The following is a 56,245-nucleotide window of genomic DNA, read 5'->3' on the forward strand; positions in this document are numbered from 1 at the left end:
GCGTTCCACTCCCCTTCGCCCTCGACCCTGATGCCTCCTCGCCGGTTCGCCCGAACCGGTGGCGCTTACCGGCTCGATGTCGATCAGCAGGTGCAGCGGCCATCTGATCCGCGATAGGGGATGTCGACCTTCAGGGTCTTCTGGCGACGGCTCAGCGTGCTGAAGTTTGGCACAGCCCAGTCCAGGTCGATCAACCGCAACAGGCTCTCGATGAACCCACCTCGCCATGGTCACCCGAACCAGTGGCGTTTCCATGGCTCGATCTGCCTGAGTGCCAGGCCGAACAGCACCTTCATCGTCAGGCAGGTCTGGATCGCGGTATCGCTGTAGTCGGGCTGGCGACCACGCGCGCCGGTCGGCGCCGCCTCCAGGGCATCGCGGGATCGAACCAGATCGTCAGCGAACCACGCCGCCTGAGCGCGTCGTTATAAGCGGACCAGTTCCTGGTCTTGCAGACGGGCGGCGGGGGTTTACCCATGCAGCACAGCTGCCACGCTGGATTCATAAGATGAAGCCAGCACGATTCGTGTAACAAAGCCCAAGAAGTCCCGTATCCGCTGGTGTTTCGATTATTACGCCTCCGCGCCCGGAGGCCGCCGGGGAGGAGACCGATTAACCAATTGTCTACAGTTCAACCGGCTGACGGCCTTTCCTTCGCTGAACACCACCCTGCGCGGCTACCGTGTCGGTGTGGCCTATGCGGTGGTGCTCTGGCCCGGCCTGGACGGGGCTCGGAGGATCTGACGCAGGCGCTGCGCCGGCCCGCCTGTCTTTCCGGCATCAGGTGGGCGCTGCGGCTCATCGCCTCGGACGAACCTCTGAGTGCGGACGACATTCAGGACAGCCGCGACGATTTGCCGGTGGAACGTGCGAAATGGCATTTCACGCGACGCTCCGGGTTCATCCGCCGGTCCGTGGCCGAAGGGGCGGCATGACGCTGTTTCTCTCCCGCGTGAGGCTGCTGCGCAACCCGGCGATCACGATGCTGAAGGCGGTGATCGACCCGCTGGAAGGCCGTGCCCGCGATCGGCTGCACCACCCGGACCGTGGCCGGATCACGGACCCGCATCATCGCCTGATCTGGGCGCTGTTCGCCGATGACCCTGACCGCGGCCGCGATTTCCTCTGGCGTGCCGAGGCACGCGGGCGCTTCCTGATCCTCTCCCTGCGCCCGTCGGCTGCCGTTAGGCCCGGGCTGTTCCTCCCGCCTGAGGTCAGCTCTTTCGAGCCCGCTCTGCGCCCCGGCGACCAGCCGGGTTTCGTCATGCGTGTCAATGCCGCGCGGACGCGCAGGGCCGCGCCCGCCGCCCGGGCGCAGCGGGTGGATGTGGGGATGGATGCCCTGCAAGCGCTGCCTTCGGGCCGCGACAGCGACGCCCGGCGCGAAGCCCGGATGGCGGCGGTGTCGGCCGCGGGCCAGGCCCCTGATATCGGCCTCCTGCACAGCGGCAAGCTGGACATGGCCCCGGATGGCGCCGTGCGGCTGGCCTGCCTCGACCCGAGCCGCTGCCCGAGGCGCCCGGTCCGGCCGTCGGCGATGACGCGCCCTCGGACGATCAGGGCCACCGCGGATGATGGTGATCGTGATCAGCAGCGGCCCGCCCCGCCTGCGTGGCCAACTCGCCGCCTCGCTGCCCGAGGTGCGCGCCGGGGTCTTTGTCGGCGACAATCCGGCCCGGACCCGCCGCCGGATCCGGAAGCAGGTCGAGACCTTGATCGACGGCGGCGATGCGCTGATGATCTGGAAGGCCCCGACCGACCGCGGCTTCGACTTCCAGACCGCTGGCCGCAACCGCCGGATGCCGGTCGATTTCGACGGGCTGAATCTGGTTTCATTCTTTCCGCGCGAATAGCGGAAGGCTCCGCCGGGAGGCCGCAAAGGTCGGTGTGAAATCATAAACATCTTTTAAGACAATGGCTTCCGGCAAGATTGTTCCCTGCGGGCGCGGGGGGACAGGTTCCCGGCTGGGGGCACGTCCTGCGTGAGGCTGCTCTGGTTTATCCGCCCCTTGGTGGCGGCGGGCCGAGCGCGGCGACGCTCCGGCGTCGGGTAGGAGCTTGTGCCTGTCGCCCCGGCGGGTGTGAAGGGATTTGTCGTCTCATTCTGATCCCCGCGGGTGCGGGGATGAACCGTTTGACCCTGGCAGTGACAGGATAAACCTTGCCTGTTCGCCACGGCGTGACATCCGGCACTACCTGCCACAATCGAACGTTTTCCCGCCTCAGGCCATTCATCCATCCGGCGGATCTGTTCCATCTTAAAGCCGCCATCCTCTCTGGGCCAGCGATGGCGGCTCTGCTTCGTCACTCCCATCCGGCGGCAGGTATCCGCTACCGTTCCGCTCTGGGCCAGAACGATTTCCACTTCATGCCGCTTGCCGGGGATCTCCTCCGGCTTGGGCTTCCGGGCCGGGCGATTCCTCCTGCGTGGTCCGGCCCGGATAGTCGGGGGGCCACTCAGGCGGGGCAGGTCAGCGGTTTGGGCGACCCCCTGCCGCCCGCGCCCGGGCGCCTTATCGTGCGACGGTGACGGTGCAATGCGCGCGCGCCATCACATCGGCCGCGACCGAGCCCAGCATCAGCCGCGACAGGCCGCGCTTGTCGCCGGTGCCCACCACGATCTGGTCATAGCCGTTGTTCTCGGCATAGCCCGCGATCCCGGCCGCCGCCTCGCGGCTCACGATGTCCACCCGCTTCACCTCGGCCATGCCATTCGCCGCCGCCAGCGCCACCGCCCGGTCCAGCTTCTCGGCCATCTGCTCGTCGGTCCAGTGGTGGATCACCGGCCCGCGCGCGCCGCCATGCGCGATGTTCACCACGCAGATCGTCAGCGACGCGCCGAATTTCGACGCCAGTTGCGCGGCGTGAACCACCGCGATGTCGGAATGGTCGGTCCCGTCCGTCGGGCACAATATCTTCTGGATCATCAGCGTCCTCCTCTCTGATCAGCGGAGCCGCAAAGCCAACAGGGGCCGCGGCGCGAAACACTCCATCGCCAGGCTCAGCCAGAAATTGGCAAAGCCAAAACCGGCGCAGACAAAAAGGGTGCTCAGCGAGGGGGCCTCTCTGAGCACCAGATGCTGCACCATCAAAGGGAGTGCAGACAGCGCAGATAAGATACGGACCGAACTCCCGGGACAACATGTCATTGCGGGATTCGGGGCAATGGTGCCATCTGGCACCATCCGCCGGGCGGGCCGGGACAGGCCGCGAAGATATCCGGCGACCGCCAGTGCGCCACCGCCTTGCGCCCGCGCAGAGGGCCCGCCTCGGCGAGCAGGTCCGCCCTGGATCCGAGGCACAGGAAAAAGGAGCGCATCGCCGGGGATGCGCCCCGTGGTTCACGCCGGCTGGCCGGCCAGGCCGAATTGCGGGATTTCGGTGTCCTGGCCGCGCGGAATGCGCTTGTCGGGATCATACATCGGCATCGGCACGATCACCGCCTGCCGGAAGGACAGGTCGCGGCACTGGACCGAGATCTCGCGCGCCTCGGCATCCCCGGCGCGGTCGAGCCGGATGATGGCGACGCCCGCGTCGTAAAGCGGGCTCCAGGCCGCGGCCGAGACCATACCGATCCGGCGCCCGCCCGCGCGCAATTCGCCGCCGATCAGCGGCTCGCCGGTGGTGCAGCGCAGTCCGTGGACCCGCACGCCGCGCGGGGCGTTCACCAGTGCTGATTTTCCGATGAAGTCTGATCCGTCCAGTTTGATGAACGCACCAAGCCCGGCCTCGAACGGATTCATCGTCTCGTCCATGTCCGAGACATTGTTCAGGATCCCGGCCTCGATGCGGCGGATGTCCATGCTGTCGAGCGCGCAGACCTTCATCCCGAAGGGCTCGCCCGCCTTCAGGATGTGGCGCCAGAGGGCCTCGGGGTCATAGCCCGGCTCGTCCGGCAGGGTGTAGAATTCCCAGCCCATCTCGGCCGTCCAGCCGGTGCGCGAGAGGATGACCTTCTGCCCGCCCATCACCGCGGTCGCCACGCCGAAATAGCCGAAAGGCTCGGTCAGCGGGGTGTCGCAGGCGGCGGCCAGCACGTCCATCGCGCGCGGCCCCTGCACCTGCGACACCCAGGAGCGCGGGTCGCTGATCTTCACGTTCAGCCCCTGGGCATGGGCGACCAGCCAAGAATACACTGGCCCGTCGGCCTGGACATACCAGAAGCGATCCTCTGCCAGCCGCATCAGCACGCCGTCGCAGAGAATTCCGCCGTCCGGGTAGAGCAGCAGTCCATAGGTGGCGCGCCCCGGTTTCACCTTCGGGATGTCGCGCGCAAAGACCTTGTTGCACAAGGCCAGCGCGTCCGGCCCCTCGATGGCGATCGGGCGTTCGCCGGTGTCGAACAGGCCTGCGGCCTGGCGCAGAACGCGATAACCGTCGAGCCGGTCAATCTTTTGCGAGACCGGCATCAGCCGGCCGTTGTAGACGCAGAACTTCGCGCCATTCGCCCGGTGGAGCGCGTGATAGGGCGAGCGTATGATGCCGTAATCCCAGCCCGGTTCCTCGAAATCCGCCACGACGGTTCTTGTCGGTCCAGCCATTCCGTTTCCTTCCCTGCTTTTGCGGTTGCCGCCCACCTGGGGCGCCGAGAGGAAGTCTGGGCAGGCTTTTCGGCGCGTGTCCATTGACTCTTTTATTACTGTAAAAATATTTCGTTTTGAAGTAATACTGGCCCGGCGCTTTGCCCGTGGGAGCGCGCCGCCGCCAAGAGGCGGCTGCAAGACAGGAGGAGGGACGGATAGCCACGGTCCATCAGCACGATGAGGCGGGCGAAGCGGCGCCATCGCGGTCCGGGACGCCCGGGGATGATGTCATCGATGCGCTGGCCCATGCTGAGACCGGCCTGCCGATCACGCTGCGCGTTGGTCAGCTTTCGCCCCGGACGCAGTCGGGGGCTCCGCTCCTCCTGAGCGCGCTGATCCCGATGACGGTGGTGCTGCTGTTCCCAAGGCCGTTTTACGACAATGTGGGCATCTTCCTGGTCATCATCGGCTCACGCTGGCGCCGATGATCGGTATACAGATCGCCGATGTCTTCGCGCGGCGGCGGGTCGACAGGCTGTGTCTGCCCTCGCTCTGCCGCTACGACGCGCTCTCGCGCTACTGGTATTCCGGCGGCTACAGCCCGGCGAGGGCATCGCCTTGCTGGCCGGATCGCTCAGCTCTATAGCGGTGCCCGATCCGCTGATCCTTGTTCCGAACACCGGACTATTCCAGTATACTGGCGCAATGAGACCGGCGGCCCTGATCGGGAGGCGGCTCACCGCGGCGCGCTGGCGGCGCGAAGAAGGGCGGGGCGCAAAGGGGCGGGCGACACAGGCGAGGGATGATGGCCGGGACCGACGACAAGAGGCTGACCGAGTTCGGACAGGCGGTGCGCGAAAGGCGAAAGGCGCACCGCCTGCCTCTGCGCGAGCTGGCCGGCCGGGTCGGGATCTCGCCGAGCTATCTTTCCTCGATCGAGGTCGCCCGCAATCCGGCCACCGGGCGGCCGCCGCAGATCTCGGCCACCGTGGCCGAGCGGCTGTGCGAGGTGCTGGGGCTGGACTGGATCCCCGCCGCCCGTGCCGAGGGGGCCGCGGGGCATGCTTGCTGCGATCACGTCCTGCTCTACCGGCTCGACCGGCGGCGCGATGAGCTGAGCGTTCTGGCGCCGCGGATCTTCGGCGAGCGGGTGGCCGCCTGGCTTTGTATCGAGGATCCGGGCGTGAAAGCCGCCGCCGCCGAGGGATTCCACGCCTGGAACTGGCCTTTCAGTGCGGAGCCCTACCCGGATGTGATCCTCGACGGCTCGCGCATCGTCACCGCGCTGGAACGCGAGGCGATGCAGCGCCGGGACGCGATCGGCGAAGCGCCTTACGGCCTGATCATCGCGGATTGCTCGGCGGTGATGCGGTGGGTCGTCAACCCCGATGCCGAGATCGATTATGAAGAGGAATGGTGCGCCGCCTCCGATCCGGCGCTGCGCCGGGTGTTCGGGCGGGGCCCGGCGGTGAATGTCTGCGTCTATCACCAGATGGATATCGAGGTTCTGGCGGGGCGGATCGACGTGCTCGATGCGGTGTTGCGGCTGCTGCGGCACCACGACAGTGTGATCGCGGTGCGCCCCGACGGCAGCATCCGCGAAGGCACCGCGGCGATCATGGCGATTCTGGAAGAGAACCGGCCCGCCGGGATCTCGACCTCGGTCTGGCGCACCTTCGCCGCCGCGCTGGCGTCGAGCCAGGACATGCCGGGCGATCAGCCCGGGGGTGTGCCGTCCCGCCACGGCCCGCGCGCGGGCGGCGGCGCGGCGCCCGGGATCTGAGCTTTCCGGGGGCGGAGGGCCTGACCGTCCGGCTTTCCGGGGATCGGGAGCGCGCGATTTCGCGGCGGACAGGCGGCCCGGCAGGTTTATGCCCCGGTGTGGCGGGCGCCCGTTTTTCCGCGCACTCCCCGGGCTGTGGAGGGAAATCCTGCCGCACGGACCGGGGGGCGATCCCTGGCCGCACGAGGGCAGGGCGGATGTCTCGCCGGTCAGACCAGGGAAACTCCGACCGGCGGCGGGATGGCAAGGGCCTTCCGGAAAGCGCCGCATGGCTTTCTGTGCTCCGGGGCGTCAGCGGTGGGCCACATGGGCGGGCGAGGGCGCGCGGGCCAAGGGACGCGACCGGGAGTTATCCTGCGGCCAGGGCCGCTTGAACGGCTTCCAGGAAACGCTCCGCCTCGGGGCGGCGCAGGACCAGCGGGGGGCGGATCTTGAGGATGTTCGCCCCCGGCCCGGTGGCGCTGATCAGCACGCCGTTCTGCCGCATGTGATTGACGATCCGGGCGGCCAGCCGGGCGTCGGGCGCGTCGGTGGCGCGGCTTTCCACGCATTCCACCGCGAGGAACAGGCCCGCGCCGCGTACATCGGCGATGTCGTCGCGGCCCCGGGCGATCTCCTGCAACCCCTGTCTGAGGAAACCGCCGATCTCGCGGGCGTTTTGCTGCAAGCCTTCGGCCTCGATCACGTCGAGCACCGCCATCCCGGCGGCGGCGGCCACCGGATTGCCGCCGAACGTGTTGAAATAGCGCGCCTTCGCGCCGAATTCCGCCACCAGATCGGGGCGGATCGCCACCCCCGCCACCGGAAAGCCGTTGCCCATCGGCTTGCCCATCGTGACCATATCCGGCACGATTGCGTGGCGCTGAAAGCCCCAGAAGGCATCGCCGGTGCGGGCGAAGCCGGGCTGCACCTCGTCGGCGATGAACAGCCCGCCCTCGGCCCGGATCAGATCGGCCGCCGGTTTCAGAAAGCCCGCCGGATCGGGGCAGAGCCCGTCGCTGGAGAAGATCGTGTCGACGATGAATGCGGCGGGTTCGATCCCGTCCGCCCGCATCCCGGCGATGGCTTCGGCCAGCCCGGCTGCCAGCCGCGCGCCCTGTTCCGCCGCGGGCACGCGAAGCGCGTCGGGCGCTGCGATCAGCCGCACCCGCCTCCCGCGCGGCACGAAACCGCCCAGCGAGGGCGAGATTTCGGCCACCGCCTCGGTCAGCCCGTGATAGGCGAGCGAGGTGACGATCACCCCCTGCCGCCCGGTGAACGACCGCGCGATCCGCAGCGCGAGATCATTCGCCTCCGACCCGGTGCAGGTGAACATCATATGGCCGAGCGCGGCCGGAAGCGTCGCCAGCAGCCGCTCGGCATAAGTCACCACGCCGTCGTGCAGATAGCGGGTGTGGGTGTTCAGCAGGCCCATCTGGCGCGTCACCGCTTCGACCACCTTCGGATGGCAATGACCGACCGAGGCCACGTTGTTATAGGCGTCGAGCCAGGCGCGGCCCTTGTCGTCGTAAAGCCAGACGCCCTCGCCGCGCACCGGATGCAGCGGTTCTTCGTAGAACAGCCGGTAGGCCGGGCCGAGCACCCTGCCGCGCCTTTCGACCAGCGCCTGATCCGCCGGATCCAGCCCCGCCGCGCGCGCGGGGTCGAAGGCGTTCACCATGCTCTTGTCGCGGCTCATCGCAGATCACTCCGGTCGGGCCGCAAGGGCGGCGTCGCGCAACAGGCGGGCGGTCGCATCGGTGCCGATACGGCCGATCGCGTCGAGGCCACGCAGCGAGGCTTCGGCGTTGCGCAGGATATAGGCGGCATTCTCCGGGTAGCGGCGCGCGCGCCAGGCCGAGACCGCCAGCGTGGTGACGTGGCGCAGCCGGATCAGATCGGGCAGCAGCGCCAGTTCCTCCTCCTCCAGCGGCAGCACCGAGGCATAGCCGGCCACCATTTCGGCGACCCGCGCCAGAGGCGCCTCGCCCCCGGTGATGTGGTAGGAACAGGCCACCGCCAGATCGCAGACCAGCGGTGTATGCACCATATCGCCGAAGTCGATGATCCCGGCGGGGCGGCCGGCCGCGTCCACCACCAGATTATGCGGGTTGAAGTCGTTATGGACGATCTGGGCGCGCAGATGCGGCAGGCGCGGCGCGAGTTCGGCATCGAAACGGTCGAGCGCCGCGCTCAGCCTTGCGCGCAGGGCCGGGTCGTCTGCGCCCTCCACCATCGGGCGCAGCCGGGCCGCCTGTTTGATGTCCCATTGCAGCACATGGCCCGCCGCCGGATGGAAGAAGCCGCGCAGCCCCAGCGTCAGCCGCCCGAGCAGCGCGCCGATGCCGCGGTGCAGATCCGGCCCGGGCTGCACCGCATGCAGCATGGTGCCCTCGACCCAGGTCAGCAGCCGCACGACATGTTCCTGCCCCGACGGGCCGGTGACGATCCCCGACTCGCCGCCGTCGAGCGTCCGGCAGACCCGCTGCACCGGCAGCTCCGGGTCCACCGCCGCCAGCCAGGCCAGCGCCGCGGTCTGCATCGCGGTCACGCCGCGATCCTCGACCGCATTGGTGATTTTGAGCAGCGCCTGCGTGCCGCCGGGCAGGCGGATGTGGAAATTGGAATCGCGCTCCGATGCGAGCATCCGCATCTCGCCCGAGACGCCGAACATCCGCGCGGCGATCGCAGCCGCCGCCCCGGGCGCGATACCAGGCGGCGGATGCGACAGAAGCGCGTCCTCCGCCACCCCGCAATCGGGCAGGGGTGCGGAGCCGGCCCCCACCACGAAGGGCGGCAGTTCTTCGGGCATCCCGGCAGGGCTGGAAGCGGAACTGGTCGTCGCCACGGGTGGAATCCTTGTTGCTGCGCCTCGGCCCGGCGGCAGGCCCCGCACCGGGGAATTGCGCCCGTGGCGAGGCATCCGCCGTTATCGACTACCAGCGCAGGGCCTGCGATGAAAGACGCAGGATCCGAACGGCGGAAAAATGACCCGGGCGCCCCCCTGGCCCCGCCGCCTGCCGTCCGGCGCGGAAATCGGCGTCCGGGCAGAGGAACATCCGCCTGCCCCGGTCATCGGTGATCACCTCGTCGGGCCGTGCGCGGCCTTCGGGACCCGGAACGGCTGGTCACCGCAATCGAAGCGCCAGGGTCCGGAACGGCAGGGCATGGATGCGCCGTTCGCGCCTGGCCCCGGACAACCGGACCCCGAGGCTGCCCGGCAGTTTCGGATCGTCGAATTTCGGGATCGGCAGCGAGCCCATCATGACCTGCGGGTTCACCGGACCGAGGCCGGCGATCAACCCCTCTGCGATAAGGATCCACCGATCCGGCATCAGGCCGCCCGCGACATGCCCGACGGCGCATCGGCCCGTTGCGGGGCCTGTTCGCCGGTGCCGGGCCGTCCGGCGCCGTCAGGAGGTCGGGTCTGAGGCTGAGCATGGTTTGCGGCGCGGGGCGGCGGTTCAGGATGCCGTGCAGCCTGTTCGGGGCCACAGACAGAGGCGGCCCCGGGCTGATCTGCCGGAAGATCATCGCGGAATGCGGCTGCCGGGCGCGCGCCTCAGCCCTCACGCCGCATATGCGGCTTTTCCCTGCGGATCAGGTCGCTCGCGCGTTCCGCGACCATCATCACCGGCGCGTTGATATTGCCCGAGGTGATGTTCGGAAAGACCGAAGCATCCACCACCCGCAGCCCGGCCACGCCATGGACGCGCAATTCCGCATCGACCACGGAAGCCGCCGGATCCGTTCCCATCGCGCAGGTGCCGCAGAGATGGTAGATCGAGCCGCCCTGCTCGCGCAGATGGGTCAGCATCGCCTCGTCATCGCCGCAGGACGGGCCGGGGGTGACTTCCTCGACGGTGACGGCCTTCAGCGCCGGGGCCTGCATGAAGCGGCGGATCAGGCGGCTGGCCTCGATCGCCTCGCGCCGGTCGCGTTCGGTCGCCAGATAGTTCAGCCGGATCCGTGGTGCGGCCGCGGGGTCGGCCGAGGCCAGCCCGATCCGCCCGCGGCTGTCGGGGCGGCAGGCGTTGAAGGCCAGGAGGAAGCCGGGATAGGGCTCGGGCTCCAGCTTCGCCTTGGTGCTTTGCGGAATCCGGTAGGACATCGGGTTGAAGTAAAGCTGCACGTTCGGCCCGTCTTCCGCCGATTCCGTGCGGAAAAAGCCGCCGGCCTGGTTCACGCTGAGCGCAAGCGGCCCCGAGCGCGCCAGCACATAGCGCATCCCGGCCCAGAGCTTGCCCCACCACGGGCGCAACTGATCGTTCAGCGTCGGCACGGTCGAGCGGTAATAGTAGCTGGCGCAGAGATGGTCCTGAAGGTTCGCCCCCACCGCCGGGGCCGCGCGCCTGACCGCGATGCCCTGCGCCGCCAGTTCCGCCGGATCGCCGATGCCCGAAAGCATCAGGATCTGCGGCGAGCCGACCGCGCCCGCCGAGAGGATGATCTCGCGCCGCGCGCTCACGGTTTCGACCGCGCCATTCGCGCGGATCTCGACCCCGGTGGCGCGGCCCGTCGCGTCGATCACCACTTTCTGCACCGTGACGCCGAGGCGCAGGGTCAGATTGGGCCGCGACAGTGCGGGCGCCAGAATGGCCTTGGAGCTGGACTGGCGCCTGCCCCTGGCGATGTTGGTCTCGTAGATCCCGGCGCCCTCGAACTGCGCGCCGTTGAAATCCCCGGACACCGGAAGCTGCAACTGCTGCGCGGCCTCAAGGAAACGGTCGCAGATCGGATGGGTCCGGCCCTTCATCGGCGTGATGCCGACCGGCCCCTGCGAGGAATGCCATTCCGTCTCGCCCGCCGGATGGTTCTCAAGTTTGCGAAACCAGGGCAGCACGGCGTCATAGCCCCAGCCCGGCCCGGCGGCCTTCGCCCAGTCGTCGAAATCGCTGCGCTGGCCGCGCACCCAGATCATCGCATTGATCGAGCCCGAGCCGCCCTGGACCTTGCCGCGCGGGCAATAGATCCGCCGGCCCGCCATGGCTTCCTCGGGTTCCGAGGAAAACATCCAGTTGGTCTTCGGGTTGAAATAGGACCGCGCATAGCCCGCGGGCATGTCGAACCAGAACGAGCGGTCCGGGCCGCCCGCCTCCAGCAGAAGGACATTGGTGTCCCGGTCCTCGCTCAGCCGCGCGGCAAGGATTGAGCCCGCGGAACCGGCGCCGATGATGATGTAATCGTATTCCATGGCTCAGGCTTTCGCGGGCGGTTCTTTCCAGGACGTATCGGACTGCGCCCTGAAGTCGTGCGGGGTCTCCCACATCGACAGATGCAGCTTCGGGTCGCGATAGGGCGAATGGGCGGCGATCACTTCCTTGTTCAGCGTGACGCCGAGGCCGGGCTTCGTGGAGGGGATGATCCAGCCGTCGGCCCAGGTCAGCGGCTCTTCCAGAACTTCGGCGTGGAAACCGTCCCAGCGGCGGATGCTTTCCTGCACCAGGAAATTCGGCGTGGCGGTCGCAAGCTGCACGCTCGCGGCGGCGCCCACCGGCCCGTTGTAGAGATGCGGCGCGATCTGGGCGTAATGCACTTCGGCCAGCGCCGCGACCTTCTTGCCTTCCAGAATGCCGCCCACGCGCCCGAGGTTCATTTGCAGGATCGAGGCGCCGTTGTTTCTGAGCAGATCGTGGAATTCGTATTTCGTCGTCAGCCGCTCGCCCGCCGCGATCGGAATCGTGGTATGCGCGGCGACGCGGCCCATGGCCTCGCTTTGCCCCGGGGGGACCGGCTCCTCGAACCACAGGGGATCATAGGCTTCCAGCCTGCGCGCGAGGCGGATCGCGCCCGAGGTGGTCATCTGGCCGTGGGTGCCGAACAACAGATCGCAGCGGTTGCCCACCGCCTCGCGGATGCGGCGGCAGAAGGTTTCCGAGCGGTCCATGTCTTCGAGCGAAAGCTGATGCCCGCCCATCACGGTATAGGGCCCGGCCGGGTCGAATTTCAGCGCGGTGAAGCCCTGTTCCATATATTCCAGCGCGCAATCGACGCTGAGTTCGATGTTGTTGTAATCGTGCTCGCCTTTGGCGTTCTTCGGGTAGAGATAGGTGTAGGAGCGCAGTTTCTCATGCACCCGGCCGCCGATCAGCTCGTAGACCGGCTTGCCGGCCGCCTTGCCGATGATGTCCCAGCAGGCCATTTCCAGCCCCGAGACGATGCCCATCATGGTCAGATCCGGGCGCTGGGTGAAACCGCTGGAATAGGCGCGGCGGAAGAAGCGTTCCACGTGATGCGGGTCTTCGCCTTGCAGCAGACGCTCAAAGACGTCCCCGATGGCGGGGACCATGACCTTCGGGTGGAAGGTGGCGGCGTAGATCTCGCCCACGCCCTCGATCCCGTCGTCGGTGCGGAGCGTCACGAAGATCCAGTACATGCCGCCGATATGCGGCGGCGGCACGGCGACGATATGGGTCTCACAGGATACGAGCTTCATGATCTTCCCCCTCACCAGCTCTGGATCACAAGGCGGGTCTGGGTGAAATCCAGCATCCCGTGCTTGCCGTCGTCGCCGCCCAGCCCCGAGCGTTTCCAGCCCGAATGATAGCCCTGATAGGGATCGGCCGGAGTGCGGTTGATATAGACCTCGCCCGCCTCGATGTTGTTCGCGACCTGCATCGCCTTGCGGTAATTCTCGGTATAGATCACCGAGGACAGGCCGAACTGGTGATCGTTCGCCATGTCCAGCGCGTCTTCGGTGGTCTCGTAGCGCAGGACCGGCAGCACCGGGCCGAACACCTCTTCCTGGACGATCTCCATCTGCTGGCGGCAGTTGGTCAGCAGGGTGGGCGGGTAGAACCAGCCCGGCCCCTCGGGGATGAAGCCGCCGGTTTCCAGCCTCGCCCCGTCGTCGATGGCGCGTTCGACCATCTGATGGATGTTCAGCCGCGAATTGGCGTTGATCAGCGGCCCCATCGCCTGGGGGTGCTGCATCCGGTCGCCGAAGCTGCGCGCGGCCATATGTTCGCGCAGCAGTTCGACGAAACGGTCGTGCACGCTGTCCTGGACATAGACCCGCTCGATGGCGGTGCAGAGCTGGCCGCAATGGGTGGTGCGCGAGGCGACCACGGCCGCGGCGGCCTTCTCCAGATCGGCGTCGGCCTCGATGATGGCGGGGGTCTTGCCGCCCAGTTCCAGCGAGGCTTTGGCGATGTTGACCTGGGAATATTCCAGCACCTTGCGCCCGGCGCCGACGCTGCCGGTCAGCGTGATCATTCCCACTTTCGGATGGGTGCAGACGCTTTGCGCGGTCTGATGGGTCATCGCGACGATGTTGATCGCGCCGGCCGGAAAGCCGCTTTCGCGCACCGCGCGGGCGATTTCCAGCGCCGAGGAGGGCGTATTGTTCGAGGGCCGCGCCACCACCGTATTCCCCGCGATCAGCGCCGGGGCGATCTTCCGCATCAGCGTGTAGACCGGGTAGTTGAACGGGATCAGCGCCGCGACCACACCGATGGGCTCGCGTTGCAGGAGAAGGTTCTCGTCGGGGCTGTCCGAGGGGATGATCTCGCCCTCGATCCGCCGCGCCCATTCGGCGTGGTAGCGGGTCAGTTCGGCGGCATAGACCACCTCACTGGTGGCATCCTCCAGGCTCTTGCCGGATTCCAGCGCCAGCGTGCCGCCGATCTTGTCCTTGCGCGCGACCAGCGCATCGGCCAGCGCCCGCAGATGGCCAGCGCGCTGCACGCTGGTCAGCCGGCGCCAGCCGCGCTGCGCATGGGCGGCGGCATCGACCGCGGCGCGGGCCTCGGCGGCGCTGGCGGCGGCGACATGGGCGATCTGCCCGCCGGTCGCGGGATTGAGCACCGCGACCAGCGTCTCGCCGTCCGAGGTGAGGAATTCGTTGTTGATGAAACTGCGATCAATCCGCATCGCGCCCGCTCCTCTGGCTGATGTCGGGGCGGAACTGAGACCAGCGCATCGGCGCTGTCAATGAAATTCCATATCAAGAATTATTATTCCATATGTGGAAATTTTATCCCATAATCCTGGCCCGGACCGCAGCAGGACCAGCCCCATGACCGATCAGGAAAAAACCGCCGCCCCCGCCATCGACGGCTCGGTCGCCATCCTTGAGGTGCTGTCCTCGGCGCCCTGGCCCCTGCAATTGTCGGACATCTGCGAGCGCACCGGGCTGGCGCAGGCCAGCGCGCATCGAATCGTCAATGCCATGCTGCGCCACCGGCTGGTTGCTTTGGCTCCGGGGCGGCGTAAGACCTATATCATCGGCGCGCGGGTGTTTCAGTTCGCCTCGGCGATCTTCGCGCGCCAGCCCTTCGTGCCGCATTTCTACCCGATCGCGGAAATCCTGAAGAACGAGATCCACCGCACCATCCTGCTCAGCCTGCCGGTGGGCCATCAGGTGGTGATCCTCGCCAAGCTGGACGCGCCCGCGAGCCAGCCGTTCAACGCCTATGTCGGGCGCACCATGCCGATGCATCTTTCGGCTTCGGGGAAGGCGATCCTCGCCGCGCGGGGGGTGGAGGACCGGCTGGCATACCTGCGCGACGAGGGGCTGGGATCGGCGGCGGATCTGCCGCTGCTTGCGTCCGACCTGCAACGCGCGGCCCGGCTGGGCTATGCGGTCAGCCTGAACGAGATCCAGCAGGAGGTGGGCTGCGTCGCCGCGCCGGTGGTGAACGGGCGCGGCGAGCCGGTGGCGGCGATCAGCGCCTGTTTCACCGGCGAGGCGCTGACGCCGCAAACCGCCCGGCTCTGGTCGAAGCATGTGGTTCAGGCCGCGCGGCAGCTTTCCTCGCATATCCTCTGATCCAGGCTCTGGCTTACGCCATGGGTCATGAGTTTTAGGAATGACCTTTGCGCAATAGTCGTTTGTCGGATGGCGCAAAATGCCTTTTGCATAGGCGCATCCAGGGGGAGTGCCCGATTCATGACCAGCAAAGGCGGTCTGACGCGCCAGGAGCGCGACAGCATCGGCATGCTCGACGTGCCGCAGGATGCCGTGTCCGGCATCCAGACGCAGCGCGCGGTTCTGCTGTATCCGCTGGCGGGCGCGGGGCGGTTTTCCGACTATCCGGCGCTGTTGACCGCGATGCTGCATGTCAAGAAGGCGGCGGCGCGGGTGAATATCGAAACCGGCGCGATTGATCCCGCCATGGGCGAGGCGATCATCGCCGCGGCGGACGATCTGCTGGCCAGGCCGCGGCCCGGGGCCTTCCCGGTCCATGCCTTCCACGGCGGCGGCGGGATCTCCTTCAACATGAACCTCAACGAGGTTCTGGCCAATCTGGCGAACAAGGCGGGCTTCGGCGCGGAGTACGGCAGCTACGCGCCGATCCATCCGAACGACCATGCGAACCTGAACCATTCCACCGCCGATTGCCTCTCGACCGGCTGCCATATCGCGGCGCTGACCGCCTTCGCGGGCCTCGCCGCCGAGGTGGAGGGGCTGGCGGGCGATCTCGACAGGCTCGGGCAGGACTGGGCGCCTTTGCGCAAGCTGGCGCGCACCTGTTTGCAGGATGCGGTGGATATCGGCTTCCAGGATTACCTCGGCGGGGTCTCGGCTTCGCTGCGCTTCAACCTGGAGCGCGCGGCCCGCGACGCCGATGCCCTGCGCCAGGTCAGCATCGGCGGCAATATCATCGGCCGCAGCGAGGATTGCGAGCCTGCCTTCTTCGCCCGGATCATCCCGGTGCTGAACGAACAGCTCGCCGCGGCGGGTCTGCCCGCGGGCCTCGGCCGCACCGCCAATCTTTTCGCCGCCAGCCAGGCGCATGATCCGCTGCTGGCGCTCGGCGCCTCGCTGGAGCAACTGGCGCGGATGCTGATCCGTTTCGCGAAGGATCTGCGGCTGATGGCCTCGGGGCCGCATGGCGGGCTTGGCGAGATCCGCCTGCCCGCGGTGCAGCCGGGATCTTCGGCCATTCCGGGCAAGGTCAATCCGACCGTGCCCGAATTCATGGTGCAATGCGGCATGATCGCTTGCGGCCGCGCCCATGCGATGGCGATGACCCAGGATCATGGCGAGATGGATTACAACCCCTGGGAGGCGGTGGTGATCACCAGCCTTCTGGAGATGATCGCGACCCTCGAAAGCGGGGTCGCCACGCTTCGCCGCAACTGCGTGCAGGGGATGCGTCCCGATGCGGCGCGGAACCAGGACAACGCGACCAGCCTGCTGCCTTCGCTGATCCGGCTGAAGCAGCTGAAAGGCTACAGCCATGCCTCGGCGGTGGCGAAAGAGGCCGCCGGAGACGTGGAAATCGTGCGCCGCCGGGTGGCCGAGGCCGAAGCCGGCCGGAACTGAACCAGACCTCCTCCTTTCGGGAAGAAGACGATGAAAGACATGTTGCAGGAAACCGATCTGGCCTGGGCCGAAAGCTGGCTCGCCTCGGAAAAGAAACAATATATCGGCGGCGAATGGCTCCGTGGCGCGGCGGCCCCCTGGGCGGTGAAGAACCCCGCGACCGGCCGCGTGCTCTGCGAGATCGCCCTGGCCGACGAGGACCAGATCGAGGCTGCCGCCCTGGCCGCCAACCGCTGCCACCAGAGCGAAGCCTGGAGCCGCAAGACCTCGCGCAAGGGGCGCGCCGATCTGCTGATCGCCATCGCCTGGCTGATCCGCGAGAACGTCACCCGGCTGGCGCTGCTGGAAAGCCTTGCGAACGGCAAGACCTATCTCGAAGCGGTGAACGACGACATCTACACCTGCGCCGAGATCTTTGAATATTACGCCGGCTGGACCGACAAGTTCTATGGCGAGGTCTCGCCGGTCGAGGACGGGTTCCTGAACTTCACCACCAAGGATCCGGTGGGCGTCTGCGCGCTGATCGCGCCCTGGAACTATCCGCTCTATCAGGCCAGTCTCAAGATCGCACCGGCCCTCGCCATGGGCAATGCCGTGGTGATGAAGCCCTCGGAATATACGCCGCTGGCGACGCTGCATCTGTTTGAACTGATCGACCGCGAGCTGGACCTGCCGAAGGGCCTGCTGAACCTCGTTCTGTGCGACGGCCAGGCCGCGAACCGGCTGACGCTGAGCGCGAATGTCCACAAGGTTTCCTTCACCGGCTCGACCGGGGTGGGGCGGCGGATCGTACAGAATTCGGGCAGCTCGAACCTCAAGGCGGTGACGCTGGAGCTGGGCGGAAAATCGCCCTGCATCTTCTTTGAGGACACGCTGAACCTCGACGCCGCCATCGAGCGGGCCTTCTACGTGATGTTCTCGCAAAAGGGCGAGAAATGCTCGGAGCCGACGCGCTTCCTGATCCAGAAGGGCATCTACGACTACGTTCTGGAAAAGCTGATCGCCAAGGCCGGGGCCGTCAAATGCGGCGACCCGCTGCTGGCGACGACCGAACAGGGCGCGCAATGCAACGAGGCGCAGTTCAGGCGCATCCTGAACTATATCGAGATCGGCAAGTCTGAAGCTGAACTGGTCGCGGGCGGCCATGCCGACACCAGCGGCGAGAACGGCAAGGGCCTGTTCATCCGCCCGACGATCTTCTCGAACGTGCCCGACACCGCCCGCATCGCCCAGGAGGAAATCTTCGGCCCGGTGCTGTCCTGCACGCCGTTCGAGACCGCCGAGGACGCCGTGCGGATCGCGAACGGCACCAGCTACGGCCTCGCCGCCGGGGTCTATACCGGCAACGTCAGCCTTGCGCACCGCATGGCCGAGCGGCTGGACGCGGGCATGGTCTTCGTCAACCGCTATGGCTGCTATGGCCTCTCGGCCCCGTTCGGCGGCTTCAGGGAAAGCGGCTGGGGCAAGGAAATGGCGATCCATTCGCTGTCGTCCTACACGAAAACCAAGGGCGTCTGGGTCCATTTCGGCGACTGAGCGCAACAGATTTTCCGCGCCGGGGGGCGCCCCCGGCCGGCTCCAACCAACCATCCGAGAGTTCAGAAGATGCAATACACCCGTCTCGGCCAGTCCGGCCTCAAGGTCTCGCGGCTTTGCCTTGGCACGATGAACATGGGCTCGAAATCCTGGAAGCCCTGGATCTTCGACGAAGCCGAAGCCGAGCCGATCATCGGCCATGCGCTGGACAATGGCGTGAACTTCGTCGACCTCGCCGATTTCTATTCGGCCGGGGCCGGCGAGGAAGTGGTCTGCAACGTGCTGCGCAAGCTGGCGAAGCGCGACGAACTGGTGATCACCACGAAGCTGGGCTATCCGATCGGCGGCGGCGTGAACAACGGCGGCCACAGCCGCAAACATGTGTTCGACGCCATCGACGGCTCGCTGACCCGGATGAAAAGCGATTACGTCGACATCTACATGCTGCACTACTTCGATACCGAGACGCCGGTCGAGGAAACCATGGAGGCGATGAACGACATCGTGCGTTCGGGCAAGGCGCGCTATATCGGCGTCTCCACCATGTTCACCTGGCAATTCGCGAAGATCCTGCACGTCTGCGACCGGAACGGCTGGGCGAAGCCGGTCAACATGCAGCTGCAACTGAATGCCGCCTATCGCGAGGAAGAGCGCGAGATGATCCCGTTCTGCATCGATCAGGGCGTCGGCGTCTCGGTGTTCAGCCCGCTGGCGCGCGGCATCCTCACGAGCGACATGAACTCGATCCGCAACAAGACCGATTTCTTCACCGCCGAGATGTATAACGACGCCGCCTCGCGCGATGTGGCCCTGTCGGTCGCCCGCGTGGCCGAGGCGCGGGGCCTGAGCCCGGCGCAGATCGCCCAGGCCTGGGTGCTGGGGCGGCCGGGGATTTCCTCGATGCTGGTCGGCGCCGACACCCGCGCGCAGTTCGACAGCGCGCTGGCGGCGCTGACCACCGAACTCGACGCCGAGGAACTGTTCGAGATCGAACGCAACTACACGCCCTGCGATCCGATCAACGACTATACCGCGGGCAAGCGCATTCCGCGCGCGCCGCGCCCCGCGGCGGGCCGCTTCGCTTCCGCCCCGGTGGGGGCGGTTGCCTGAGCGACGACACCGGCCCGGGGGCGGCATCCGCCCCCGGGTTTTCGTCCGGCAAGGACAGGTCATTTCTGAGAAGGGAGATCAGAAAATGGAAGAATTCAGCACACTCAGCGGCAAGCCGCTTCACCCGCAGGCGCAGGCGCTGAAACAGCGTTTCGCGGCAGGCAGCATCGACCGGCGCGGATTCCTGCGCGGCATGGCCTGGCTCGGCGTGGCGGTGGGCGCCTCGGGCGCGCTGCCCGGCGCTCTGCGCGCGCAGGAAACCCCGAAGGACGGCGGCACCCTGCGCTTCGCCTGCCAGATCCAGGAAATCACCGATCCGATGATGGCGACCTGGATCGAATCCTCGAACCTGCTGCGCAACTGCCTGGAATTCCTGACCTTCGTCGACGAGAACAACGTCACCCATCCTTATCTGGCGAAAAGCTGGACGCCCTCGGAAGACCTGACCGTCTGGGATTTCGAACTGGACGAGCGGGCGAAATGGTCGAACGGCGACGCTTTCGGCCCGGAAGATGTGATCTTCAACATCGAACGCTGGATCGCACCCGACTCGCAAAGCTCGAACAAGAGCGCTTTCGAGGCGATCACCAAAGTCGAGAAGACCGGCGATCATTCGGTGCGCATCACGCTGTCGCGCCCGGTGGCCTCGCTGCCCGAGCAGCTTTACTCGCATACCTGCGCCATCGCGCACCGCGGTTTCACCGGCAACTGGCCGGCGGATCCGGTCGGCACCGGCCCGTTCGAGCTGGTCAGCCATGAGGTCGGCCGCCAGGCGATCTTCAAAAAGCGCGCCGACTACTGGGGCACGCCCGCGCATCTGGACGAGTTGCACTACATCGACCTCGGCACCGATATCACCACCCATCTGGCGGCGCTGTCGAGCGGCCAGGTCGATGTGCTCTACCGCGCGACCATCGCCGAATACGATCTGATGCAGTCGCTGCCGAACATCCAGATCCTGACCGGCAAGGCCGCGCATACGCTGGCGATCCGCATGCAGGTGGACCAGAAGCCCTTCGACGACATCCGGGTGAGGAAGGCGGTGCAGCTTGCCGCCGACAATGCCCAGATGCTGGCCGTGGCCTATCGCGGCGAGGGCGATATCGGCGCGAACTACCATGTCTCGCCGGTGCAGGCCGATTTCGCCCCGGTCGAGGCGATCCCCCGCGACGTAGAGGCCGCGAAGGCGCTGCTGGCCGAAGCGGGCTACCCGGACGGGATCGACATCGAGCTGACCGTGGGCAACACCCAGGGCAAATGGGAGCAGGACACCGCCCAGGTGCTGCAACAGAACCTGGCCGAGGCCGGGATCCGGCTGAAGCTGAACGTCATTCCGGCCTCGCAATACTGGCCGATCTGGGACAAGGTGCCGTTCGGCGTGACCTATTGGGCGCACCGTCCGCTGGGCACGATGACGCTGGATCTGGCCTATCGCACGGGCGGCGCCTGGAACGAGAGCCACTACTCCAACCCGGCTTTCGACGAGGCGCTGAACAAGGCGATGGCGCTGGTCGACCCGGACGCGCGGCGTGAGGCGATGGTGGCGGTCGAGACCATCCTGCGCGACGATGCGGTGCTGGTGCAGCCCTACTGGCCGAACCGTTTCTCGGCGGCGGCGCAGAACGTGCGCGGCTTCGCGCTGCATCCGGCGGATGCCTTCCGCATGGACGGGGTCTGGCTGGCCTGAGGCACGGACGACAGGAAAAGGCCGGCCGGGTGTCTCACCCGGCCGCGCCGTCGCACAGGGGAAGGCGGTCCGGCAGGGGAGCGGATCGCGGTGCCCCGATAAACAAAAGGGGGACCTCCGGTGTCATTGGGCAGATTTCTGATACGAAAGACCGCGATCGCGATCGCCACCATGGTGGCGGTCTCGTTCCTGATCTTTCTCGCGCTCGAAGTGAATGTCGAAGAGGTGGCGGTCAAGGTGCTCGGCCAGTATTCCACCGCCGAACAGCGCGCGGCCTGGCTTTTGCAGAACGGCTACAACGATCCGTTCGCGATCCGCTATCTGCGCTGGCTGGGGAATTTCGTCACCGGCGACTGGGGCCAGTCCACCTTCTTCCGCGCGCCGGTGATGGATATGGTCCTGCCGCGGCTGGCGGCCTCGGCCATCCTGGCCGGCGGCGCGCTGCTGGTGATCGTGGTCTTCGGCCTCGGGCTCGGCATTCTTGCGGGGATGCGGCCGGGCTCGCTCCTCGACCGGGTGATCTCGGTGTTTTCCGTGGTGACCACCTCGATTCCGGATTTCGCCTCGGCGGTGTTCCTGTCGGGGATCTTCGTGTTCTGGCTGGGCCTTCTGCCCGGCGCCAGCACGATGATCTCGGGCTTTTCGCTTTCCGAGCTGATCCTGCCGGTCTCGGTGCTTGGCCTTTATTCGATGGGCTATCTGGCGCGGGTGACGCGGGCCTCGATGGCGGATGTGATGAACACCCATTACATCCGCACCGCCCGGCTGAAAGGCGCGGGCATGGCGCGGATCGTTTTGCGCCACGCGCTTCGGAACGCGCTGATCACCCCGGTGACGGTGATCATGCTGCAACTGCCCTGGCTTCTGTCGGGTGTGATCGTGGTCGAGGTGTTCTATGCCTACAAGGGCTTCGGCACGCTGCTTTATGACGCCGCGCTGAACCAGGACATCTATCTGATCGAAGCCTGCGCCATGATCTCGGTGCTGGTCGTGGTGCTGAGCCAGATCCTTTCCGACCTGATCTACGGCTGGCTGAACCCCCGTATCGAACTGGGAGCCAAAGCATGAGACAGCTGACCCCCTATCTGCAAAAGCCGCTGGTCGTGGTGGGCGGCGCGCTTTCGTTCGGCTGGCTGCTGATCGCGATCCTCGCGCCGCTGATCGCGCCCTACGATCCGCTTCTGACGCTGCAACCGCTGGCGAAGCCGCTGACCCAGGGCGCGAACGGCGAGTTCTTCCTGCTGGGCACCGATATGCTGGGCCGCGACATCTTTTCGCGGCTGATCTGGGGCGCGCGAACGGTGGTGATCTACGCCACGCTCGCCACGATGACCGCCTATGCCTTCGGGCTGATCTTCGGCCTGATCGCGGGCTATGCGGGCGGGCGCACCGATGCGGTGCTGTCCTTCCTTGCCAATGTCGTCCTCAGCTTTCCGGTGCTGGTGCTTTACATCGTGATCATCGTGACGATCGGCGCCTCGCCGGTGAACATCGTGATCGCGGTCACCTTCAGCAGCGCCCCGGCGATCTTCCGCATCGTGCGCGCGATCACCATCGACGTGGCCAGCCGCGATTTCGTCCGGGCGGCGATCACCCAGGGCGAAAGCACCGGCCGGATCCTGTTCGTCGACATCCTGCCCAACACCACCGGGCCGCTCGCGGTCGATTTCTGCCTGCGGCTCGGCTATACTGCGATCACCATCGGGACGCTCGGCTTTCTCGGCCTCGGCCTGCCGCCGCCCACGCCCGACTGGGGCGGCATGGTGAACGAGGGCCGCGCCATGGCCATCGCCTTCCCGCATCTGGTGATCTTCCCCTGTATCGCAATCTCTTCGCTGACGCTGGGCCTGAGCCTTCTGGCCGACGGTCTGCGCGAGGTGAACGAGGCAAAGGAGCGCCAGGCATGAGCGAGCCCCTGCTGCATATCCGCGACCTTTCGGTCGCGCTGCCGAAAGGCGCCGACCGGCCCTTCGCGGTGAAGGGCGTCACGCTCGACGTGAACCCGGCCGAGATCCTCTGCATCGTCGGAGAATCCGGCTCGGGCAAATCGGTGCTGACCGCCACGCTGATGGGCGCGGCGCCGAAGGGCCTCAGCGTCGCCGGGGGCGAGGCGGTGATGGGCGGGCGCAACCTGCTGACCCTGACCGAGCGCCAGTGGCGCCAGATCCGCGGCAAAGACATCGGCATGATCTTTCAGGAGCCGATGGCGTCGCTGAACCCGGCGCTGACGGTGGCGCAGCAGATCGAGGAAGTGTTCGAACTGCATGCCGATCTGCCGAAGGCCGAGCGCGCGGCGCGGGCCCGGAAGCTGGTCGAGGAGATGCACCTGCCCGAGCCCGACCGCATCCTGCAAAGCTGGCCGCATCAGCTTTCGGGCGGGCAATGCCAGCGGGTGGTGATCGCCATGGCGCTCGCCATGAGCCCGAAGCTGCTGATCGCCGACGAGCCCACGACCGCGCTGGATGTCACCACCCAGGCCCAGGTGCTGAAACTGATCCGCGAGCTGCGTGACAGCCATGGCCACGGCATCATCTTCATCACCCATGACCTGGGCGTGGTGGCCGATATCGCCGACCGCATCGCGGTGATGCGCCATGGCGAGGTGGTCGAGATCGGCACCGCCGAGCAGGTGCTGAAACACCCGCAGCACGATTACACCAGGGCGCTGATCGCCGCGGTGCCCAGCCTCGTGCCGCATGACCGGCCCGCGCCCGGGGCCGCCGAACCCGCGCTGGATGTGACCGGGCTGAACCACAGCTACGGCGCGAAACAGGTGCTGCACGATATTCAGATCGCGGTGGCGCCGGGGCGGGTGGTTTCGATCGTGGGCGAATCCGGCTCGGGGAAATCCACCATCGCGAAGAACCTGATCCGGCTGATCGACCCGGATTCGGGGCGGATCGCGGTGGCGGGCGAGGATATCCTCGGCCTGAAGGGGAGCGCTTTGCGCGGAATGCGCCGCAAGATCCAGATGATCTTCCAGGACCCGTTCGGATCCCTGAACCCGCGCCGCCGGGTGGGGCCGATGATCGCCCGCGCCGCCGTGCTGTCGGGCGCCAGCCGGGCCGAGGCGGCCGGGCGCGCGCGGGAACTGCTGGAACTGGTCGGGCTGGACCGCAGCGCCTGGAACCGCCGCCCGGCGGCCTTCTCGGGCGGCCAGCGCCAGCGGATCGGCATCGCCCGGGCGCTGGCGATGCGCCCCGATGTGCTGATCGCGGACGAAAGCGTCTCGGCGCTGGATGTCTCGGTCCAGGCCCAGGTGCTGGATCTGCTGGCCGATCTGCAAAAGCGGCTGTCGCTTGCCGTGGTGTTCATCACCCACGACCTGCGCGTCGCCGCCCAGATCAGCGACGAGATCGTGGTGCTGAGCAAAGGCCATGTGGTCGAGCGCGGCCCCGCGAGCGAGGTCCTGACCCGGCCGCAGCATCCCTATACCCGCGATCTGATCGCCGCCGCGCCGGGGCGCGATGCGTTCTGAGCCGGGCGGGGTGAGGCCTTGACGGAAGGCGGGCGCAGAGTGAGACTTCGGGGGCTGTCCCGCCGGGACGGCCCGGTTTCGCGCGCAGAGGCTGCTGACCTTCCGATGTCCGTGCCCCCCTCTCTGACCTCGCTGCGGGCTTTCGCGACCGTGGGCCAGTGCCTGAGCTTCACCGAAGGGGCGCATCGCCTCGGGGTGACGCAAAGCGCCGTCAGCCGCCAGATCCGCCAGCTGGAAAGCACGCTCGACATCACGCTGTTCCGCCGCATCGGCAATTCCATCGAACTGACCGAGGCCGGCGCCGTTCTGCACGAGCGGCTGGCCGGGGCCTTCGATCTGATGGACGAGGCGGTGCTGGAGGCCCGCGCCACGGTGCCGCGCCAGAAGCTGACCCTGCTGGCGCCGCCGACCTTCGGCACGCGCTGGCTGTCGCGGCGGCTGGTCTCGTTCCGGCAGCGCTTTCCCGATCTGGACCTCTCGCTGCATCTGAGCCCGGACGACAACGTGCGTTTCGATTGCGTGATCCGCTTCGGCACCGATCCGCGCGACCGCCATTCCAGCACCCGGCTGATGGTCGAGCAGCATATCGCGGTTTGCGCCCCAGATCTTCGGGACGACCCCGAGCGGCTGCGCGAAAGCTGCCTGCTTTACGTGCTGGACCGTGCGCTGCGGCTGCCGACCTGGGACAACTGGTTCGCGGCCACCCGGCACGACCGCCGCGATCTGCCGGAGAACGCGATGGAATTCGCGACGCTGGATATGGTGATCCAGGCGGCGGTGACGGGGGCGGGGCTTGCGGTGGTGGACCGCAACATGATCGAATCCGAGCTGGCCTCGGGCGCGCTGATCCAGATCGACCCGGTGGTGGTGACCGGCCCCTTCGGCTACTGGCTGGACATTTCCACCGAAAGGCTGGCGCGCAGCCGGGTGGTGCATTTCGCCCGCTGGCTTCAGCAGCTGGCCGGCACGGGGCAGGTCCGGGGCTGACGGCCCCGCGTTGCCGACGGCATTTCCGGGCGGCGTTTCAGATCCGCCCGGCGGTTTCCGCCTGGCGCTGGCCGATCAGCCAGTCGCGCACGGCCTCGGCCGAGGGGGGCAGGGTGGCCTCTTTCGGCCAGATCACATGGAAATGCTTGCCGGTGGTCAGCGCATGGCCGGTCAGCCGCACCAGCACGCCCTTGTCGACCAGCCCCTCGATCAGGTGCCGCCAGCCAAGCGCCACGCCCTGGCCCTCGATCACCGACTGCACCACCAGCACGTAATCGTTGATCTGCAAGCCCTTGGGCACCCGCCGCCGTTCCACCCCGACCGAGGCGAACCAGTCGGCCCAGGTCGCGGCCGGGCGGAACGGCTCTTCCAGATGGATCAACTGGTGGTTCAGCAGGTCTTCCGCCCGCGCGGGCGGGCCGAGCCGCGCGAGATAGCCAGCGCCGCAGACCGGCCAGATCTCTTCGGGCGCCAGCGCGCGGGCGTGATACTGCGGCCAGTCGCCCGGCACCCCGCCGCGGATGCCAAGCGGGATGCCCTCGCCCAGGAGGTCCAGATCGCGCTCCGAGGTCTGGATGCGCAGATCGATCTGCGGCAGATCCTCGCGGAATTTCTGCATCCGCGGCACCATCCAGAAGGCGGCGAAGGCGGTGGAGCAGGCCAGGGTCACATGGCTGCCGGTCGCCAGCGCGCGCAGGCTGCGGGCCGAGCGGCGGATATGCGACAGGCCGAGCGACACATCGGCGTGGAAACGCTCGCCCGCCTCGCTCAGCCGCACGCGGCGGTATTCGCGCACGAAGAGCGCCGCGCCCAGATCCTGTTCCAGCCGGCGGACCGCATAGGAGACCGCCGCCTGGCTCATGCCGAGTTCGCGCGCGGCGGCGCTGAAACTGGCCAGCCGGCCGGCGGCCTCGAACACCACGAGGCTGTTGACCGAGGGAAGCAGGTTGCGCAGCGTTTCCATAAAGACAGCTTATCAACTCGATGAGGATTTTCCAGCGTTACAGGCGGCTGACGGCAATCTAGCCTTGGGCACAGCTTATGGAGGATCCGATGATGCCGGACGGCGGTCAATCCAGCCAGGACAGCAGGCGGGGGCGCGGCGGGCGCAACCAGCGCCGCGAAAGCCGTGCCCAGGGCGGGACGGGGGTGCACAGGCCCTATATCGTCCGCGGCATCCCGACCTGTGACATCCTTTCCGAGGAAAGCCTCGCCCGGATCGAGGCCACCGCCGCGCGCATCCTGGCCGAGATCGGGATCGAACTGCGCGAGGATGCCGAGGCGATGCGGCTTTACCGCGAGGCCGGCGCCGAAGTGACCGAGACCGCGCCTGAGGTCTGGCGGCTGAAGTTCGAGCCGGGGATGCTGCACGAGATCCTGAAGACCGCGCCCGCGGAGTTCACCCAGCACGCCCGCAACCCGGCGAACAACGTGCGGATCGGTGGCAGGAACGTGGTTTTCGCGCCGTCTTACGGCAGCCCCTTCGTGATGGATCTGGACCGCGGCCGCCGCTACGGCACGATCGAGGACTTCCGGAATTTTGTGAAACTCGCCCAGTCCTCGCCCTGGCTGCACCATTCCGGCGGCACGGTCTGCGAGCCGACCGATGTGGCGGTGAACAAGCGCCATCTCGACATGGTTTACGCCCATATCCGCTATTCCGACCGCGGCTTCCTCGGCTCGATCACCGCGCCCGAGCGCGCGGCGGACAGCGTGGAGATGTGCCGCATTCTGTTTGGCGCCGATTTCACCGACCAGAATTGCGTGATCATGGGGAATTTCAACACCACCTCGCCCCTGGTGCTGGATGGCGTCACCACCGCCGGGATCCGCGCCTATGCGGCGGCGAACCAGGGCTCGATCCATCTGCCGTTCCTGCTGGGCGGCGCGGTGGCGCCCTTGACCATCCCGGGGATGGTGGCGCAGGGCCTTGCCGAGAGCATGGCCTCCTGCGCGCTGACGCAGCTGGTGCGGCCGGGGGCGCCGGCGATCCTCGCCAGTTTCTTCTCGTCGATGTCGCTGCGTTCGGGCTCGCCCACTTTCGGCACGCCCGAGCCCGCCCTCGGCTCGCTGGTCATGGGGCAGCTCGCGCGGCGGCTGAACCTGCCGTTGCGCTGCGCGGGGAATTTCTGCACCTCGAAACTGCCCGACGGCCAGGCGATGCAGCAAAGCATGATGTCGATGATGTCGGCGGTGCAGGGCGGGGCGAACTACATTCTGCATTCGGCCGGTTTCCTCGATGGGCTGCTCAGCATGTCCTATGAGAAGCTGGTGATGGACACCGACATGTGCGGCGCGCTGCATGCCTATCTCGATGGAATGACGGTGGACGACGACACGCTGGCCTTCGATGCGCTGGCCGAACTCGGCCCAGGCCAGCATCTGTTCTCGACGCAGCATACCCTGCGCCATTACGAGACCGCCTATTGGGAATCCGCGCTGGACGACAACCAGCCCTGGGAGACCTGGGACGAACAGGGTGGCCTCGATTACGCGCAGCGTGCCAATGCCCGCTGGAAGAAACTGCTGGCGGAATACGAGGCGCCGCCGCTGGATCAGGCCACCGACGAGGCGCTTCTCGACTTCATCGCGCGGCGCAAGGGCGAAGTGCCCGATATGTGGTACTGACCGCCGCCCTTCCGGTCACCGCAGGACAGGCCCCCGGTTTGCCGGGCCGGCCCCACGTATTCTCAGGAACAGGAAGAACATCATGAGCAAGGATCTGGTCGCCCGGCTGGACGACAGGCTGCGCGCCAAACGCGAGAGTTTCGACCGTATCCCGGTCGTCGACGTGGCCCCGCTGATCGACGGCAGCGACAGGCAGGGCGTCGCGAAACAGATCCGCTGGGCGCTGGCGAATGCGGGCTTCATGTATGTGAAGAACCACGGCATCGGGCAGGATTTCGTGGACGAGGTGTTCGACGTGACCCGGCGCTTCTTCGATCTGCCGATGGAAGAGAAGATGGCGCTGCATGTGTCGAAATCCGACGTGGCCCTGCGCGGCTATATCGAGCCCTTCGGCGAGAACACCGATCCCGGCAAGACCCGGGATCTGAAGGAATGTTTCGACATCGGCCCCGAGCGCGCCAGCCTTGAGGGCCCGTTCTTCGGCCCCAATCTCTGGCCGGAGGGCCTTCCCGGATTCCGGCGGCTGGTCTGCGGCTATCATGAGAAGATGGTCGATCTGTCGAAGACGCTGCTCGGGGGCATCGCGCTCAGCCTCGACCTGCCAGAGACGCATTTCGAGCCGCTGATGAAAGATCCGATCTCGATCCAGCGCCTGCTGCACTATCCGCCGCAGAACGGCCATGTCTCGCAGGACATCATCGGCATCGGCGCCCATACCGATTACGGCAATCTGACTATCCTTGCCCAGGACGACGTGGGCGGCTTGCAGGTGATGAACCGCGACGGCGACTGGATCGAGGGCACGCCGATCCGCGGCGCCTTCGTGATCAACATCGGCGATCTGATCCAGAGGCTGACGAATGATGTCTACCTTGCCAATATGCACCGGGTGATCAACATTTCGGGGCGCGAGCGTTACTCGATCCCGTTCTTCATCGACGCCGATTACGAGGCGGTGATCGCGCCGCTGCCGTCCTGCATCTCTGCCGCGAACCCGCAGCGCTATCAGCCCGTCACCTGCGGCGCGCATAAGTTCGGCCGTTTCGCCGCCAGCTATGCGCATCTGAAACCGGCGGCCTGAGGGGGTTCAGCCGGGAAAGCAGCCGCTGAGCCAGTCGAGGAAGCGGGCGGTCGCGGGCGAAGGCTCGCGCCCCGCGGGAACCAGGACGTGATAGCGCTCGGCGGTGATCAGGGAATGCGGCCCGATCCTGACCAGCCGCCCCCCGGCCAGATGGTCCGACAGCAGCACCGACCAGCCGAGCGCCACACCCTCGCCATTCACCGCCGCCTCGATCGCGGCGGTGTAATGGTTGAAGCGCAGCGGGCTGCGGTCCGAGGCCTTGCCGATGGCCGGGTCCAGCCCCGCCGCCTGCGCCCAGCTTCGCCATGTCAGCCAGGCCGGATCCACATTGTCCGAGGCGATCAGCGGCAGCCGGGCGATATCGGCCGTCTCCGGGTCAATGCCAAGCCGCTGCAAAAGCCGGGGGCTGCATACCGCGAACACCTCGTCGGGGTGGCTGAGGATGCTGCGGCCATCGGGGAAGGGCGGCCTGCCGTAGCGGATGCAGACATCCAGCCGGTCGCGGCGCAGATCGGTCGCGCCGTCCCCGGCGATCAGTTTCATGCTGATCCCGGGGTGATTGCCGCGGAACTCCGACAGCCGCGGCAGGATCCAGAAATGGCTGAACGCCAGCGTTGCGCCGACCGAGACGGTGTTTTCCGCGACGGGGCGGCGGATGGTCTCGATCATCTCGGCCATGCTGGCGAAGGCGGTTCCCACCGTGGCCGCCAGCGCCGCGCCCGAAGGCGTCAGCTTCACCCGGCGGTGCGCCCGCACGAACAGGGCCGCGTTCAGATCATCCTCCAGCAGCTTGATCTGGCGGCTGACGGCGGCCTGGGTCACCCCAAGCTCGCCCGCCGCCAGGGTGAAGCTGCCAAGCCGCGCCGCCGCCTCGAACGTGGCGAGCGCGCTCATCGAAGGGACGCTGCGGCGAAGGCTGGTCATCGGAAGGTTTTGTGTTGTTCCATCCGAAATACATAATCTGAAGTTATCTGTCTGTCGAGAATTTCTGCGGTTGAGCGAAAGCGCCTTCCGGCCGATTTCTTGGGAAATCCGTCCCGCGCAAAGGGCGGTATCTCAGCATCGGGAAACCCCAGGTATGATCGACCAAGGCCACCTTCTTTCGCTTCTGCGCGCTCAGAAATCCGGCATGTCGCTGGCGCGGCCGTTCTACACCAGCCCCGACATCTACCAGCACGATCTCGACTCGATCTGGTATCGCGACTGGATCTTCGCCGCCGCGGCGGCCGAACTGCCGAAGCCCGGCGCTTATGTCACGCTGCAACTGGGCGCCTGTCCGCTGGTGGTGGTGCGGGGCGCCGACGGGGCGATCCGCGCCTTCCACAACGTCTGCCGCCATCGCGGTCAGCGGCTGTGCCCGAAACCCTCGGGCACCACGACGAAACTGGTCTGCCCCTATCACCAGTGGACTTATGACACCGACGGCAAACTGCTCTGGGCGCGCGACATGGGGGCGGATTTCGATGCCGCGAAACATGGGCTGAAACAGGTGCATTGCGCCCAGACGGCGGGGATGGTCTTCGTCTGTCTGGCCGCTGAGGCCCCCGATTTCGCCCCGATGCAGGCCGCCGCCGACCGTTACACCGCGCGGCACCGCCTCGACGAGATGAAAGTCGCACATCAGTCGCGCATCATCGAGAACGGCAACTGGAAGCTGGTGCTGGAGAACAACCGCGAATGCTATCATTGCGCGGGCGCGCATCCGGCGCTCTGCCGCACCTTCAACGACGATCCGAACCTCGTGGGCTCGGACGACAGCCTGTCCTCGCCCGCCGGCGCCGAACATGTGAACCGCTGCGAGGCGGCGGGCCTGCCCTCGCGCTTTCTGATCTCGGACGACCAAGACTGGCGGCTGGTGCGCATCCCCTTCGTGGGGGCGGCGGTCAGCTATACGATGGACGGCAAGGCGGCGGCACCGATGATCCCGGGAATGCCCTTCGCCAATGCCGGATCCTTGCTGTTCTTCCATTACCCCAACACATGGAACCACTTCCTGTCGGATCATGTGCTGACCTTCCGCGTCCTGCCGGTCAGCCCGACCGAGACCGAGGTGACCACGACCTGGCTGGTCCATAAAGACGCGGCCGAGGGGCGCGACTACGATCTGACCCGGCTGACCGAGGTCTGGCTTTCCACCAACGACGAGGACCGCCGCGTGGTCGAGGAAAACCAGAAGGGCATCAACTCGCCCGCCTATGAGCCCGGCCCCTATTCGATGCAGCAGGAAAGCGGCGTGGTGCAGTTCATCGACTGGTATCTGCGCAGACTGGCGCAATCCGTCGCCGGCCCCGGCCGGATCGCGGCGGAATAGGGCGATGGCACGGCAGAACTGGGCGGCGGAACCATGGCGGGACAGCGAGCCGCTGGAATGCGCCATGGTGATCCCCGAAACCGCGGATTGCGCCACCATCGCGCTGCGCGCGCCTTCGGGCGCGTGGTTCGACTACCAGCCGGGGCAGTTCGTCACGCTTGAGCTGCCGCTGCCCGGGGGCAATGTGCAGCGCACCTATACGATCTCGTCCTCGCCCTCGCGGCCCCTGTCGATCTCGGTCACGGCCAGGGCCGGGGCGGATTCGGTCGCCACGCGCTGGATGCTCGATCACCTGAAGCCCGGGATGCGGCTGAAGGCTTACGGTCCCGCCGGGGCCTTCAGCTTCCTGCGCCACCCGGCGCGGAAATATCTGTTCATCTCGGCCGGATCGGGCATCACGCCGCTGATGTCGATGACGACCTGGGCCTGGGATTCCGGCGAGATGCCGGACATCACCTTCGTCCATGCCGCGCGCCGCCCGTCAGACATCATCTTCCGCCGCCGGCTGGAGCAGTTCGCCGCCCGCGTGCCAGGGTTGCAGCTGCGCTTCACCGTCGAGGAGGAGGAGCCCTTCTCGGTCTGGCCCGGCTATCGCGGGCGGCTGTCGCAGATCATGCTGGGCCTGATGGCGCCGGATTATCTGGAGCGCGAGGTGTTCTGCTGCGGGCCGGAGCCCTTCATGCGGGCGGTACGCGAGATGCTGCAAAGCCTCGGCTACGACATGGCGCGTTATCACGAGGAGAGCTTCGCCGCCCCCGCGCTGGAAGAGGCGCCGGTAGATATCTCTGCCCCGGCCGGCCTGTCCAGGATCACCTTCGCCGCCTCGGGGCGCGAGGTGGCGTGCGACGGCACCGAGACGGTGCTGGCGGTGGCGAAACGCGCCGGGCTGAACATTCCGTCGGGCTGCAATTTTGGCCTCTGCGGCACCTGCAAGGTGCGTAAACTCTCGGGCGAGGTCGCCATGGTCCACAACGGCGGCATCTCCGACGACGAGATCGCCGGGGGCCTGATCCTTGCCTGCTGCGCGCGCCCGCAAGGCGCGGTGACGGTCGAAGCATGAGACGCATGTCGCAAAATCGCGCCTGCGTTTCGCGCTGGTGACTGCCGCCCTCTCCGGCCTGACGGCCTGATGTTCCATACCTTCGCTGCGAGGTCACGAGATGAATGAGATCCCCCCCAGACAGCTCCGCTCCGGCGGTCGCGGCGCGCGCAGGGCGATGCGGGCGGCCCCCGATTTCGACATGCTGCCCGCCCTGAGGCGCGGCCTGCCCGAATGCGAGCCGATGACGCCCGAACAGGTCGAACGGATCGACGATGCCTCGATGTCGATCCTGGAGGAGGTCGGCGTGATCTTCCGCGACGAGATCGCGCTGGCCGACTGGAAGCGGGCAGGCGCGCGCGTCGAGGGCGAGCGGGTGTATCTCGACCGCCACCTCGTGCGCGAACTGATCGCCACCATCCCCTCGGGCTGGGAATACCGGGCGCGCAACCCCGGGCGCAGCCTGCCCTTCGGCGGCAAACATTCGATCTTCGTGCCGATGACCGGCGCGCCGTTCATCCGCGACCTGGAGGACGAGCGGCGCTGGCCGACGATGGCCGATCTGAACATGTTCCACAAACTGGCGCATATGTCGCCCGCACTGCATTCGACCGCGCATCACATCGTCGAGCCGATGGATCTGAAGGTGAGCCACCGCCACCTGCACATCACCTATTCCTCGATGAAATATTCCGACAAGACCTTCATGGGCATGACCACCTCGGGCAGGAACGCCGAGGATGTGATGGACATGTGCGAGATCCTGTTCGGCCGCGAGGTGATGGAGGAAACCCCGGTCGTCACCGGCAATTGCAACGGCAATTCGCCGCTCGTGTGGGATGAGACCATGCTGTCGGCGATGCGCGCCTTCGTGAAGCGCCGCCAGCCGGTGCTGTGCTCGCCCTTCGTGCTGGGCGGCGCCAACACGCCGGCCTCGGTCGCGCCCGCGGTGGCGCAGCTCAATGCCGAGGCACTGTCGGCGCTGGCCTATACCCAGGTGATCCGCAAGGGGGCGCCCGCGATCTACGGCCATTACCTCTCGACCGTTTCGATGAAATCCGGCGCGCCGATGGCGGGCACGCCCGAGATCAGCCTGATGAACTTCATGATCGGGCAGATGGCGCGGTTCTACAATGTGCCGTGGCGGACCTCGAACCTGCTCGGCGGCGCCAAGACTTTTGATGCCCAGGCCGGCTATGAGAGCGCGATGACGATGAACGCGGTCCTGCATGCGGGGGCGAATTACATCTGGCATTCGGCGGGCTGGAACGAGGCCGGGATGCATTGCTCGGTCGCCAAATTCGTGGTCGATGCCGAGATGTGCGCCATGGGCTACCGCATGGCCGAGGGCCCCCGCTGGGACGATTTCGACGAGGCCCTCGCCGCGGTGCGCGATGTGGGGCCGGGGGGGCATTACCTCGGCCATCCGCATACGCTGGAGAATTTCGAGCTCGCCTTCTTCATGCCGAAGCTGTTCGACAACAACTCGATCGAGCAATGGCAGGCCGAGGGATCCGTCGAGATCACCGCCCGCGCGCTGGACCATGCGAAGAAACTGCTGCGCGAATATGAGGAACCGACGCTCGACCCCGGCGTGGACGAGGCTTTGCGCGACTATATCGCCCGGCGCGAGCGCGAGATCCCGGCCGAGGATGCGCTGAACACCGAATACTGAGCTCCCCCTGGGCCGCCTTCGGGCGGCCTTTTTTCGGACCGGCAGAAAGTAGAGCGTTCGCTCTACTTTTTCTTTGCAAAGGTAGAGTGATCGTTCTACTTTTCTGGGTATGAGAGATACCAGACAACGAATCGCCACCGAACTGGAGCGCAGCTTTTCCAGCCTCGGTTTTGCCGAGCAGGGGGTCGAAGCCCTGCGCGCCGGGGCCGATGTGTCGCTGCGCACGCTTTACAAACACTTCCCCTCGCGCGAGGCGATGATCATCGGCGCGCTGGAACATCGCGACGCCGCCTATTTCGACTGGCTGGCGGGCGGGCCTTCGGCAGGCGCGGCGCATGTGCTGCACCCGCTGGTGCGGCTTGGCGACTGGCTGGGCGAGGTGGCGAACACCGGCTGCCTGTTCCTGAACGCCTGGGCGGAATATCCCGACAGCGCGGCCATCGCCGCGGTGGTGCGGGCGCACAAGGCGCGGCTGGCCGATGAGTTCCGCCTGCGGCTGGAGCGGGTGGCGCCGGGGCGCGAGACCGGCCACCTGGCCGAGACGCTGTTCCTTCTGCACGAGGGCATGACCCAGGCCGCGCGCCTCCAGGGCCGCGAGATCGCCTATGAGGCCGCGATGCACGCCGCCCGCGCCGCGCTGACCGCCGCCGACATCCATTAGGGAGCCACAAGTGAAATCCACGATGCACGCCGTCCTCTTGACCGGCCACGGCGGTTACGAGGCGCTGGACTACCGCAGCGATGTGCCGGTGCCACGGCCCGGGCCGGGCGAGGTGCTGATCCGCGTCGCGGCCGCCGGGGTCAACAACACCGACATCAACACCCGCACCGCCTGGTATTCCCGCGCGGTGACCGAAGGCTCGAACGCCGGGGGCACCGCGGGATTCAAAGGGGCCGATGACGCCGACGCGAGCTGGGCCGGGGTGCCGCTGTCCTTCCCCCGCATCCAGGGCGCCGATTGCTGCGGCCATGTGGTCGCGGTGGGCGAGGGCGTGGATGCGGCCCGGATCGGCGAGCGGGTGATCGTGCGCAACCTCTTGCGCAGCTATGTCGGCTGGCGGCCCTGGGAATGCTGGACCTTCGGCTCGGAATGCGACGGGGCTTTCGCGCAATATACCGTCGCCCCCGCGCGCGAGACATTCGCGGTGCGCTGCGACTGGACGGATGCCGAACTCGCCTCGATCCCCTGCGCGTATTCGACCGCCGAGAACATGCTGCACCGCGCCGCGGTCGGCGCGGAGACCGTGCTGATCACCGGCGCCTCGGGCGGCGTGGGCTCGGCCGCCGTGCAACTGGCGAAGCTGCGCGGCGCGAAGGTGATCGCGGTGGCGGGCCGGGCGAAGGCGGCAGAGATCCTGGCGCTTGGCGCCGACCGGGTGATCGACCGGGGCGCCGATCTGGTCGCGGAACTGGGGCGCGACAGCGTCGATGTGGTGCTGGATCTGGTCGGCGGCCCGGGCTGGCCCGCGCTGCCGGAGGTGCTGAGGCGCGGCGGGCGTTATGCGATTTCCGGCGCCATCGCCGGGCCGCTGACCGAACTGGACCTGCGCAGGCTCTACCTGAAGGATCTGACGCTTTACGGCTGCACCTTCCAGGAGGATGCGGTGTTTGAAAACCTGATTTCCTATATCGAGGCCGGTGCGATCCGCCCCCTCGTCGCCCGCACTTACCCGCTGAAAGACATCGTGCAGGCGCAGGAGGATTTCCTCGCCAAGGCCCATGTCGGCAAGCTGGTCCTGATCCCGCCCGCCGACTGACCCCGAGGGAATCCCCATGAAAATCACCGAAATCCATATCTACGCCCATGATCTGCCGGTGAAGAACGGCCCCTATACGATGGCGAATGCCAAAGTCTGGGCGCTGGACACGACGCTGGTGCAGATCGTCACCGACAAGGGCCTGACCGGCTGGGGCGAGACCTGTCCGGTCGGGCCGACCTATCAGCCGCATCACGCGCTTGGCGCCCGCGCCGCGCTGGCCGAGATGGCGCCCGGGCTGATCGGCGCCGCGCTGCATCCGGTCGCGCTGCGGCGCCGGATGGACAGCCTCTTGAACGGCCACCGCTACGCCAAGGCGGCCATCGACATCGCGGCGCATGACCTGATCGGCAAGGCCTGGGGCGTGCGCGTGGCCGATCTGCTGGGCGGCGCGGTGACGGAGAACGTGCCCTCCTATTATGCGACCGGCGTGGGTGCGCCCGACGAGATCGCCCGCATCGCCGCCGAGAAACTGGCCGAGGGCTATCCCCGGCTTCAGGTCAAGATCGGCGGCCGCCCGGTCGAAGAGGATATCGCGGTGCTGCGCAAGGTCTGGGAGGTGATCGGCGGCAAGGGGATGCGGCTCGCCGCCGACGGCAACCGCGGCCTGCCGACGCGCGATGCTTTGCGGCTGTCGCGCGAATGCCCGGATATTCCCTTCGTCATGGAGCAGCCCTGCAACACGATCGAAGAGATCGCGGCGATCCGCGGCCAGGTCCGTCACGGGATCTATATCGACGAAAGCGGCGAGGACCTGGCCACCGTGGTGCGCGCGGCGGGGCAGGGGCTCTGCGACGGGTTCGGGATGAAGGTGACGCGGATCGGCGGCCTCCAGCAGATGGCCGCGTTCCGCGACATCTGCGAGGCGCGCACGCTGCCCCATACCTGCGACGACGCCTGGGGCGGCGACATCATCGCCGCCGCCTGCACCCATATCGGCGCCACTGTCGCTCCGCGGCTGAACGAGGGCGTCTGGCTGGCCGCCCCCTATATCGAGGGGAATTACGACAGGACCGGGGTGAACATCCGCGGCGGCCATATCCGGCTGCCCGAGGGGCCGGGCCTTGGCGTGGTGCCCGAGGACGGCATCTTCGGCGCGCCGGTCGCGTCTTTCGGCTGAGGGGAAGTCATGACGGGTTTCAGGGGGAAATGCGCGCTGGTCACTGGCGCGGCCGGCGGGATCGGCGCCGAGGTGGTGCGGATGCTGCGGGCCGAAGGCGCGCTTGTCGCGGTGGCCGACCGCGAGGTCGCGGGGCTTGAGGCCGAGGCGCATCTGCCCGGCGATCTGCGCGACGGATCTTACGCCGATGGCCTGCCGGGGGCGGCGCTCGCGGCTTTGGGTGGCCTCGACATCGTGGTGAACAACGCGGGCGTGATCACCCGGGGGCGGGTGACCGAGACCACGGACGACGACTGGGCGCTGTCTCTGGGCGTGAATGTCGAGGCCCCGTTCCGGGTCTCGCGCGCCGCGATCCCGCTGATGGCCGGGGCGGGGGGCGCCATCGTCAATGTCGCGTCCTGCTGGGGGCTGCGGCCCGGTCCGGGCCATGCGGTCTATTGCATGACCAAGGCGGCACTCGCCTCGCTGACGCAATGTATGGGGATGGATCACGCGCATCAGGGCATCCGCATCAACGCGGTCTGCCCGAACGAGGTGAACACGCCGATGCTGCGCACCGGATTCGCAAGGCGCGGGTTCGATCCCGACACGGCGGTGCTGGAACTCGGCAAGACCGTGCCTCTGGGCCGGATCGCCGAGCCCGGGGATATCGCCGATGTGATCCTGTTCCTCGCCTCGGACGCCGCGCGCTACATGTGCGGTGCGCTGGTCGAGGTGAACGGCGGAAAGGCGGTGGGCTGATGCGGTTCGGGGGCAAGGTGGCGCTGGTCACCGGCGGGCGCAGCGGCATCGGCCGGGCCATAGCGCGGCGTCTGCGCGACGAGGGCGCGCGGGTGTTCACCGCGCAGCGCGGGGAAGACGCGGAATCCGAGGCCATAGCCGCCGATCTGACCGACCCGGAAAGCCCGGCCCGCGCGGTGGCAGAGGTGGTCGCCCGCGCCGGGCGGCTCGATGTGCTGGTGAACAATGCCGGCATGATGCAGGAGGCGCTGGTCGAGGACATGACCCTCGCCGACTGGGAGCGGAACCTGCGCGTCAATCTCACCGCGCCCTTCCTGTTCACCCGGGCCGCGCTGCCGCATCTGCGGGCGGGGAAGGGGGCCATCGTCAACATCGGCTCGATCGAGGGGCTGGGCTCGAACCCGCGCCACGCGGCCTATTGCGCGTCGAAGGCCGGGTTGCACGGGCTGACCCGGGCGGTGGCGGTCGATCATTCCGCCGAGGTCCGCTGCAACGCCGTGGCGCCTGGCTGGATCGACACCGATCTGAACGAGGCTTTCGTGGACGCGATGCCCGATCCCCTGGCCTTCCGCCGTGACATCGGCCGCATCCATCCGGTCGGCCGCACCGGGCGGCCCGAAGAGGTGGCGGCGCTGGTGGCCTGGCTCGCCTCGGACGAGGCGGGGTTCGTGACCGGCCAGGTCTGGACGGTGGACGGCGGCCGGATGGCGAAGCTGAGCCTGCCGTAGGGGATGGGTTCAGGAAGGCGATCCGCCGGGCGTCGCGGAAAGGTCCGGGATGCGGCGCGACAGGCCGCGCGTTCCCGGGCCTGCGCGACGGGATGCGGTTGAGCCGGCGACAGGGGAAAAGCCAGGGCGGAGGCGGCGGGCCGGCATCCGCGCCCCCCGGTCCCGGCGGCTGCGGCGCGCCGGAAGCCAGGGAGACCGGGCTTATCGACGAACAGCCCAATAACGCGCAGCAGGCGGTCCTTTCCGACCGGATCCTCCGGGCATTTCGGGGAAAGGCAGCGGGTGGCCGCAATCAAACCCGCCATTCCCGCCGCCCCGCAGGGCACGGACAGCAACCAGTCGCCGCACAGCCCGGGCGCTTGCCGGATGTACTGCTGTACCCGCGCCCCTTACTCCCGCCCCGCGCGCCATTCCTTCCAGCGCAGCCAGACATTCGCGCCGATGGTCGAGAACGGGCGCGGCGGCAGGCGCGACGGCTCGGTCCCGGCGCCGAAATGGCGGGTGGCGGCGCTCTCGGTGCCCGAGGCCAGCTCTGCCGCCGCGATGCCGGTCAGCGTGCTGCGCGTGGTGCCCAGCCCGTTGCAGACACAGGCCGCGAACAGCCCCTGGTCGAGTTGCCGCGCCACCGAGACGCCGTTGCGCGTCAGGCACAGATGCCCGGCCCAGCTGTGTTCCATCCGCACCCCGGCCAGTTGCGGGAAACGCTCGGCGAATTTCTCGCGATGGATGCGGGCGGTCCGGTGCAGGGCGGCGTCGCTTGCCTCCATATCGGGCCCGAATGTCGCGCAGGTGCGGGTCACGATGCGGTTGCCGCCCTGGCCGGTGTCGATCCGGCGCATGGTGGTGCCCATCGGATCGGAGGGCGTGATGCCCCATCGCGGCTGGCCGCCGAGCGCCGCCAGCGCGGCGGGGTCCAGATCGACCGTCATCGAGGCGTAGAGAAAGATGTGCATCAGCCGGCCCGTCGCGAAGCCGAAGCTCTCCAGATGGCCGTTGTTCGCGAGGATCGCCCGGCCCGCGCTGACCCTGCCCTGCGGCGTGGTCACGGCCCAGGCGTCGCCCTGGCGTTCGATCTTCAGGACCGGCGTGTTCTCGAACACCCGCACGCCCTCGCGCCGCAGGCCCTGGCCGAGGCCGCGGATATAGCCCGCGGGTTGCAGCATCACCGTGCCGGGCGTGTAAAGGCCCGAGACATAATGCCGGCTGCCGGTCAGATCGGACATCGCCTGAGCGTCGAGCCGCTCGCAGGGTTCGCCGATCCCGGCCAGATGCCGGGCATAGCTGAGGTTCAGCCGGTCGGCGGTGTCGCTCGCCGCGCCGTTCACCTTGCCAGCCGGGTCGAAGTAATTCGGGTCGATGGCGTAATCCGCCACCGCCTCGCGGGCGAAGCCGATGGCGCTGCGGTTCAGCGCGATCACCTCGCGGTCGTCGCCGCCGCCGGAATAGTCGTCGGACTGCAATTCATGCGGCAGGTCGATCATGAAGCCCGAGTTGCGCCCCGAGGCGCCCTCGGCCAGTCGCCCGGCCTCCAGCACCACGATCCGCGCGGCGGGGTTCAGTTGCCTGAGCCGCCGCGCCGCCGACAGCCCGGCGAAACCGCCGCCGACCAGCACGAAATCGGCGGTCAGGTCGTCGTCCAGGACTTCCGGGGCGGGCTGCCCCGGAAGGATCACCGACCAGCCGGCCGGGCCACGATGGACCGGCCTGCGCCGGGCGGCGTATTGGTTCATGCGACGGCCTCGTCGCCGTCGTCGGCCAGATCGACCCAGATCGTCTTGAGCTGGGTATACTGGTCATGGGCGTGGATGCCGTTGTCGCGCCCGCCGAAGCCGGATTGCCTGAACCCGCCGAAGGGGGTGGAGATATCGCCCTCGCCGAAGCTGTTCACGGTGACGGTGCCCGCGCGGATCGCCCGCGCGCCACGGAGCGCGCGTTTGACATTGGCGGTGAAGATCGAGGCGGCGAGGCCGTATTGCGTATCATTCGCAAGCTGGATGGCCTCGTCGAAACCGTCCACCGTCAGCACCGAGAGGATGGGGCCGAAGATCTCTTCGCGCACCTGTTTCGCCTCGCGGTCGCTTACGTCGAGGATGGTCGGCTCGACGAAACCGTCTTTGGCCCGGCCGCCGAGCAGCACCTTCGGCCCTTTCCCCAGATAGCCCGCCACCTTGTCGAAATGCGCTTTCGAGACCAGCGCGCCGACCCGGTTCACCGGATCGAGCGGATCGCCCATCGGCCATTCGCGCGCATGGGCGTAGATGCGCTCCAGAAGCGCGTCCTTCACGCCCTTCTGCACGATCAGCCGCGACGAGGCCGAGCAGTTCTCGCCCATGTTCCAGAACGCGCCATTGACGATATGCGCCGCCACCCGGTCGAGGTTTTCGGCGTCATCCAGCACCACCGCCGGGTTCTTGCCGCCCATCTCCAGCGTCACCTCTTTCAGGTTCGACTCGGCGGCATAGCCGAGGAAGCGCCGCCCGGTCGCGGTCGAGCCGGTGAAGGACACCGCGTCGATATCCATATGCCGGCCGATGGGTTCGCCCACCTCGGCCCCGCCGCCCGGCAGCACGTTGAAGACGCCTGCGGGAACGCCCGCCTCCATGGCGAGTTCCGCCACCCGCAACGCGGTCAGCGAGGTCTCCATCGCCGGTTTCACGATCACCGAACAGCCGGCGGCAAGCGCCGGGCCGATCTTCCAGGCCAGCATCAGGAGCGGGAAGTTCCACGGCAGCACGAGGCCGACCACGCCCACCGGCTCGCGCACCACCATGGCGATATGGTCGTCCGAGGCGGGGGCGGTCTGGTCGTAGATCTTGTCGATCAGCTCGGCGTGCCAGGTCAGGCAGTGGATGGTCTCGGGGATATCGACCGTCTCGCAATCGTAAATGGTCTTGCCGCTGTCGAGCGATTCCATCACCGCCAGTTCGCGGGCGTTGCGCCTGATCAGCTTCGCCAGCCGGATCAGGGCTTCCTTACGCTCGCGCGGGTGCAGGCGCGACCAGCGCCCGTCCTCGAAAGCGTCGCGCGCCTTTTCGACGGCGAGATCGACATCGGCCGCGCCGCAGGCGGCGACCTGCGCCAGCACCTGGCCGGTGGCGGGGTTCAGCGTGTCGAAACTCTTGCCCGACAAGGCCGGGCGGAAACTGCCGTCTATGAAGGCCTGGGTCGGAAAGGACAGCCCGGCGGCGATGGCCTTGTATTCCTCGGTGGTCAGAAGGGTCATCGCTCTTACTCCGCCTCGATCCCGGCCACGGTGCGCCGCAAAACGCGCACCACCTGTTCAAGCTGCCGCTTGTCGTCCTTGTTCAGCGCCTTCAGCGGCGGGCGCGGCGGCCCGGCGTGCAGCCCGTTCATCTCGCAGCCGTGCTTGATGCACTGGATGAACTTGCCGCCCTGTTCCAGCACCCGCATCAGGGGCAGCATCGCCGACATGATCCGGCGGCCCTTGTCGAAATTCCCCTCGACGGCGCAGGCGCGCCACAAGGCGATATGCTCGGCGGGCAGGAAGTTCGAGCCGCCGCAGACCCAGGAGCGCGCGCCCCAGGCGAAGAATTCCAGCGCCTGGTCGTCCATGCCGCAGGACATCTGAATATGCGGATAGTCGCGCGCCAGAAGGTGCACCCGGTTGATGTCGCCCGAGCTTTCCTTGATCGCCACGAAATTGCGCGAGCGGCCCACCCGGTCGAGAAATTCCTCGCCCATGCTGATGCCCATCCGGCCCGGGTAGTTATACAGCATGACGGGCAGGTCGGCGGCGCGGTCGATGGCCAGTGCGTTCAGCGCGTTCTCGCGCTCGGTCGGCACCGAATAGGGCGGGCTGCCCACGAGGATCGCCGCCGCGCCGATCTTCGCGGCGTGCTCGGCCATGACGAGCGAATCCTCCAGCCGGATCGCCACGGTGCCGACGATCAGCGGCACCCGGCCGCCGATCACCTCCTGCGCGAAACTGGCCATCTCCAGCCGCTCTTCCATCGACTGGGCGTAATATTCCCCGGTCGAGCCGCCGTTGATCAGCCCGTGAACCCCGGCGCCGATCAGATGGTCGATCATCGCCGCGAAAGCCTCGCGGTCGATCGAGCCGTCCTCGCGGTGGGGCGTGATGACCGGCGTGTAGATGCCCTCGAATTTCATGAGGCTCCTCTTTTCTCGGCGCCGGGCGCGCGGCCCAGCGGAATCTGCATTGCTTCGGGAGTGACGAAACTTTCGATCTGCGCCCGCGACAGTTCCCAATGCGCCACCGCCAGATCGGCGGCGGCATCGGCGTCGCCGGCCTCGATCAGTTCGATGAACTGGTCGTGCTGGTCGGCGGCGGTGGCCGAGATACAGGCCATCGCCGCCTTGCGCGGGTTGTAGAAGGTCATGCCGATCCGCGTATGGTCGATCAGCAGGCGCCGCAGGCTGGGCATCAGGAATTCGTTGTCCGCCATCTCGCCGATGAGCGAATGGAAGCGTTCGTTCCCCACCGCGCGCTCGGCCGCGTCGCCGCCGCGAATCGCCTGGCGGAAGCTCCACTGGCATTCCTTCAGCTTCACGATCTGCGCCGGCGTCGCATGTTCGGCCGCCAGCCGCGTCACCGCCGCATAGATCATCGGCGCGGCGACGAAGAAGTTGCGCAGGGTCTTATGCGTCATCGGCGCCACCTGGGCGCCGCGGTTCTCGTGCAGGACCAGATAGCCCTCGCCGGCCAGCTGGCGCAGGATCTCGCGCAGGGGCGGGCGGGAAATGCCATAGGTTTCAGCGACTTCGATTTCGTCGAGATAGCTGCCCGGTTGCAGTTCCTCGGTCAGGATCTTCCGGCGAAGATCGTCGAAGCAAAGCCATTTCTTGCTTCTGACTTCCGTGTCCACGGGTGTTCTCCCTGTCTGATTCCAGCCCCTCGGGGCGGAACCACCTATCCGCTTTTCCATGTAGGCCAGGAAAAGACATATTGTCTACAATAAAAAGATGTGCTCTTTTCGCTTCAAACAGGGGGATTCCGAATGACCAAGAGCCCGCGAGAGGACGTCATTCGCTGCGAGGGGATCTGGAAGATCTTCGGCGACAAATCGCGCCAGGCGATGGATGCCGTCCGCAGCGAAGGCCTGTCGAAAAAGGAAATCCGCGACCGCTTCGATTGCGTGGTCGGCGTGCAGGACGCGACGTTCAGCGTCGGCCGCGGCGAGATCTTCTGCATCATGGGCCTGTCGGGCTCGGGCAAGTCGACGCTGATCCGCCATATCAACCGGCTGATCGAGCCGACGGCGGGCTCGGTGATCATCGAGGGGCAGAACGTCAATGCGATGAACGCCCGCGACCTGCGCGCGATGCGGGCGGAACGGATCGGCATGGTGTTCCAGTCGATGGCGCTGATGCCGCACCGCACCGTGCGCGAGAACGTGGCCTTCTCGCTGGAGGTGCGCGGCGTGCCCGAGGAAAAGCGCCGGCGGGTCGCGGACCAGGCCATCGAGGCGGTGGATCTGACCGGCTGGGAAAAGAGATATCCCGACGAATTGTCGGGGGGCATGCAGCAGCGCGTGGGCCTTGCCCGCGCCATCGCCGCCGATCCGACCATCCTTCTGATGGACGAGCCGTTCTCGGCGCTGGATCCGCTGATCCGCAAGCAGTTGCAGACCACGTTCATGAAACTCTCGGCGGAACTGCACAAGACCACGATCTTCATTACCCACGACCTCGACGAGGCGATCCGCATCGGCGACCGCATCGCCATCATGAAGGACGGGGTGCTGGTGCAGATCGGCACGCCCGAGCAGATCGTGACCGAACCCGCCGACGATTACGTCGCCGAGTTCGTCGCCGGGATCTCGAAGCTGGATCTGGTGACGGCGGGGCGGATCATGCAGCCCCTGGCGCAGTATGCCCAGGCGAAGGGGCCGCAGGACACCGCCGCCTGGCCGGTCGCGGCACCGGGCGACAAGCTGGATACGCTGGTCGATCTGGCGGTGGGCACCGACCATCCGATCCTGATCGCCGAGGCCGGCGTGCCGCTCGGCGTGGTGACGAAACGCGCGCTTCTGCGCGGCATCCAGGGCCGCGAGGATTCCAATCAACCGCAAGCGGAGGCCGTCTGATGGACAAGACGTTCGACTGGCTGAACCCTTTCGCCTCGATCGACCTCGGCATCGGCAAATGGGCCGATGGCATCAAGGGCTGGGCGATGTCCAACCGCAGCGTGATCCAGCCGCTGAAGAACTTCTTCGAGGGCGTGATCGTGCGCATCGAGAGCGCGCTTCAGGCCGTGCCGCCGGTGATCATGCTGCTGCTGCTGGTGCTGATCGCCTGGCAGGCCGCCGGGCGGCGGGTCGCGATCCTGGTGTTCTGCTGCCTCGTGATCCTCGGTCTGCTGGCGCCCGACGCCTGGTCGCTGGCGATGACCACGCTGGCCATCGTGATCGCCTCGGTGCTTTTGTGCGTGATCATCGGCCTGCCGCTCGGCATTCTTGCGGGCAAGAGCGACCGTTTCGAGGCCGGGGTGCGCCCGGTGCTGGACACGATGCAGACCATCCCCGCCTTCGTCTATCTGGTGCCGGTGGTGATGATGATCGGCATCGGCAACGTCTCGGGCGTGATCGTGACCATCATCTTCGCGCTGCCGCCGCTGGTGCGGCTGACCTCTCTGGGCATCCGCGGGGTCAGCCCCGCGGTGGTCGAGGCCGCCCGCGCCTTCGGCGCCACGCCGCGGCAGATCCTGTTCAAGGTGGAACTGCCGCTGGCCACGCCCACCATCCTCGCGGGGCTCAACCAGACCATCATGCTGTCGCTTTCCATGGTGGTGATCGCCTCGATGATCTCGGTCAAGGGGCTGGGGAACGAGGTCCTGCGCGCCATGGGCCGGCTTGATGCGGGCAAGGCCATCGTCGGCGGCCTCGGCATCGTGATGCTGGCCATCGTCCTTGACCGGATCACGCAGGGTCTGGGCCGCTCGGGCCGCGAACGCGGCCATCGCCACTGGTGGGAAAGCGGGCCCGTCGGCCTGGTGACCGCGCTGATAAAACGGAACTGAACAACAACAAGACGACCAACAAGGAGGAAGACCCATGAAGATGTTCACCCTGACCACCGCGCTGGCGCTGCTGATGGCCGGTCCGCTGCTTGCCGAAGACAAGCCGGGTGAGGGCAAGCCCGCGGTCCGCGTGGTGATGCCGGCGCAGATCGAAGAGCATTTCCACCACTACGTGCTGCTGCGCGCGTTGCAGGAACTGGGCTACGAGACCGCCGATCCGGCCGAAGCCGAATATCAGACCATGCATGTCGCCATCGCCGGCGGCGACGCCGATTTCACCGCCAACCACTGGCACACGCTGCATGAGGCGTTTTACGAGGAATCGGGCGGCGCCGAAGCGATGACGAAGGTGGGCGTGCTGATCGAGGGCGCCTTGCAGGGCTATCTGGTCGACAAGGCCTCGTATGATGCGGGCGTCACCGACATCTCGATGCTGAAGGATCCCGAGGTCGCGAAGAAATTCGACGCCGACGGCGACGGCAAGGCCGATCTGGTCGGCTGCACCCCCGGCTGGGGCTGCGAGCGCGTGATCGAGCATCACCTGACCGAATACGGGCTGCGCGACACCATCACCCACAACCAGGGCGCCTATCAGGCGATCATCGGCGATGCCATCGCGCGCCATACCAACGGCGAGCCGATCATCTACTACACCTGGACGCCCTATTGGGTTTCGGGCGTGCTGGTGCCCGGCGTGGATGTGGAATGGCTGAGCGTGCCCTATACCTCGCTGCCCGAGGGGGGCGATCAGAACACCACTGTCGACGGCAAGAACGTGGGCTTCGCGGTCGAGAATGTGGGCGTGCTGGCGCGCAACGACTTCCTCGCCGACAATCCGGCGGCGGCGAAACTGTTCGAGGTCGCCAGTATCCCGGTCAACGACGTTTCCGCCCAGGCGCTGGAAGTGTCGAAGGGCGCCGACACCACCCAGGCGATCTGGGGCCTTGCCGACAAATGGATCGTGGACAACCGCGAAACCTTCGACGGCTGGCTGGCCGAGGCCCGCGCCGCCGCGAACTGACACCCGGAGGGGGGCGCCCGGCGCCCCCCTTCTGCCGCCATCGTGCCCTGCCATGACAGCCCCCGCGCATTTCGCCTTTCTCCTGCTGCATGACTTCTCGCATCTGGCGTTTTCCTGCGCGCTGGAACCGTTGCGCATCGCCAATCTGGTCTCGGGCCGGCCGCTTTACCGCTGGTCGCTGATCGGGGCCGACGGCAGAACCGCCACCTGCTCGAACGGATCGGTGACGCTGGTTCATGCCGGGCTGGAGCCGACGCGCCAGGTGGACCGGCTGTTCCTGATCTCGGGCCTCAATGTGCAGGCCCATACCTCGCCCGCGATCCTCGCCTTCCTGCGGCGCGAGCGCGCGGCGGGCACGCCGCTCGGGGCGATCTGCTCGGGGGCCTGGGTGCTGGCGAAGGCCGGTTTCCTCGACGGGATGGAGGCGGCGATCCACTGGGATTACCACGATATGTTCGCCGAGGCGTTCCCCGGGGTAAAACTGGTGCGCAACGTCTTTGTCGCGCAAAAGACCATCACCGCCTCGGGCGGCACCGCGGCGGCCGATCTGATGCTGCATCTGATCGGCGAGGCGCATGGCACCGATCTGTCGACCGGGGTGGCGGATCAGATGGTCTATAATGCGGTGCGCGAGGGGACGGCGGCGCAGCGCGTCTCGCTGCAATCGCGCCACGGCATGCGCAACCAGCACCTGATGCGCGCGATCGGCATGATGGAGGAGAGCATCGAAGAGCCGCTCTCCCCCGGCCATATCGCCGAACGGCTGGGAATCTCGACCCGGCAGCTGGAGCGGCTGTTCGGCCGCTGTCTGAACTCGACCCCCAGGCATTATTTCATGGAATTGCGGCTGCACCGGGCGCGCAATCTGCTGGTGCAGACCGAGCAGTCGATCACCGAGATCGCCATGGCCTGCGGGTTCCGCTCCACCTCGCATTTCGCGCGGACCTTCCGGGCATTCTACGGCAAGACGCCGCTGACGCACCGCACCACGCTGAACTGAGGCCGGGGCAGGGCCCCGCCGCCATCCCCGCCGGTTCCGCTCCACCAGCGCGGGCCGCGGCCGGATGCGGGGAGCGGCGCAGTTCTGACGGGCGGCAGCGGCGGAACGCATCCTTTTCTGTAAGCGCGGAAACCTCCGATTGACATAAACTCATCATGAGTATATTGAATCGCAAAATATACTCGAAAAGAGTATAAAGGAGGAGTGCCGATGCCAGCCCTGCGCCTGCCCGAGCTTTACGACCGCGTGCGCGGTGTGGTCCCCGAACCGGACTGGCTGTCGTTCGAGGAGGATATCGACGCGATCCTGCGCCTCAAGCGCGAGCGGAACGCCGTGATCCTGGCGCATAACTACCAGACGCCCGAGATCTTTCACGGCGTGGCCGATATCGTCGGCGACAGCCTGGCGCTGGCGCGCAGGGCGGCAGAGGTCGACGCCGATGTGATCGTGATGGCGGGCGTGCATTTCATGGCCGAAACCGCCAAATTGCTGAACCCGGCAAAGACCGTTCTCATCCCCGACATGGGCGCGGGCTGTTCGCTGGCCGATTCCATCACGCCCGAAGATATCGCGAAGCTGCGCGCGGCCTGGCCCGGTGTGCCGGTGGTGACCTATGTGAACACCTCGGCGGCGGTCAAGGCGGCCTCGGATATCTGCTGCACCTCGGGGAATGCGAAACAGGTGGTCGAATCGCTCGGCGTGCCGCGGGTGCTGATGCTGCCCGACGAATATCTGGCGCAGAACGTGGCGAAACAGACCGGGGTGGAACTGATCACCTGGCAGGGCCATTGCGAGGTGCATGAGCGTTTCACCCCGGCCGACGTGCGCGAGATGCGCGATGCCTGGCCCGGGGTGACGGTCCTCGCCCATCCCGAATGCCCGCCCGAAGTGGTGGCCGAGGCGGATTTCTCGGGCTCGACCGCGATGATGTCGGATTTTGTAAGCCAGAGCCGCTCGGGCCGCATTCTTCTGCTGACGGAATGTTCGATGAGTGACAACATCGCCGCGCAGCATCCGGGGGTCGAATTCATCCGGCCCTGCAATCTCTGTCCGCATATGAAGCGCATCAGCCTGCGCAACATCCGCGAGGCGCTGGAACTGAACCGCCACGAAGTCACCATCGACCCGGCCATCGCCCCCGCCGCGCGCCGCGCGGTCGAGCGGATGCTGGCGGTATGACCGCGCCCGTTGCGGTCATCGGCAGCGGCATCGCCGGGCTGGTGACGGCGCTGGCTCTGGCGCCGCTTCCGGTCGTGCTGATCACCCGCGAGGGGCCGGGCGAGGCGGGCTCGACCGCGCTGGCCCAGGGCGGCATCGCGGCGGCGCTCGGGCCGGGCGACGATCCGGCGCAGCATCTGGAGGATACGCTGCGGGCCGGGGCGGGGCTCTGCGATCCGGCGGTGGCCGGGGGCATCCTGCGCGAGGCGCCCGGGGCCATCGCCTTCCTCGAACGCCACGGCGTGCGGTTCGACCGCGACGGCTCGGGCGCGCTGGTCTTCGGGCTGGAGGCCGCGCATGGCCAAAGCCGCATCCTTCATGCCGCGGGCGACGGGGCGGGGGCCGAGATCTGCCGGGCGCTGGTCGCGGCGGTGCGGGCCTGCCCCTCGGTCGAACTGCTGCCGGGCTGCGAGATCCGCCGCCTTGTCCTGCGCGACGGCAGGGTCGCGGGGGTGCTGACCGGGCGGGGGCAGGTGCTGCCGGTCCTGGGTGCGGTGATGGCGACCGGGGGGATTGGCGGGCTTTACGAGGCCACCACCAACCCCGCCGCAAGCTGCGGCCAGGGCGCGATGATCGCGGCGCGGGCGGGGGCGTCGCTTGCCGACATGGAATTCGTGCAGTTCCACCCCACGGCGCTCGCGCTCGGCCAGGGCAGGCTGCCCCTGATCAGCGAAGCGGTGCGCGGTGAGGGCGCGGTGCTGATCGACCAGCGCGGCGAGCGGTTTCTGGCCGGTCAGCCCGGCGCGGACCTTGCGCCCCGCGATATCGTGGCCCGCGCAATCCATTCCCGGATCGAGGCGGGCGGGCGGGTTTTCCTGGACGCGCGCGGGATCGGGCCGCGCTTCGCCAGCCGCTTCCCGGCCATCGCCGCGCTCTGCCACGCGGCGGGGATCGATCCGGTGCGCCAGCCGATCCCGGTGCGTCCGGCGGCGCATTACCATATGGGCGGGATCTGGACCGATCCCTGCGGGCGCAGCACGATTGAGGGGCTCTGGGCGGTGGGCGAATGCGCCGCGACCGGGCTGCATGGCGCGAACCGGCTGGCCAGCAATTCGCTGCCGGAGGCGGTGGTGATGGGCCTGCGCGCGGCGCGCGACATCGCGGAGCGCGGGGGAAATCCGCGCCTGCCCGGGCCGGTTTCCGACCAGCCGCCGCCCGCTGCCGATCTTGCCCGGCTGCGCCGCATCGTCTCGGCCGAGCTCGGCATATTGCGCGACGGGGACGGTCTGCGCCGCGCGGTCGGCCAGCTTGTGCCGATGGCGCAGGCGGGGGCCGATGCCGCATCGGCGGCGCTTTGCATCGCGGTCTTCGCGGCCCTGCGCCGGGAATCGCGCGGCGCGCATTGCCGCGTGGATTTCCCCGAAGCTCAGGCGACGGCGCTGCGCCGCCGTCTCACGCTCGGCCAGGTTTTCGCGGCCGCGCGGGATATCCTTGCCACCGGCGCCGCCCGGGCGGCTGAACTGAACGGAGTGCCCTGACATGGACCTTACCCCCCTGCCGCGCCCGGCGATGGAACCGGCGGTGCGCGCCGCTCTGGCCGAGGATCTGGGGCTGGCCGGCGATCTGACCTCGGCCGCGGTGGTCCCGGCGGACCACCGCTCGGCGCTGACGGCGGTCGCGCGGAGCGAGGGCGTGATCGCGGGCCTCGATCTGGCGGAACTGGCCTTCACGCTGACCGATCCCGCCTGCCGGATGCGGCGCCATGTGGCGGATGGCGCGCAGATCGGGCCGGGAACCCGCATCTTCACCGCCGAGGGCCCGTCGCGCAGCCTGCTGAGCGCCGAGCGCACCGCGCTGAATTTCCTCGGCCATCTGTCGGGGATCGCGACCGCCACGGCGGGGCTGGTCCGTGCGGTGGCGGGCACCCGCGCCGCCATTGCCTGCACCCGCAAGACCACGCCGCTGCTGCGCGCCTTCGAGAAATATGCGGTGCGCGCGGGCGGGGGCGTGAACCACCGTTTCGGCCTGTTCGACGCCGTGCTGATCAAGGACAACCATATCGCGCTGGCGGGCGGCATCCGCCCCGCGCTGGAACGCGCCCGCAAGACCGTGGGCCATATGGTGAAGATCGAGATCGAGGTCGACACGCTGGCGCAACTGCGCGAGGTGATGGAGATCGGGGCGGATGTGGTGCTGCTCGACAACATGCCGCCCGAGATGCTGCGCGAGGCGGTCGGCATCGTCGCCGGCCGCGCCCTGACCGAGGCTTCGGGCAGAGTGACGCCCGCCACCGCGGCGGCGATCGCGGCCAGCGGCGTCGATCTGATCTCGGTCGGCTGGATCACCCACAGCGCGCCGGTGCTGGACATCGGGCTGGATTATCTGCCCGAGGCCTGACGGCAGAATTTGCCTGCCGGGCGCGAGACCTGCCCGTTCCGCCTTGCCGGGACGGGCAAGTGGTCCGGGGGGCAGCCCTCAGTCTGTGGTCGGTGGCGTCACGGCACCGGCATCCCGTGCCGCGCTCAGACGCCCGGCGGCGTCTCGATCCGGCGCGACCAGTCCTCGGTTCTGCCGCTTTCCAGCCGGGCGAGCGCGAGGCGGCGCCAGCTTTCCGGCAGGCCGGGCAGCGCGGCGAACTCCCGCAGGTCCTGGCGGTTCAGCCGGTCGCGGTAGAGAAGCCGCCCGACGCGGGCGAGGGTCCAGCCCGGGTTCGGCCGCGCGAGCAGCACGGCGCGGTCGCCCGCCGCGACAGGCCCCGGCCCGGGCACCCGGAAATACCAGCCCGAGCGCCCGGTCTCCTGCACCAGCCGCGCCATGTCGGGGCGATTGAAGCGCAGGTTCAGCTTCCAGCAGGGCTGGCGGCCCTGGCTGACCTCGACCAGCGCCCCGCCGAGCCGGAAGCGGTCGCCGAGGCAGATGGAGTCCTCGTCCGCGCCCTCGACCACCAGGTTTTCGCCGAAACCGCCGGGGCGGAACAGCGCGGCCCGTTCGGGCATCTCCGCCGACCAGAGCGGATAATGCGCTAGGGCATAGGCATGCAGCGCCTTGTCGGGCCCGCCGTGGTGGCGCCGGTCGGCCTGTTCGTCGCCCGAAAGCCCCTCGCGCCCGGCCATCAGCGCGCCCGCGACCGGCGCCTTGTCGATCGCGCTGGCGGCGGGGCCGAAGGGGCGCACCGGGCCGATGCGCAGTTCGGTGACGGTGAAGCCGGTCATGATCCCTCGCGCTCCAGCATCAGTTGCATGATCTCGCCCCCCACCGCCATGTCGGGGACCTGGCCGAAATGGCGCGCGCGCATCCGGCCCTGGCGGTCGAACAGGATCAGGGTCGGCGTGCCCTCCAGCCCCCAGTCGGACATGGTGCGCGGCATCGGCCCCTTGCCGGGCATATCCACCGCCACCGGAAAGCGAATGCGGTATTCGTGTAAAAAAGCCTTCAGCGCGACGGGGGTCATCGCCTCGTGATGTTCGAAAACGGAATGCAGGCCGAGGACCGTCACGTCCTCGGCCCGGAAGGTCTGGCGGATGCGCTGCGCCTGCGGCAGGCCGTGGCTGACGCAGCCGGGGCAGAGCATCTGGAAGGCCTCGACCGCGACGATGCGGCCCTTCAGATCGTCGGGGCCGGGCGGGCTGTCGGTGTTCAGCCATTCCTGGGCATGGATCAGGGTCATGTCATCCTCCTGGGGTGGGCGGCCGCGCGGGCGGGCGCGGCCGCCGGGGGCTCAGTCGATGCGGCCGGGCAGGCTCAGATCGCCCGAGGCCACGTCGAACACATCGCTCACGCACAGAAGCGGCGCGTGGATATTGGCGTCCACCCGCAGGGCCGCGGTCACGCCGTCGAAGCTCGCGCCCGCCACCGCGCCGATATCGGCGAAGGGCACGCGCACGCTGACGGTCTGGCCGGAGAAGACCGGCGACCAGCCGGGGCTGTCGATCAGGATCGGCAGGCCCGGCCAGGTGGCGGGCAGCGGCGGGGTTTCGCCCTCGGGGATGTCGATCACCTTCAGCGCGCCCGGCCCGCAGGCCTCATCCTGCCCCAGCACCACCCAATGGCTGTGCCAGCTGCCGCCATCGTCGCCGGTGTCGTTGCTGCCGTCCTCGTCGAACAGCGGCGTGTCGTCGAAGTCGGGATGGATGGTGACGGCGAAGGCGAGGATCCCCGCGCCCGCGCCGAAGCCCAGGATGGAGGGATCGAGCGAGGTCGGCCAGACATAGGAGAACACCGCCGCGCCCCCGAGCGCGCCGGTCGCCCCGGGAACGGTCGCGCCCGGCGTTCCGGCCACGGCCATGGTGAAGGTGGCGATATTCCCTTCGGTGGTGATCGCGGCCGAGACGATATCGAAATCGGCGATCTCCGCCGTGCCGGGGGCGGTTTCGATCCCATGCGCCTGCGCGGCACCGGCCAGCGCCAGGCTGCCCGCCGCAAGGGCGTGGCGGAAGGTTACGTTCCATGTCATGATGAGGAGGCTTCCTTTCGACAGAGGGGTTGCAAACCGGGCGTCCGGGCCGTGCCAGCGGCTTCCGGGCGCCCCTCTCAGGCCACGGCGGCAAAGCGCGCGAAATGACGGGCGCGTTCCTCCTCCGGGGCTTCCTCGTGATCGGCGCAGGCGAGGCGCAGGGCGCCATCCCCGAAAGCGGCGTCCACGAAGGCGCAGTGATGCGGGCGGGCCGCATCCTCATGGGCATGCGGGCGGAAGTGCCGGCAGGTGAGGCACATCCGCTGCACCGGGATCGCGCCGGCCTCCTGCAAGCCGCGGATCACCAGCGTCAGCCCGCGCAGAAGACCCGCGCGCTCGGAGTCCGCCAGACCGTCCAGCACCGGGGCGATGGCCTCGGGCATTTCCGGCAGCAGCGCGGCGGTTTCGGCGCCGCGCGGCGTCAGGACCACGCGCGCCGCCCTGCGGTCGAGCGGGTCGGGCTGCCGCCCGGCCAGCCCCTTGGCGGCCAGTGTCGAGACCGCATCCGTCAGCGTCGGCGCCGAAACCCCGAGCTGACGCGCCAGATCGCCGCTGCGCATCGGCCCGTCGGCCGCCAGCCGGGACAGGATCTCCGCCTGGGTCGGCGTCAGCCCCTGCGCCCCAGCCGCGCGCCAGCCCGCCGCGCGCCAGTAGAGCGCAAGGCGCGACAGGGCATGGGCGATCTCTTCGGCGGGCGCGGACATGGCGACTCCTTTATCGGGAATTATATTAGGAATCCTAATTAATAACAAGGCGGCGCAACCTGGCAGCCCTGCTGCGGGAACCGGCGCCCGGGTCTGCCGCAGGCGGGGCGGATGCACAGTGTCACAGGGGGGCGGGTCAGCGGCGTCGTCCGGCGAGCCGAAGCCAGGTCTGCAACCGATATCGCGGCGGCCCAGAGAGCGGACAGGACGCCCTCGGACCAGAGCCGCCGCAGCCGCCTGCGACGTCTTGTCTGTCGACATCGGCCCGGCGCTGTGGCGAAAATCCGGCAGCAACTGTCCGGGTTCCGCCATGTCTGCACGCGCGCATCTGCCCCTGGTCTATTCCTGCTCCGGCTGTTCCAGCGCGGCGCAGATGGCGAATTATCTGGCCATCGCCCTCGACCGGCGCGGCCTTGCGGAAATGTCCTGTATCGCGGGTGTCGGCGGCGACGTGCCCAAACTGGTGCGTGTGGCCACATCGGGCCGCCCGATCATCGGCATCGACGGCTGCGCGCTGGCCTGCGTGCGCAACTCGCTCGCCCGCCACGGGGTCGAGCCTACGCAATACCATCTCCTGTCCGATCACGGGGTCAGGAAGCGCTATCGGACCGATTTCGATCAGGATGAGGCCGAACAGGTGCTGAGCACGATGGCAGCCGCCCTCGGACCCGAACCCGCCGAGCAGATGTAGGCCTCTGGCGGGGGTGATCCCCGGGAAATCTGCCCTGCCGCAGGCGCTCTGCTGCGATGGCCGCGGGCCATGTTCACGCCGCCCGCCAAGCCCCCGATCCGCACTCCCCGGCCGCGCCCGAAGGTCGCGGCCGGGAAGCGCGTCAGGCAGTCAGCTTCACATGGCCGATGGCCTTTTGCCGGGCCTCGTCCAAAGCCTCGGGATAGCCCGCATCGGCGTAGCGGATCACCCCGAGCGCGGTGTCGTTGGTGAGCGCGCGGTTCAGGCGGCCGTCGGCGGCCCCGGTTCCGTCGGCGATCACCGTCACCCCGGCCGAGGTCATATAGCCCGCGTAGCCGCCGCCCCCGGAATGCACCGCCACCAGATCGGCGCCCGAGGCGCAGAGCGTCATCGCGTCGATCAGCGGCCAGTCGGCGATGGCATCGGATCCGTCGCGCATTCCCTCGGTCATGATATTGGGATGCGCCATGGCGCCCGCATCCAGATGATCGCGCGAGAAGGCGATCGGCCCGGCCAGTTCCCCCGCCGCCACCATCCGGTTCACCGCGCGGGCAAGCGCGGTGCGCTCGCCGTGGCCGAGCCAGGCGATGCGGGCGGGCAGGCCCTCGAACGGCACATGCGCGCGGGCGAGGCGGATCCAGTTGGTGACGATGGCGTTTTCGGGGAACATCTCCAGCACCAGATCGTCGATCTTCGCGATATCCGACGCCTCGCCCGACAAGGCCATCCAGCGGAACGGGCCGATGGCGCGGCAGAACAGCGGCCGCAGATAGGCTTCGGTGAAGATCGGAATGTCGAAGGCGTTCTCGATGCCGCCCTGTTTCGCCTGGGTGCGGATCAGGTTGCCGTTGTCGAACACCTCGGCGCCCTTCGCCTGGAAATCGAGCATCGCCGCGACATGGCGGGCGATGCTGGCGCGGCCGGCCTCGATCAGCTCTTCTGGGTTCTGCTCGCGCAGCCGCCGCACGCGGGGCAGGTCGTAGCCCGCAGGGACATAGCCCCACACCAGATCATGGGCCGAGGTCTGGTCGGTCACGATATCGGGCACTATCCCGCGCGCGGCGATCTCGGGATAGATCTCGGCGGCATTGCCAATCAGCCCGACCGAGAGCGCGCGGCCCTCAGTGCGCGCCGCGTCGATCAGTGCCAGTGCGGCATCCAGATCCGGGGCGATCTCATCAAGGAAGCCGATCTCCCGGCGCATCCTTGCACGGTCCTCGTCGACATCGACGCAAAGGATCGCCGCCCCCGCCATCCGGCCCGCAAGCGGCTGCGCGCCGCCCATGCCGCCCAGCCCCGCGGTCAGGATGAACCGCCCCGCGAGGCTGCCGCCGAAGCGGCGCGCGGCGATGCGCATGAAGATCTCATAGGTGCCCTGGATCACGCCCTGGCTGCCGATATACTGCCAGGCCCCGGCGGTCAGCCCGCCCCAGCAGATCAGCCCCTTGCGCTCCAGATCGTAGAACACTTCGGCCTTCGCCCATTGGCCGACGATGTTGCAATTCGCCATGATCACCATCGGCGCCCCGGCATGGGTCTTGAGGATCCCCACCGGCTTGCCGGACTGGACGATCAGCGTCTCGTCCTCTTCGATCTCGGTCAGGCTTTTGACGATACCGGCATGGGCGGGCCAGTTGCGCGCGGCCTTGCCGAGCGCGGCATAGACGATCAGCTTTTCCGGCGCCTCGCCGACGGCGAGCACGTTCTCCAGAAGGCGCAACAGCCCCTCGGCCCGCCAGCTTTTCGCGCGCAGCACCGGGCCGCCGGGGATCGGGAAACCGGGGT

The 56,245-nt window shown here is 67.8% G+C and carries 50 protein-coding genes and 2 pseudogenes (1 of these 52 cut by a window edge); 32 read left to right on the forward strand and 20 right to left on the reverse strand.

The genetic code is table 11. The annotated features are described in order from the left end of the window. Positions 1-478, reverse strand: a pseudogene (locus XINFAN_RS08630) (transposase); the annotation flags it as partial. A gap of 504 nt (positions 479-982) precedes the next feature. Between XINFAN_RS08630 and XINFAN_RS08635 the strand changes: the two are divergent. Both XINFAN_RS08635 and cas2e read left to right on the forward strand, forming a co-directional pair. Continuing rightward, positions 983-1,249, forward strand: a pseudogene (locus XINFAN_RS08635) (type I-E CRISPR-associated protein Cas6/Cse3/CasE); the annotation flags it as partial. Between the two features lie 322 nt (positions 1,250-1,571). Beyond that, positions 1,572-1,853, forward strand: a complete 282-nt coding sequence (cas2e, locus tag XINFAN_RS08640; RefSeq protein ID WP_124086097.1) for a type I-E CRISPR-associated endoribonuclease Cas2e — start codon at positions 1,572-1,574, stop codon at positions 1,851-1,853. A 660-nt stretch (positions 1,854-2,513) separates the two neighbouring features. On the opposite strand, the gene XINFAN_RS08645 is transcribed toward cas2e, so the two are convergent. Together XINFAN_RS08645 and XINFAN_RS08650 are read right to left on the reverse strand one after the other, a co-directional pair. Further along, the gene (locus XINFAN_RS08645; protein ID WP_124086098.1) at positions 2,514-2,927 is read right to left on the reverse strand and encodes a universal stress protein; all 414 of its coding nucleotides are present in this window, start codon (positions 2,925-2,927) and stop codon (positions 2,514-2,516) included. A 414-nt stretch (positions 2,928-3,341) separates the two neighbouring features. After that, positions 3,342-4,541, reverse strand: a complete 1,200-nt coding sequence (locus tag XINFAN_RS08650; protein WP_160144574.1) for an aminomethyl transferase family protein — start codon at positions 4,539-4,541, stop codon at positions 3,342-3,344. Positions 4,542-4,687: 146 nt separating this feature from the next. Between XINFAN_RS08650 and XINFAN_RS21655 the strand changes: the two genes are divergently transcribed. From XINFAN_RS21655 to XINFAN_RS08655, 3 genes are all read left to right on the forward strand, one after another. Next, positions 4,688-5,011: a hypothetical protein gene (locus XINFAN_RS21655; protein ID WP_160144575.1), complete on the forward strand. Its 324-nt coding sequence runs from the start codon at positions 4,688-4,690 to the stop codon at positions 5,009-5,011. Further along, positions 5,008-5,169, forward strand: a complete 162-nt coding sequence (locus XINFAN_RS21660; protein ID WP_160144576.1) for a hypothetical protein — start codon at positions 5,008-5,010, stop codon at positions 5,167-5,169. Before XINFAN_RS21655 ends, XINFAN_RS21660 begins: the two co-directional genes overlap by 4 nt. A 159-nt stretch (positions 5,170-5,328) precedes the next feature. Then, the gene (locus XINFAN_RS08655) at positions 5,329-6,306 is read left to right on the forward strand and encodes a helix-turn-helix domain-containing protein (RefSeq protein WP_160144577.1); all 978 of its coding nucleotides are present in this window, start codon (positions 5,329-5,331) and stop codon (positions 6,304-6,306) included. 349 nt (positions 6,307-6,655) lie between these two features. On the opposite strand, the gene XINFAN_RS08660 is transcribed toward XINFAN_RS08655, so the two are convergent. The 6 genes from XINFAN_RS08660 to aldA all read right to left on the reverse strand — a co-directional run bounded on the left by XINFAN_RS08660 (position 6,656) and on the right by aldA (position 14,157). Next, complete coding sequence (locus tag XINFAN_RS08660; RefSeq protein ID WP_124086101.1) at positions 6,656-7,984, reverse strand: aspartate aminotransferase family protein; 1,329 nt, start codon at positions 7,982-7,984, stop codon at positions 6,656-6,658. A 6-nt stretch (positions 7,985-7,990) separates the two neighbouring features. Next, positions 7,991-9,133 carry a phosphotransferase gene (locus XINFAN_RS08665; RefSeq protein WP_233352173.1) on the reverse strand — a complete coding sequence of 381 codons (1,143 nt, stop codon included), beginning with the start codon at positions 9,131-9,133 and terminating at the stop codon, positions 7,991-7,993. Between the two features lie 280 nt (positions 9,134-9,413). Then, on the reverse strand, positions 9,414-9,587 hold the full coding sequence (locus XINFAN_RS08670; RefSeq protein ID WP_160144578.1) for an alpha-D-ribose 1-methylphosphonate 5-phosphate C-P-lyase PhnJ: 174 nt from the start codon (positions 9,585-9,587) through the stop codon (positions 9,414-9,416). A gap of 260 nt (positions 9,588-9,847) precedes the next feature. Next, positions 9,848-11,479, reverse strand: coding sequence for a GMC family oxidoreductase (locus XINFAN_RS08675; protein ID WP_124086103.1), 1,632 nt, complete (start codon positions 11,477-11,479; stop codon positions 9,848-9,850). Between the two features lie 3 nt (positions 11,480-11,482). Next, positions 11,483-12,721, reverse strand: a complete 1,239-nt coding sequence (locus XINFAN_RS08680; RefSeq protein ID WP_124086104.1) for a mandelate racemase/muconate lactonizing enzyme family protein — start codon at positions 12,719-12,721, stop codon at positions 11,483-11,485. An 11-nt stretch (positions 12,722-12,732) separates the two neighbouring features. Further along, positions 12,733-14,157, reverse strand: coding sequence for an aldehyde dehydrogenase (gene aldA, locus XINFAN_RS08685; protein ID WP_124086105.1), 1,425 nt, complete (start codon positions 14,155-14,157; stop codon positions 12,733-12,735). 145 nt (positions 14,158-14,302) lie between these two features. Between aldA and XINFAN_RS08690 the strand changes: the two genes are divergently transcribed. From XINFAN_RS08690 to XINFAN_RS08730, 9 genes are all read left to right on the forward strand, one after another. Next, the gene (locus XINFAN_RS08690; RefSeq protein ID WP_124086106.1) at positions 14,303-15,055 is read left to right on the forward strand and encodes an IclR family transcriptional regulator; all 753 of its coding nucleotides are present in this window, start codon (positions 14,303-14,305) and stop codon (positions 15,053-15,055) included. Between the two features lie 120 nt (positions 15,056-15,175). Beyond that, entirely contained in the window at positions 15,176-16,555 is a 1,380-nt protein-coding gene (locus XINFAN_RS08695) for a lyase family protein (RefSeq protein WP_160144579.1), read from the forward strand. A 30-nt stretch (positions 16,556-16,585) separates the two neighbouring features. Next, positions 16,586-18,091, forward strand: coding sequence for an aldehyde dehydrogenase family protein (locus XINFAN_RS08700; RefSeq protein WP_124086108.1), 1,506 nt, complete (start codon positions 16,586-16,588; stop codon positions 18,089-18,091). Positions 18,092-18,160: 69 nt separating this feature from the next. Then, positions 18,161-19,201, forward strand: coding sequence for an aldo/keto reductase (locus XINFAN_RS08705; RefSeq protein WP_124086109.1), 1,041 nt, complete (start codon positions 18,161-18,163; stop codon positions 19,199-19,201). Between the two features lie 85 nt (positions 19,202-19,286). Beyond that, the gene (locus XINFAN_RS08710; protein WP_124086110.1) at positions 19,287-20,888 is read left to right on the forward strand and encodes an ABC transporter substrate-binding protein; all 1,602 of its coding nucleotides are present in this window, start codon (positions 19,287-19,289) and stop codon (positions 20,886-20,888) included. Between the two features lie 120 nt (positions 20,889-21,008). Continuing rightward, positions 21,009-21,956, forward strand: a complete 948-nt coding sequence (locus XINFAN_RS08715) for an ABC transporter permease (RefSeq protein ID WP_199286387.1) — start codon at positions 21,009-21,011, stop codon at positions 21,954-21,956. Next, complete coding sequence (locus XINFAN_RS08720) at positions 21,953-22,795, forward strand: ABC transporter permease (RefSeq protein ID WP_124086111.1); 843 nt, start codon at positions 21,953-21,955, stop codon at positions 22,793-22,795. Before XINFAN_RS08715 ends, XINFAN_RS08720 begins: the two co-directional genes overlap by 4 nt. Beyond that, positions 22,792-24,366: a dipeptide ABC transporter ATP-binding protein gene (locus tag XINFAN_RS08725; RefSeq protein ID WP_124086112.1), complete on the forward strand. Its 1,575-nt coding sequence runs from the start codon at positions 22,792-22,794 to the stop codon at positions 24,364-24,366. Before XINFAN_RS08720 ends, XINFAN_RS08725 begins: the two co-directional genes overlap by 4 nt. A gap of 105 nt (positions 24,367-24,471) precedes the next feature. Further along, positions 24,472-25,353: a LysR substrate-binding domain-containing protein gene (locus XINFAN_RS08730; RefSeq protein WP_124086113.1), complete on the forward strand. Its 882-nt coding sequence runs from the start codon at positions 24,472-24,474 to the stop codon at positions 25,351-25,353. Between the two features lie 37 nt (positions 25,354-25,390). Here XINFAN_RS08730 and XINFAN_RS08735 read toward each other — a convergent pair whose 3' ends face one another. Next, on the reverse strand, positions 25,391-26,317 hold the full coding sequence (locus tag XINFAN_RS08735) for a LysR substrate-binding domain-containing protein (protein WP_124086114.1): 927 nt from the start codon (positions 26,315-26,317) through the stop codon (positions 25,391-25,393). A 92-nt stretch (positions 26,318-26,409) separates the two neighbouring features. On the opposite strand from XINFAN_RS08735, the gene XINFAN_RS08740 reads away from it, so the two are divergent. Together XINFAN_RS08740 and XINFAN_RS08745 are read left to right on the forward strand one after the other, a co-directional pair. Next, entirely contained in the window at positions 26,410-27,981 is a 1,572-nt protein-coding gene (locus XINFAN_RS08740; protein ID WP_124086115.1) for a trimethylamine methyltransferase family protein, read from the forward strand. 82 nt (positions 27,982-28,063) lie between these two features. Then, complete coding sequence (locus XINFAN_RS08745) at positions 28,064-29,062, forward strand: isopenicillin N synthase family dioxygenase (protein ID WP_124086116.1); 999 nt, start codon at positions 28,064-28,066, stop codon at positions 29,060-29,062. Positions 29,063-29,068: 6 nt separating this feature from the next. Here the strand turns inward: XINFAN_RS08745 and XINFAN_RS08750 are convergent, their stop codons facing one another. Then, entirely contained in the window at positions 29,069-29,986 is a 918-nt protein-coding gene (locus tag XINFAN_RS08750) for a LysR substrate-binding domain-containing protein (RefSeq protein WP_124086117.1), read from the reverse strand. Between the two features lie 154 nt (positions 29,987-30,140). Here XINFAN_RS08750 and XINFAN_RS08755 point away from each other — a divergent pair, with 154 nt between their 5' ends. From XINFAN_RS08755 to XINFAN_RS08790, 8 genes are all read left to right on the forward strand, one after another. Beyond that, entirely contained in the window at positions 30,141-31,373 is a 1,233-nt protein-coding gene (locus XINFAN_RS08755; RefSeq protein ID WP_124086118.1) for an aromatic ring-hydroxylating oxygenase subunit alpha, read from the forward strand. A gap of 4 nt (positions 31,374-31,377) precedes the next feature. Continuing rightward, positions 31,378-32,433: an FAD-binding oxidoreductase gene (locus XINFAN_RS08760; protein WP_124086119.1), complete on the forward strand. Its 1,056-nt coding sequence runs from the start codon at positions 31,378-31,380 to the stop codon at positions 32,431-32,433. Between the two features lie 100 nt (positions 32,434-32,533). Further along, on the forward strand, positions 32,534-34,087 hold the full coding sequence (locus XINFAN_RS08765; protein WP_124086120.1) for a trimethylamine methyltransferase family protein: 1,554 nt from the start codon (positions 32,534-32,536) through the stop codon (positions 34,085-34,087). Positions 34,088-34,196: 109 nt separating this feature from the next. Beyond that, entirely contained in the window at positions 34,197-34,748 is a 552-nt protein-coding gene (locus XINFAN_RS08770) for a TetR/AcrR family transcriptional regulator (protein WP_124086121.1), read from the forward strand. A 22-nt stretch (positions 34,749-34,770) separates the two neighbouring features. After that, on the forward strand, positions 34,771-35,844 hold the full coding sequence (locus XINFAN_RS08775) for an alcohol dehydrogenase family protein (protein WP_124086169.1): 1,074 nt from the start codon (positions 34,771-34,773) through the stop codon (positions 35,842-35,844). A gap of 16 nt (positions 35,845-35,860) precedes the next feature. Beyond that, a complete protein-coding gene (locus XINFAN_RS08780; RefSeq protein ID WP_124086122.1) occupies positions 35,861-36,964 on the forward strand; it encodes a mandelate racemase/muconate lactonizing enzyme family protein in 1,104 nt (367 codons plus the stop codon). A 9-nt stretch (positions 36,965-36,973) separates the two neighbouring features. Continuing rightward, positions 36,974-37,705, forward strand: coding sequence for an SDR family NAD(P)-dependent oxidoreductase (locus XINFAN_RS08785; RefSeq protein WP_124086123.1), 732 nt, complete (start codon positions 36,974-36,976; stop codon positions 37,703-37,705). Beyond that, the gene (locus XINFAN_RS08790; protein WP_124086170.1) at positions 37,702-38,433 is read left to right on the forward strand and encodes an SDR family NAD(P)-dependent oxidoreductase; all 732 of its coding nucleotides are present in this window, start codon (positions 37,702-37,704) and stop codon (positions 38,431-38,433) included. The genes XINFAN_RS08785 and XINFAN_RS08790 overlap by 4 nt, the downstream gene beginning before the upstream one ends. Positions 38,434-38,822: 389 nt before the next feature. On the opposite strand, the gene XINFAN_RS08795 is transcribed toward XINFAN_RS08790, so the two are convergent. The 4 genes from XINFAN_RS08795 to XINFAN_RS08810 are packed head-to-tail and all read right to left on the reverse strand — an operon-like array spanning position 38,823 to position 43,280. Beyond that, positions 38,823-40,163 (reverse strand): NAD(P)/FAD-dependent oxidoreductase, encoded by a 1,341-nt coding sequence (locus XINFAN_RS08795; RefSeq protein ID WP_124086124.1) that lies wholly within the window; start codon positions 40,161-40,163, stop codon positions 38,823-38,825. Further along, complete coding sequence (locus XINFAN_RS08800) at positions 40,160-41,656, reverse strand: aldehyde dehydrogenase (protein WP_124086125.1); 1,497 nt, start codon at positions 41,654-41,656, stop codon at positions 40,160-40,162. Before XINFAN_RS08800 ends, XINFAN_RS08795 begins: the two co-directional genes overlap by 4 nt. A gap of 5 nt (positions 41,657-41,661) precedes the next feature. Further along, a complete protein-coding gene (locus XINFAN_RS08805) occupies positions 41,662-42,564 on the reverse strand; it encodes a dihydrodipicolinate synthase family protein (protein WP_124086126.1) in 903 nt (300 codons plus the stop codon). Continuing rightward, positions 42,561-43,280, reverse strand: coding sequence for a GntR family transcriptional regulator (locus tag XINFAN_RS08810; protein WP_124086127.1), 720 nt, complete (start codon positions 43,278-43,280; stop codon positions 42,561-42,563). The genes XINFAN_RS08805 and XINFAN_RS08810 overlap by 4 nt, the downstream gene beginning before the upstream one ends. Positions 43,281-43,412: 132 nt before the next feature. Between XINFAN_RS08810 and XINFAN_RS08815 the strand changes: the two genes are divergently transcribed. From XINFAN_RS08815 to nadC, 7 genes are all read left to right on the forward strand, one after another. Further along, positions 43,413-44,501, forward strand: a complete 1,089-nt coding sequence (locus XINFAN_RS08815; protein WP_124086128.1) for a quaternary amine ABC transporter ATP-binding protein — start codon at positions 43,413-43,415, stop codon at positions 44,499-44,501. Continuing rightward, a complete protein-coding gene (locus tag XINFAN_RS08820; RefSeq protein WP_124086129.1) occupies positions 44,501-45,433 on the forward strand; it encodes an ABC transporter permease in 933 nt (310 codons plus the stop codon). The genes XINFAN_RS08815 and XINFAN_RS08820 overlap by 1 nt, the downstream gene beginning before the upstream one ends. Positions 45,434-45,467: 34 nt before the next feature. Further along, positions 45,468-46,454 (forward strand): glycine betaine/L-proline ABC transporter substrate-binding protein ProX, encoded by a 987-nt coding sequence (gene proX, locus XINFAN_RS08825; RefSeq protein WP_124086130.1) that lies wholly within the window; start codon positions 45,468-45,470, stop codon positions 46,452-46,454. Between the two features lie 52 nt (positions 46,455-46,506). After that, positions 46,507-47,454: a GlxA family transcriptional regulator gene (locus tag XINFAN_RS08830; RefSeq protein WP_124086131.1), complete on the forward strand. Its 948-nt coding sequence runs from the start codon at positions 46,507-46,509 to the stop codon at positions 47,452-47,454. Between the two features lie 210 nt (positions 47,455-47,664). Further along, on the forward strand, positions 47,665-48,633 hold the full coding sequence (nadA, locus tag XINFAN_RS08835; protein ID WP_124086132.1) for a quinolinate synthase NadA: 969 nt from the start codon (positions 47,665-47,667) through the stop codon (positions 48,631-48,633). Beyond that, complete coding sequence (locus XINFAN_RS08840) at positions 48,630-50,150, forward strand: L-aspartate oxidase (protein ID WP_124086133.1); 1,521 nt, start codon at positions 48,630-48,632, stop codon at positions 50,148-50,150. The genes nadA and XINFAN_RS08840 overlap by 4 nt, the downstream gene beginning before the upstream one ends. Position 50,151: 1 nt before the next feature. Next, positions 50,152-51,009 (forward strand): carboxylating nicotinate-nucleotide diphosphorylase, encoded by an 858-nt coding sequence (nadC, locus tag XINFAN_RS08845; protein ID WP_124086134.1) that lies wholly within the window; start codon positions 50,152-50,154, stop codon positions 51,007-51,009. Positions 51,010-51,134: 125 nt separating this feature from the next. Here nadC and XINFAN_RS08850 read toward each other — a convergent pair whose 3' ends face one another. The 4 genes from XINFAN_RS08850 to XINFAN_RS08865 form a co-directional block, all read right to left on the reverse strand. Further along, complete coding sequence (locus XINFAN_RS08850; RefSeq protein WP_124086135.1) at positions 51,135-51,824, reverse strand: MOSC domain-containing protein; 690 nt, start codon at positions 51,822-51,824, stop codon at positions 51,135-51,137. Continuing rightward, entirely contained in the window at positions 51,821-52,279 is a 459-nt protein-coding gene (locus XINFAN_RS08855; RefSeq protein ID WP_124086136.1) for a TlpA disulfide reductase family protein, read from the reverse strand. Before XINFAN_RS08855 ends, XINFAN_RS08850 begins: the two co-directional genes overlap by 4 nt. Positions 52,280-52,330: 51 nt before the next feature. Then, positions 52,331-53,065, reverse strand: coding sequence for a hypothetical protein (locus XINFAN_RS08860; RefSeq protein WP_124086137.1), 735 nt, complete (start codon positions 53,063-53,065; stop codon positions 52,331-52,333). Between the two features lie 77 nt (positions 53,066-53,142). Then, positions 53,143-53,769, reverse strand: a complete 627-nt coding sequence (locus XINFAN_RS08865) for a MarR family winged helix-turn-helix transcriptional regulator (RefSeq protein ID WP_124086138.1) — start codon at positions 53,767-53,769, stop codon at positions 53,143-53,145. A 310-nt stretch (positions 53,770-54,079) separates the two neighbouring features. Here XINFAN_RS08865 and XINFAN_RS08870 point away from each other — a divergent pair, with 310 nt between their 5' ends. After that, positions 54,080-54,460 carry a putative zinc-binding protein gene (locus tag XINFAN_RS08870; protein ID WP_124086139.1) on the forward strand — a complete coding sequence of 127 codons (381 nt, stop codon included), beginning with the start codon at positions 54,080-54,082 and terminating at the stop codon, positions 54,458-54,460. Positions 54,461-54,602: 142 nt separating this feature from the next. Here XINFAN_RS08870 and ertB read toward each other — a convergent pair whose 3' ends face one another. Continuing rightward, positions 54,603-56,245: the 3' portion of a thiourocanate hydratase gene (gene ertB / locus XINFAN_RS08875; RefSeq protein ID WP_124086140.1), read on the reverse strand. Its footprint extends 19 nt past the window's final position; the window shows 1,643 of its 1,662 coding nt (coding positions 20-1,662); its start codon lies off the right edge, out of view; its stop codon occupies positions 54,603-54,605.

The organism is Pseudogemmobacter humi, assembly GCF_900609055.1.
Taxonomy (GTDB): domain Bacteria; phylum Pseudomonadota; class Alphaproteobacteria; order Rhodobacterales; family Rhodobacteraceae; genus Pseudogemmobacter; species Pseudogemmobacter humi.

What these genes read in the sequence shown, in the direction of transcription:
- cas2e (WP_124086097.1), top strand. Translation starts at nt 1,572, where the DNA reads ATGATGGTGATCGTGATCAGCAGCGGCCCGCCCCGCCTGCGTGGCCAA.
- XINFAN_RS08645 (WP_124086098.1), bottom strand. Translation starts at nt 2,927, where the DNA reads ATGATCCAGAAGATATTGTGCCCGACGGACGGGACCGACCATTCCGAC.
- XINFAN_RS08650 (WP_160144574.1), bottom strand. Translation starts at nt 4,541, where the DNA reads ATGGCTGGACCGACAAGAACCGTCGTGGCGGATTTCGAGGAACCGGGC.
- XINFAN_RS21660 (WP_160144576.1), top strand. Translation starts at nt 5,008, where the DNA reads ATGATCGGTATACAGATCGCCGATGTCTTCGCGCGGCGGCGGGTCGAC.
- XINFAN_RS08655 (WP_160144577.1), top strand. Translation starts at nt 5,329, where the DNA reads ATGGCCGGGACCGACGACAAGAGGCTGACCGAGTTCGGACAGGCGGTG.
- XINFAN_RS08660 (WP_124086101.1), bottom strand. Translation starts at nt 7,984, where the DNA reads ATGAGCCGCGACAAGAGCATGGTGAACGCCTTCGACCCCGCGCGCGCG.
- XINFAN_RS08675 (WP_124086103.1), bottom strand. Translation starts at nt 11,479, where the DNA reads ATGGAATACGATTACATCATCATCGGCGCCGGTTCCGCGGGCTCAATC.
- XINFAN_RS08680 (WP_124086104.1), bottom strand. Translation starts at nt 12,721, where the DNA reads ATGAAGCTCGTATCCTGTGAGACCCATATCGTCGCCGTGCCGCCGCCG.
- aldA (WP_124086105.1), bottom strand. Translation starts at nt 14,157, where the DNA reads ATGCGGATTGATCGCAGTTTCATCAACAACGAATTCCTCACCTCGGAC.
- XINFAN_RS08690 (WP_124086106.1), top strand. Translation starts at nt 14,303, where the DNA reads ATGACCGATCAGGAAAAAACCGCCGCCCCCGCCATCGACGGCTCGGTC.
- XINFAN_RS08695 (WP_160144579.1), top strand. Translation starts at nt 15,176, where the DNA reads ATGACCAGCAAAGGCGGTCTGACGCGCCAGGAGCGCGACAGCATCGGC.
- XINFAN_RS08700 (WP_124086108.1), top strand. Translation starts at nt 16,586, where the DNA reads ATGAAAGACATGTTGCAGGAAACCGATCTGGCCTGGGCCGAAAGCTGG.
- XINFAN_RS08705 (WP_124086109.1), top strand. Translation starts at nt 18,161, where the DNA reads ATGCAATACACCCGTCTCGGCCAGTCCGGCCTCAAGGTCTCGCGGCTT.
- XINFAN_RS08710 (WP_124086110.1), top strand. Translation starts at nt 19,287, where the DNA reads ATGGAAGAATTCAGCACACTCAGCGGCAAGCCGCTTCACCCGCAGGCG.
- XINFAN_RS08720 (WP_124086111.1), top strand. Translation starts at nt 21,953, where the DNA reads ATGAGACAGCTGACCCCCTATCTGCAAAAGCCGCTGGTCGTGGTGGGC.
- XINFAN_RS08725 (WP_124086112.1), top strand. Translation starts at nt 22,792, where the DNA reads ATGAGCGAGCCCCTGCTGCATATCCGCGACCTTTCGGTCGCGCTGCCG.
- XINFAN_RS08730 (WP_124086113.1), top strand. Translation starts at nt 24,472, where the DNA reads ATGTCCGTGCCCCCCTCTCTGACCTCGCTGCGGGCTTTCGCGACCGTG.
- XINFAN_RS08735 (WP_124086114.1), bottom strand. Translation starts at nt 26,317, where the DNA reads ATGGAAACGCTGCGCAACCTGCTTCCCTCGGTCAACAGCCTCGTGGTG.
- XINFAN_RS08740 (WP_124086115.1), top strand. Translation starts at nt 26,410, where the DNA reads ATGCCGGACGGCGGTCAATCCAGCCAGGACAGCAGGCGGGGGCGCGGC.
- XINFAN_RS08745 (WP_124086116.1), top strand. Translation starts at nt 28,064, where the DNA reads ATGAGCAAGGATCTGGTCGCCCGGCTGGACGACAGGCTGCGCGCCAAA.
- XINFAN_RS08750 (WP_124086117.1), bottom strand. Translation starts at nt 29,986, where the DNA reads ATGACCAGCCTTCGCCGCAGCGTCCCTTCGATGAGCGCGCTCGCCACG.
- XINFAN_RS08755 (WP_124086118.1), top strand. Translation starts at nt 30,141, where the DNA reads ATGATCGACCAAGGCCACCTTCTTTCGCTTCTGCGCGCTCAGAAATCC.
- XINFAN_RS08760 (WP_124086119.1), top strand. Translation starts at nt 31,378, where the DNA reads ATGGCACGGCAGAACTGGGCGGCGGAACCATGGCGGGACAGCGAGCCG.
- XINFAN_RS08765 (WP_124086120.1), top strand. Translation starts at nt 32,534, where the DNA reads ATGAATGAGATCCCCCCCAGACAGCTCCGCTCCGGCGGTCGCGGCGCG.
- XINFAN_RS08770 (WP_124086121.1), top strand. Translation starts at nt 34,197, where the DNA reads ATGAGAGATACCAGACAACGAATCGCCACCGAACTGGAGCGCAGCTTT.
- XINFAN_RS08775 (WP_124086169.1), top strand. Translation starts at nt 34,771, where the DNA reads ATGCACGCCGTCCTCTTGACCGGCCACGGCGGTTACGAGGCGCTGGAC.
- XINFAN_RS08780 (WP_124086122.1), top strand. Translation starts at nt 35,861, where the DNA reads ATGAAAATCACCGAAATCCATATCTACGCCCATGATCTGCCGGTGAAG.
- XINFAN_RS08785 (WP_124086123.1), top strand. Translation starts at nt 36,974, where the DNA reads ATGACGGGTTTCAGGGGGAAATGCGCGCTGGTCACTGGCGCGGCCGGC.
- XINFAN_RS08795 (WP_124086124.1), bottom strand. Translation starts at nt 40,163, where the DNA reads ATGAACCAATACGCCGCCCGGCGCAGGCCGGTCCATCGTGGCCCGGCC.
- XINFAN_RS08800 (WP_124086125.1), bottom strand. Translation starts at nt 41,656, where the DNA reads ATGACCCTTCTGACCACCGAGGAATACAAGGCCATCGCCGCCGGGCTG.
- XINFAN_RS08805 (WP_124086126.1), bottom strand. Translation starts at nt 42,564, where the DNA reads ATGAAATTCGAGGGCATCTACACGCCGGTCATCACGCCCCACCGCGAG.
- XINFAN_RS08815 (WP_124086128.1), top strand. Translation starts at nt 43,413, where the DNA reads ATGACCAAGAGCCCGCGAGAGGACGTCATTCGCTGCGAGGGGATCTGG.
- XINFAN_RS08820 (WP_124086129.1), top strand. Translation starts at nt 44,501, where the DNA reads ATGGACAAGACGTTCGACTGGCTGAACCCTTTCGCCTCGATCGACCTC.
- proX (WP_124086130.1), top strand. Translation starts at nt 45,468, where the DNA reads ATGAAGATGTTCACCCTGACCACCGCGCTGGCGCTGCTGATGGCCGGT.
- XINFAN_RS08830 (WP_124086131.1), top strand. Translation starts at nt 46,507, where the DNA reads ATGACAGCCCCCGCGCATTTCGCCTTTCTCCTGCTGCATGACTTCTCG.
- nadA (WP_124086132.1), top strand. Translation starts at nt 47,665, where the DNA reads ATGCCAGCCCTGCGCCTGCCCGAGCTTTACGACCGCGTGCGCGGTGTG.
- XINFAN_RS08840 (WP_124086133.1), top strand. Translation starts at nt 48,630, where the DNA reads ATGACCGCGCCCGTTGCGGTCATCGGCAGCGGCATCGCCGGGCTGGTG.
- nadC (WP_124086134.1), top strand. Translation starts at nt 50,152, where the DNA reads ATGGACCTTACCCCCCTGCCGCGCCCGGCGATGGAACCGGCGGTGCGC.
- XINFAN_RS08850 (WP_124086135.1), bottom strand. Translation starts at nt 51,824, where the DNA reads ATGACCGGCTTCACCGTCACCGAACTGCGCATCGGCCCGGTGCGCCCC.
- XINFAN_RS08855 (WP_124086136.1), bottom strand. Translation starts at nt 52,279, where the DNA reads ATGACCCTGATCCATGCCCAGGAATGGCTGAACACCGACAGCCCGCCC.
- XINFAN_RS08860 (WP_124086137.1), bottom strand. Translation starts at nt 53,065, where the DNA reads ATGACATGGAACGTAACCTTCCGCCACGCCCTTGCGGCGGGCAGCCTG.
- XINFAN_RS08865 (WP_124086138.1), bottom strand. Translation starts at nt 53,769, where the DNA reads ATGTCCGCGCCCGCCGAAGAGATCGCCCATGCCCTGTCGCGCCTTGCG.
- XINFAN_RS08870 (WP_124086139.1), top strand. Translation starts at nt 54,080, where the DNA reads ATGTCTGCACGCGCGCATCTGCCCCTGGTCTATTCCTGCTCCGGCTGT.